We start from the raw sequence: 57,671 nt of genomic DNA, 5'->3' as shown, positions 1-57,671 counted from the left end.
TTCAGAAGATGAACAGGCCCTGTCAGAATCAGGGCATCCCTTGTCTGAAGTTCCTCAGGTTCAGGTGAAGGGCATTAAAAATGGGTTTACAGTTTGTGATGTCCGACAGGGAACTTACCGGTTTTATATAAAGAAGAGTTGAATGATTGCAAGAATTTAGCTGAATAAAAGATAGGATTATGAAAAAATATACCAGAGTTTTATTAATGTTATTGGCACTGTTCCTGACATCTGCCCGGACTTATGGAAAGATCAGTATTGTGCCGTTGCCGGAAAGTGTAATAGAGCATCCCGGTGAATTTACGCTGCACCAGGGACTGACAATAGGCTATTCTGACAGATCCCTGCGTAATGCGGCCGTATATCTGAAAGGGATCTTGTCTGTGCCGACAGGTTATCGTATACGTCTGAGTAGAGGGAATGGGGATATCAACCTTGTCCTGCGTAAACCTTCCGGGACGAATGATGAAAGTTATACTTTGTCGGTGACCCCTAAGACGATCATCGTGAAGGCAGGAAGTTACCGGGGGGTGATAGATGGTATTTCTTCTTTGCGTCAACTCCTTCCGGATGAGATTGAATCACCTGATGTTGTGCACAATGTCAAATGGATGGTACCGGATGTAGAGATCGCTGACCGTCCTGCTTATCATTGGAGAGGGTTGATGCTGGATGTGGCCCGTCATTTCTACACTAAGAAGGAAGTGGAACGATTTCTGGATATGATGGCGTTGTACAAATTGGATAAATTCCACTGGCATCTGACGGATGGCCAGGGCTGGAGAATAGAAATCAACAAATATCCCCTGCTTACTAGAAAGGGTGCATGGCGTAAACTGATGGATATTGACCAGCTCTGCATGAACAGAGAGCGTGCTGAGAAGAATCCTGATTTCATTATTCCTAGGAGTAAGTTTAAAGTCGTGAACGGTGATTCTCTTTATGGGGGATACTATACCCAGAAAGATATCAGGGAAATTGTCAGGTATGCAGCGGTACGGGGCATTGACGTGATTCCCGAGATTGATATGCCGGGGCATAGTGATGCAGCGATCGCAAGCTATCCTTATCTTTCCTGTTTCGACAATCCGTCTCCTGGGTCACCTCTCTGCCCGGGGAAAGATTCTACGCTGGAGTTTTGTAAGAATGTTTATAAGGAAATCTTCAGTTTGTTTCCTTATCATTATGCCCACATTGGGGGAGATGAGGTGGATAAAACCAATTGGAAGAAGTGCCCTTATTGTCAGGCACGAATCAAGTCGGAAGGGCTGAAGTCAGAAGAGGAGTTGCAGTCTTGGTTTATCCATCAGATGGAGCAGTTCTTCAATGCTCATGGCAGGAGACTGATCGGCTGGGATGAGATAATGGAAGGCGGACTGTCTCCGACGGCTACGGTGGACTGGTGGCGTAGTGCATTCGGAGATGTGGTGAAGAAAACGACGGATCATGGCAACGAGGTAATATTGTGTCCTACCTCTTTTTGCTATTTTGATTATCCCCAGGATAACAATACGCTGAAGATGTTGTATCTCGGGCATATTATTCCTGACGGACTTTCTGACAGTCAGAAAAAACTTATAAAAGGCATGCAGGCTAATATCTGGACTGAGCAGATACCCTCAGAAAAGCGTTTGCAGTTTATGGTGTTCCCACGTGCACTGGCTTTGGCTGAACGTGCGTGGACGCAATCGGACCTGCAGTCCTGGGACAGTTTCTCCAATCGCCTTCCGGGGCAGTTGAGAAGGCTGGAGGTGATGAAAGTAAATTATCGTCCTCTGGTTTCAGAAAAGAAATGATCCCGGTCTTCATCTGTATCTGAAGGAATTCTAGGGCGATCGGCATGAAGGATCCGCTTTAGCAAAGGATAAATAGTTGATGATATAACATATATTTTAATACCTAAAGGAATGAAAAAAATGAAAGATTATAAAAAGCTGCTTTTTCTGGTCATTTCTTTCTTGATGATCGGGATGAGTTCTTTTTGCTCTCCCGAAAGCCATTACTATAAGATCACCGGGAAGGAAATTTCCAAAGAACCAATCAGTCCGTTATTATATGGAAATTTTATAGAACTTGGTTATGGACGTCAGGTAGAAGGAATGTGGAGCGAGATGTTCTTTAATCGAAGTTTCGAAGCATTCTATCCTTATCGTTCCATTAACAAAGCATGGTATGACCTGTATTTTGATGAGAATCATCCGGAAAAGGGATATGAAACCGATTGGAGTAAATTCGACTGGTATCATAGCGGATACGAACATAATGAGTGGTACGCAGCTCCCGGAACACCGGACAAACCCTCAGTTATAACAGATACAAGTACTTTTATAAAATGTACCTCTCCTCTTAGAAAAGTTGTCTTGATTCCTAAGAAGGGGGGATGTGGACATGGCAGCCAGTATCTGGAAGTCGTTAATTCTGAAAATGAAAAGTGGGGTGCCCTCGCCCAGTCAGGAAAATTATTACGGAAAGGAGTCAACTATGCTTTTACGGGAATGATCAAATCCAATAATGGCCCCCTTACGGTTGAAATAAGAATGTATCCTCAGGGAAACTGGGAGAAGCCGATCCAGGTCATTCCGGTTAAGATTACGGGTGATCATTTTAATCCTGTATCGGCTGTCATCAAAAATCCTCATTTTGCAGGGTATGCGACCTTCAGTTTGTGGATTCCTCCTCATGCCTCAATTGATGTGGATGATTTCTCGATGAAACCCGATGATAACTATTTCGGATGGAGACGGGATGTCGTGAAAGTCCTGAAAGAGGTCAATCCGAAGATCATCAGATTTCCGGGGGGCTGTTTTGCCTCGTTTTATAATTGGAAAAATGGGATTGGACCTTATTCGGAGCGGAAACCCAAGCCTTCTTATTTCTGGGGAGGACTTAACTATAATGATGTAGGAACAGCCGAGTATGCAATGCTGTGTAATGCAGTGGGGGCTGAAAAGCAAATCGTCGTGAATGTGTATCATCCTGCAAAAAGGAAATATGATGTGGACTTCCCTAATTGGCAGGATCCGATGCCGGACGGTTATGTGTTTCCTGAATTCATGAGTTTGACGGATGGTGCTCAGTCGGCTGCAGAGTGGGTGGCTTACTGTAACTCTAAGGCAGGAGAGAACAAATGGGCTGATTTGAGAGTCAGTCATGGTTATGTCCAACCTTTCCATGTAAAATACTGGGAACTGGACAATGAGGTCCATCGCTGGTTTGAAGCCAAGGATTATGCATGGGCCGTCGTGGTCTATTCAAAGGCTATGAAGGCTGTGGATCCGAGCATAAAAATAGGAATGGCTGTCTATGGGGGCAGACCGGACAAGAAGGATTTTCATCATTCTTTAAATGATATGCTTGCCATAGCGGGTCCTTATATAGATTTTGTCGCTGACCGTGGAGACGGAGAAACTCTCTCCTTACAGATGCTGAATAAGGTAAGACACTATAATGCGTTGCATGGGACTCATATAAAATACTGTGATACGGAATGGCTGGCTTATAATACTGATGTGAAAAGAGATACGTACAACATGGCAGCAAAGGACGGAAATGCAACAAAGTCCTTTTCTTTCAGCAAATGGTATTATGCACTCAATTTGGTCAGAAACTATATGGCTTTCCAGAGATTAGGTGACGGGGTGGGATTCGTCAATTTCAATAATCTGGCGAATACTCATAGCCAGAGTGCCATGGAAACTCCTAAGGAGGGTTCCTTCCTGACGGCTTGCGGTAAGGTGCTGCAATTTATCTCGCGTTCTCCTGCCGCTTATGTGTTAAACATAGAAGATTATCAGGCCAGGGAAAACGATGACTATCAGGTACAGGCAGCATGGGATACTAATCATACACGGTTGGTGCTGTATGTCTGCAATCGCACTAAGGATAGTCAGGTTACTCATTTTGACTGGTCAGACTTACAAAGGCATTTTTCACGAGCTGTAATCTCAACCTTATATGCAAAGGGTCCTCTGTCTATGAATACGACGAAGGATCATAATGCGATAAAAAGGTCAGATCGGAATAAAGTATTGAGGGGGCAGAAGAGTGGATTCTCAATCCAAACTCCTCCATATTCATTCTGCCAGATCGTCTTGAGCAAATGATGATATTAAATATTAATTATGAAATTAAAAAAAGGATGTATTCTTTCAGCAATGGTTCTTCTGGTGACGGGCTTGTTATTAGTCGAGCCTGTCTGTGCAAAGAGTGAACCGGACGTCAGGGTTGACAAATGGATAAGATCCCATTTTGCCAATCCTGATCATCTTCCCTTTACCTTCAAATATGATGGGGTGTCATCTACCCGATTTATGGGTAAGTGGAAATGTACAGTAAAAAAGCTCCCGGCGACTGATCCGGATCAGTTGAGATACAATTATATCTATACTGATCCTGAGACCAGGATGAAGATAGAATGTAAGGTAACAGGTTATCCCTCTTTCCAGGCTGTAGAATGGGTGCTGAACTTCCTTAACGGGGCTGATAGAAATTCACCGTCTATCTCAGATGTAAGAGTGGTTGATCTGAAGTTCCTTTGTCATAAGAAGGGTGATTTTATTTTGCATCATAATAATGGGAGCATGGCCCAGAAGGCGGATTTCAATCCTATAGATGAGAAATTACAGGATGGAAAGGAAGTCTACATTGCTCCAAAGACAGGACGTTCTTCAGAGGATCATGCCTTTCCTTTCTTTAATATCGAGTTTCCGGATTCCAGGGGAGTGATCGTCTCGATAGGCTGGACTGGCAACTGGTATGCTTCAATCCTGCAACCGAGCCGGGGACAACTAAACCTTCATACGGGGATGGAAAATATGAATCTGTTTTTGTATCCTGGTGAGAAAATAAGGACTCCTCTTTGCAGTTTGATGTTCTGGGAAGGTAAGGACCGGATGACCGGCCATAATCAGTTCCGGCATTTTATCCTTGCTCATCATTCCAGAAAGATCAATGGAAAATTCGCTGAGTATCCACTTTCGGGTGGCTTTAACTGGGGAGATCCTTATCCTTGTAATGAATATGGCTGTTTGACTGAGATCTATGCTCGTGCCTTAATAGACAGGTATAAGCAGTTTGCTATTACTCCTGAGGTCTTCTGGCTGGATGCCGGCTGGTACAAGGGATGTGGAGATACCGGATGGGGAGTCAATGTAGGCAACTGGGTAGTGGATCGGACTCGTTTCCCGAGAGGCCTGAAACCTGTTTCAGACGAAGCTCATCGCGTGGGAGCAAAATTCATGGTCTGGTTTGAGCCTGAGAGAGTTTATGCCGGCACCCTGATTGATCAGGAGCATCCGGACTGGTTGTTGAAATTGTCCGGTAATGATACCAGATTATTTAATATGGGTAATCCGGTGGCTAGGCTATGGCTGACCAATATGATAGCGGGCCTCATCAGAGAGAACGGGATAGACTACTATCGTCAGGATTTTAATATACAACCTGCACCCTATTGGAAAAAATATGATCCGAAAGGGAGAACGGGGATTACCGAGATCAGGTATGTCGAAGGCCTGTATGCTTTCTGGGATAGTCTGCTGGTTCGTTTTCCCCATTTGCTTATTGATAATTGTGCCAGTGGAGGGAGGAGACTGGATTTGGAAACGGTCACGCGTAGTGCGCCTTTATGGCGGACTGATTATAGTTATGGGGAGCCGGATGGATATCAGAACCATACTTATGGGTTGAATTTTTATCTCCCTTTGAGTGGTACGGGCCTGTATGCGGCTGATCCTTATTCCTTCAGATCGAGTTTGAGTAGTGCTATGGTTGTCAATTGGAAAATAACGGATCAGAATATATCCATTCCGGAAATGCAGAGATGTGTCCAGGAATTTAAACTCTTACGTCCTTATTATTACGGCGATTACTATCCGCTGACTCCGGCAGAGAATCTTACCCAAGAAAATATATGGTTGTCCTATCAGTTGAACAGACCGGAGAGAGGGGATGGAATTATCTTGGCTTTTCGCAGGAAGGAGAATGAGACGGAATCAATCAGGGTAAAACTGAAAGGATTGGTACCAGTCAAAAACTATGAATTATATGATGATGATTCTAAACAAAAGAAGGTGTTCAGCGGAGAACAACTAATGGATGGATTTGACCTCACCATTAAAACAGCTCCTGGTTCTTTATTAATCAAGTATCATGCCATCAATTAATCTCTATATAAATAGATTTATGAAGTTATTCAAAACAGTTTGTGCCGTCTTTTTCCTTTTCTTGTCTTCACTTTGCTATGGTCAGAACCCTGAAAATTCTGACCCGGAGATAGAAAAGATTTTATCCTCTCTGACTCTTGAGGAAAAGGTTTCGCTCTGCAGTGGAAAATTATGTGGAACCAACAGCTTCCATGGAGTTCCAAGGCTTCATATTCCGGCTTTGGAATTGACAGATGGTCCTCGCGGCCCTAATGCCCAGGTAGGAACGACAGCCTTTCCTTGTGGTGTGGCATTTGGTTCAACCTGGAATCCGTCAGTTGTCCAAAGGGCCGGTCAGGTGATGGGAGAAGAAACCCGTGCATTGGGGCGCAGTATACTGTTAGGGCCAGGAATGAATATCTTGAGGGATCCCTTAGGAGGACGATTCTTCGAGTATTATACGGAAGATCCGTTCCTAAACAGTGCCATTGCCGTAGCTCAGATTAAAGGGATCCAGAGTGAGGGAGTTTCAGCCTGTGCAAAGCACTATGTATGCAATAACCGGGAAGATAACCGGAATAACTATATGTCAGTCGTGGATGACCGTTCACTGCATGAAATCTATCTGCCTGCTTTCAGGGCTGCTGTACAGCAGGCTCATGTAGGGGCTCTTATGACAGCAGCTAACGGGGTCAATTATGATTTTGTGAGTGACAGTCGCAGTTTACTTAAGGATGTCTTGAGAAACAGATGGGGATTCCGTGGCCTTGTCATGACAGACTGGCTTCAGACTCGTTCCGTTGAGAAGGCTGCTTTTGCAGGACTGGATGTGTCTATGCCTGGTGGGGATAATTGTGGCTTTGGTACACCTCTGCTGAAAGAAGTGCAAGACGGAAAGATCCCGGTCTCGGTGATCAATGATAAGGTGCGGCATATCTTATATGTGTATAAGATGGTCGGTGCCTTGGATGGCCGTGATATTCGAAAGGGCGCATCCTTGAATACCAGGGCACACCAGATGGTTGCCCGCCAGGTTGCGGAACAGGGTATTGTACTGTTGAAAAACAACAGGTACGGATTGCCCCTAAATGGAAATAAGGTAAAGAATGTATTGGTGACCGGTCCGAGTGCTGACAAACGCTTTTGCCTGTTAGGTATGGGGGGCAGCTCCTGGATAGAGTCACCTTATGAGGTGACAGCACTCAAGGGCATCAGGAATCTCCTTGGTAATAAAAAGGTGACCTATATCTCATCTGATGATCTGGGTGGCTTCAAGGTCATTCCTTCCCAGGTGCTTGGGCCTGTCAATGGACACCAGGGATTTACTGCCCGTTATTTCGTGAAAGGTAAAAGTGACCCGGTACTGCAGCGGGTAGATCCTACTGTTAATTTTATGTGGGAGATGAAATCTCCTGATCCTTCCATCAATGTGGATGATTTTAGGGAAGCCAGGTATGATGCGCAGATCATGCCTCCGGTAGACGGGAAATATACTTTCCGTTTTATTGTTGGAGGAGGGTCTGCTCTGGTATACAATAATGAATGGGGAGGTGCCCCGGTAGCTATTGTCGATCCAGGAAGAGGGAGCTCGACGGCTACCGCTACGGTGGACTTGAAGAAGGGGACTCGATACCATTTATGTGTCATCTATACCAAAGGTAAGGGTGACGCAGCTATCCGTATCGAATGGGAGACGCCCCAGTCCCAGGCAACGAAGTCACAAATGAGGAAGATCGAGAAGGCTGCCCGTAAGGCTGATGCTGTTGTATTTGTCGGAGGTGGTGATTATAGCCTGGATACAGAAGGGCGTGACCGGAGGAACATGACGTTCCCTCAGGTACAGGCTTCGTTGATTCATCAGTTGTCCAAATATAACAGGCATCTGGACGTCGTCCTGATCAATGGCTCTCCGTTTGAGATAGGTGGCTGGATCGATAAAGCTGCCAGTATCATGGAGGCATGGTATCCGGGAATGGAAGGGGGGACGGCCATTGCAGAAACCCTGTTTGGAAAGAATAACCCTTCAGGAAGACTGCCTTTTACCTGGCCGAAGAAACTGGCGGATGTGCCGGCTTTCAAATTAGGCTATCAGGATAATGATCATGTCGTTTATAGTGACAGTCTGATGGTGGGTTATCGTTATTACGACACCAAGAATGTGATTCCTCAGTTTCCTTTTGGTTATGGCCTTTCCTATTCTAAGTTCAACTATGGTCCTTTGACAGTCCACAGAAATGGTGACCAGATAACGGGCCATTTCAGATTGTCCAATGTCAGTAAGGTTGATGGTGCTGAGGTCGTGCAGGTCTATGTCCATCCGGTAAATCCGTCAGTGAGCCGTCCTGTACATGAACTGAAATATTTTAAGAAAGTGTTTGTGGGCGCAGGGAAGACAACTGATGTGGATTTCACTCTTCCTGCCAGTGCTTTTTCTTACTATGATGTGCATAAAGGCGACTGGAAAGTGGACAGGTGCAATTATGAGATTGAAGTAGGAACAAATTCCCAGAATATATTGCAACGTGCTCCGGTGTCATTTTAAGAAAGAAACCTGAATGAGATAACTTACAAGAATTACTTATGAAGAAAGTGTTATTTTTTATTACAACTGCTCTGCTTGTTTGTGGTGTTGCACATGCTCAGAAATATAATGAACTTGCCCGGACTCCGCCGATGGGCTGGAACAGTTGGAACCATTTCCATAATACCGTTAACGAACAGGATATTAAGGATATGGCTGATGCTATGGTTGCAACAGGACTTCGTGATGCTGGGTATAAATATGTGAATATTGATGACTATTGGCAGGGGGAACGCGATTCAGAAGGTTTTATGAATTGTGATCCGGAGAAGTTTCCTGATGGTATGAAGGCTCTTGCAGATTATGTTCATTCTAAAGGTTTGAAAATGGGCATTTACAGTGATGCCGGCAGTAAGACCGGTGGTGGCTCAAAGTCGGGTAGCCGGGGACATGAATATCAGGATGCTTTGCAATATGCCCGTTGGGGCATCGATTATCTGAAGTATGATTGGAATTTTGGAGGAAACAGGAATAAGGAGGAAGCTTTTTCACTGATGCGGGATGCTATACGGGCGGCTGGCCGCCCGATGGTATTCAGTGTTAGTGAATCTGGATATGGAAAGCCATGGCTCTTCTGCAGGGATATTTGCCATTTATGGCGAACCTCTCATGACATCATACCTAGTTTCAGTAAAGGAGCGGGGTGTATACTAAGCATTATTGATGCCAATGAACCATTACGTAAATATGCCGGACCCGGACACTGGAATGATCCTGATATGCTGGAGGTGGGGAATGGTATAACTGAAACACAGGGACGTTCTCACTTTACGATCTGGTGTATGATGGCTGCTCCTCTGATATTAGGCAATGATCTCCGTACGATGAGCAAAGCAACTCTGGCTATTCTGACCAACAAGGATGTCATCGCTGTAGATCAGGATACCTTAGGTGTTCAAGGATTGAGGTATCTGCAGGATAACGGCGTGGAAGTTTGGTTCAAGCCTTTGCGTGGAGGTGCATGGGCTATGTGCCTGTTTAATCGGACCCAAGGGGCCAGGAAGTATACTGTTGATTGGAAGACAATGGATTTTAAAGATGAGGTGAGTGGATTCTCTACAGGACTTGCTACCAAGGTTTACTATATTAACAATCTATGGACAGGTAAGATGGTTGGAAAGACAGGTAAAAAACGTACGGTGTATATTCCGGCTGAGGACGTAGTACTCTATAAATTAATTCCAAAGAGATAATATTCGTTGGCAGGATTAGCATCCATGGAAAGTTCATGGGAGAAGTGAAGTCCTGTACATATAGAATCAATTACGCTAACGGAGCATAAATAGAATTATCATGAAGTATATATTCTGGATCTTGATAGGTGTAATGTTTTTGTTAATGCCCGAATCAGTGAAGGCACGAACCTTTCAAGCAAACAGTGATGAGATAAATCCTTCATCTCTGAATAAAAAAAAGAGTCATCGGAAAATGTTCAAGGAAAAGTCCGACACAAGAGAGGCCATGGACCAATACATTTCGACATTAATGTCTAAGATGACAATAGATGAAAAAATCGGGCAATTGAATTTATGGGGTCTCGGTGATATCACAAAAGGTCAGATTGGGGCCATTCTCGGTCTAAGAGGTGAAAAATCGATTAAGGAAGTTCAAGAGACTGCCGTTGAAAAGAGCCGACTGGGGATCCCTTTATTATTTGCAGAGAATGTGGTTCACGGTTATCAGACTACCTTTCCTATACCATTAGGATTATCATGTAGCTGGGATATAAAGAAAATAGAAGAGTCTGCTCATATCGCAGCTATAGAGGCGAGTGCAGATGGCATCAATTGGACATTTGCTCCTATGGTCGACATCTCTCATGATGCTCGATGGGGACGTGTCGCAGAAGGTTCAGGTGAAGATCCGTATTTAGGGTCTCTTATTGCAGCCGCTATGGTTAAAGGTTTTCAGGGGACTTTGTCATCAGATAGTGACATCTTGGCCTGTGTCAAGCATTTTGCACTTTATGGAGCGGTCGAAGCCGGTCGGGATTATAATACAGTTGATATGAGCAGATATCGGATGTATAATGAATATTTTCCTCCATATAAGGCTGCTGTAGATGCTGGTGCGGGAAGTATCATGACTTCTTTCAATACGATAAACGGTGTACCCTCCACGGCAAACAAATGGTTGCTCACTGATTTGTTGAGGAATCAATGGCATTATCAGGGCTTTGTTACAACTGATTACACTGCTATATCTGAACTGCAACAGCATGGTGTGGCAGGTGACTTACAACAGGCGTCTGTTAAGGCACTGGACGCCGGTGTCGATATGGACATGGTATCTGCTGGTTTTTCAGGAACATTAAAGAAATCTTTGCAGGAGGGCAAGATCACAGAAGCACAGATAGACAATGCTTGCCGTAATGTGTTAGTGGCAAAGTATAAATTGGGATTATTCTCTGATCCTTATAAGTATTGTAATCCTGTTCGTACAAAGAAGGATATCTACACTCCGGAACATCTTGCTTTATCCAGAACATTAGCGGATGAGAGTTATGTGCTTCTTAAGAATGAAAACAAACTATTGCCGTTGCCTCGCAAGGGGACTATTGCTGTGATTGGCCCATTGGCTAATGATAAACAAATCAATGGTATGTGGAGCATCAATCCTAATTCTGAATGCTCACTTGTAGATGGATTGAAGGATGTCGCCGGCAAATCGGTCTCTGTATTGTTCGCTCAGGGAGCCAACTTGATGGATGATCGTAGTTATGTTGGACGAGTGGGAGGAATCTGGGATAATCGCAGCAGTGAAGATCTGTTGGCTGAGGCTCTGAAAGTTGCAGGTAAATCGGATGTTATTATTGCGGCATTGGGTGAATCGGCTAATATGAGCGGGGAGTGTACCAGTCGTTCACAGATAGATATCCCCCAGTCACAGGAGAAGTTGTTGAAGGCTTTGGTGAAGACCGGCAAACCGGTGGTGCTGGTACTGTTCAATGGCCGTCCGTTGATACTAAACTGGGAGAAAGCAAATGTTCCGGCTATTCTGGATGTATGGTTTGGCGGCAGTGAAGCGGCCAGGGCAATCGGAGATGTCCTGTTCGGTGACGTGAATCCGTCGGGAAAGTTGACGATGTCATTTCCTCAGAATGTAGGTCAGTTGCCTTATTCTTATATGCATGAGAACACTGGTCGTCCCTTGCCGAAAGGTCAGTGGTTCCGCAAGTTCTGCAGTGATTATCTGGATGTGAGCAATGACATGCTTTATCCATTTGGCTATGGATTGAGTTATACTACCTATACCTATGGAAAGCCGGAATTGAGTTCTATGCAGATGGATGGGAATGGCTCAATCGTTGCAAGTGTCAAGGTGACAAATACAGGAGAATATGATGGTGATGAAATTGTTCAGATGTATTTGCACCAGCAGACAGGCCGTGTAGCACGCCCGGTGAAGGAGTTGAAAGGCTTTCAACGGATCCATTTGAAATCAGGAGAGAGCAAACGCGTGTCTTTTACGATTACACCGGATATGCTAAAGTATTATGATAATCAGTTACAGTATATTGCCGAACCTGGAAAATACGATGTGATGATTGGAACAAACAGTGAAGATCTGCAATCACAGTCATTTGAATTTAAATGAAGAAAAAGATATTTATATTTCAAGTAGCTTTGTTTTTTACAATAGCTCCTATATATGCCTGGAACACAACTGTCAGTATTGTTGGTAAATTGCCTGTTCCAATTCCGTTTGGTAAGATTCATATTCAAGGGGAATTAGATACTCGCTTACAGAAAAATTATGACCGCCTTGAAGAATCCAAATATCAACCTGATCATGTCTTTCTTACGGAACAAGAATCCGGTGGCTGGCCGGGAGATACTGAAGGCCGGACTATCTTAGGATTGGTAATGGATGCTCAGGCTACGCATCGTGAACCTCGTTATCTAGATGAAATCATAAGGAGATTGCCTTCGCATCTCAATTCTCTTGGATACATGGGACCGATCTATGATGGGATGCTGAATGAACAGCAGTTGGCTGGCAATGGTTGGCTGTTGAGAGGACTGTGTGAATACTATAAATGGAAAGGGGATAACCGGGTGCTTCCGATGATTCGATCAATAGCCATAAATCTTTTTGTAAAAGGTGGAAAAGGTTATGAGGATTATCCGATTGATCCTGTTTTAAGAAATTCACAATCTGGTGGAGCTTCAGGAAACATCCAGAAAACTTATCATCAATGGATGCTGTCAACAGATATCGGCTGTGTGTTTATTGGCATGGATGGTGCTATACAGGCTTATGACTTGCTCAGAATACCTGAACTGAAAAAGGTTATAGATGAAATGGTTCATACTTTTTTATCCATGGATGTGGTTAAGATCAAGGCTCAGACACATGCCACACTGACTGCTTGCAGGGGACTTATCCGTTATGCTGATATTACAGGTAATAGAGAGTATGTCCGTAAAGTCATGGAAATATGGAAACTCTATAAGACGCATGGAATGACAGAATGTTATGGCAATTACAATTGGTTTGACCGTTATAACACCTGGACGGAGCCTTGTGCAATTGTGGATTCATATATGCTGGCAGTACAGTTGTGGCAACATACAGGTATCTCAGCATATAGGGATGATGCTGAATTGATTTATTATAATGCCATTGCTCATGCGCAGCGTAGTAATGGCGGTTTCGGTTGTGACAATTGTCCCGGTCTCTCTGCTCATTCATCAAATCTGAATGTTGTCATAGATGAGGCCTCGTGGTGTTGTACCATGCGTGGAGGTGAGGGATTAGCCAGTGCTGCCCGTTATTCTTATTTTACGTGTGGTCATACGGTTTATGTTCCTTTCTATCATGCCTCCGAATCCGTTATCAATTTACCGAGCCATCAGTTTTTGTCTGTTATCCAAACTACCACTTATCCATTTGGCAATGGGGTGACTTTTGAAATAAAAAGTGGTAATGCCAGAAATGTTGATTTAAAACTGGCTTCACCATACTGGATCAAACCGCTTCATATAAAACTGAACGGGAAGGAATGCAGATATAGAATGAGCAATGGGTTTATAGAAGTCCATGCTTCCTTTAAAAAGGGGGACAGATTACAGTTCTCTTTTAAACCGATTGTACATTATGAAAATACGATAAATCAATATAATACGTTAAGAAAACAGTTTAGAGTATTTTATGGACCATTGCTCTTGGGTGCTGGGAATAAAGAGAAAATCATGGAGTTGAAGCGTGGTGACAGATTACTGAAAAAGAGCGATTGTTCTTTTACAAAACAGGGAACGGATTTGATCTTATCTCCCATTTATCATTTGCTTGATCCGATGGTATCCTTGCAGTACAATTCCAAAAGCAAACAGGTCATTTTTGAATGAATAACAGTATTGATATAAAATACCTAACATTTTGAACAGATAGAAATGAAACGATTATATGTAATATTAGCGGTGGTGTGGCTATGTTTGCCGTGTATGATGAAAGCTGGAACTAAGGCAAGGAAAATAGCTATAACAACTCAAAGGAAAGAAGAATCGATGCAGAAGATGAATCGGTTTGTCTCACAGTTGATGTCAAAGATGACCCTTGATGAAAAAATAGGTCAGTTGAATTTGTCTGGTGCTGGCAATCTGACACCTGATCAGGTGAAGAATAGTGATGTGGCCAAGAGTGTAAGTACGGGACAAGTTGGTGCTATCCTTAGTCTGAGAGGACTGGAGGTGATCAGGGAACTGCAGAATGTGGCTGTAAAGAAAACACGTCTGGGCATTCCTTTGCTCTTTGGTCTGGATGTGATCCACGGATATGAGACCACCTTTCCTATTCCACTCGCCCTGTCGTGCAGTTGGGATATGGATGGTATAAAGAATGTCGCACGTATATCGGCAGAAGAAGCGAGTTGTGAAGGCATCTGCTGGACATTCAGTCCGATGGTAGATATCTGCCATGATGCACGCTGGGGACGTATAGCTGAAGGTGCCGGGGAAGATCCTTATCTGGGTTCTGCCATAGCTAAGGTAATGGTCCGGGGATATCAGGAAGATTTGTCGTCTAACTCAGATATAATGGCTTGCATTAAGCACTTCGCTCTATATGGGGCAGTTGAAGCAGGCCGTGATTATAATACCGTCGATATGAGCAAGTATCGGATGTATAATGAATATTTCCCTCCTTATAAGGCAGCAGTGGAAGCTGGAGCGGGAAGTGTGATGACCTCTTTCAATACGGTTAATGGGGTTCCTTCGACGGCGAACAAATGGTTACTTACTGACGTCTTACGGAACCAGTGGCATTTTAACGGTTTCGTCGTGACTGATGCTACAGCTATTGCAGAACTCAGAAACCATGGGCTGGGTGATTTGCAACAGGTTTCCGCTAAATCCTTGACTGCCGGCGTCGACATGGATATGGGTGCGGGTGGATTTGTCGGGACATTGAAGAAGTCGCTGTCTGAAGGAAAGATAACCGAAACAGATATTGACAATGCTTGCCGATATATTCTGGAGGCAAAATACAAATTAGGACTATTTACCAATCCTTATAAGTTCTGTGATGCAAAGCGTGCGAAGAAAGAAGAACGCACAACCGGCCATCTTGCTGAGGCCAGGAAAATGGCAAGTGAGAGTTTTGTACTGTTAAAGAATGAAAATCACCTGTTGCCATTGCGAAGGGGTGGTACCGTGGCCGTAGTCGGTCCCTTGGCAGAAGCCCAAAATAACATGAATGGTACATGGAGTGTAAATTCTAATTCTGAATGTTCTTTAGTGACTGGATTAAAAGATGTTGCCGGGAGCAAGGTCCGTGTCTTGTATGCCAAAGGATGTAATCTGGAATATGACCATGCCAAGCAGGATCGTGAGACAATGGGAAGCCCTCTTGTGTGGGACAACCGCAGTAATGCAGAGATGACGGATGAAGCTGTAAAGGTGGCAAACCAGTCTGATGTGGTGGTTGCGGCGTTAGGAGAGGCTGCCAGTATGAGTGGCGAGTGCGCTAGTCGTTCTCAGATAGATGTACCGGAATGTCAGGAAAACTTGTTGAAGGCTTTGGTGAAGACTGGTAAACCGGTGGTGTTGGTACTGTTCAATGGACGCCCGTTGATACTAAACTGGGAGAAAGCAAATGTCCCGGCTATCTTGGATGTCTGGTTTGGCGGCAGTGAAGCGGCCAGGGCAATCGGAGATGTCCTGTTCGGTGACGTGAATCCGTCGGGGAAGTTGACGGTATCTTTCCCTCAGAATGTAGGACAGTTGCCTTACACTTACAGTCATGAGAACACTGGTCGTCCCTTGCCGAAAGGTCAGTGGTTCCGCAAGTTCTGTAGTGATTATCTGGATGTGAGCAATGATATGCTTTATCCATTTGGCTATGGATTGAGTTATACTACCTATACTTACAGTAATTTCTCTTTGAGCGCTGATAAAATGAACCGGAACGATTCGATACAGGCAAGTGTAACGGTAACTAATACTGGTAATCGTGATGGTTATGAAATTGTCCAGATGTACCTGCATCAGGCTGTTGGCAGTGTGGCACGGCCAGTCAAGGAATTGAAAGGATTTAAACGTGTCCTTTTAAAATCAGGAGAAAGTAAGCGTCTTATATTTACGATCACTCCGGATATGTTGAGGTATTATAACAATGATCTGCAATCGGTATTAGAATCTAGGAAGTTTGATGTGATGATCGGACCGAACAGCGAAGATCTACAGTCTCGTTCTTTTATGCTGGAATAAGAGACAGATAGAATTCTTCTGCCATTTTTCAGCTTTGTATGTCCTGTCGTAAAAACAAAGAACCCCGGAAGTCAGATAAGTAACTTTCGGGGTTCTTTCACAGAAATATAGTTCTATAATAAATCAGAGATTAATATTGATTTACCATCCAGGGTTTTGTGTGAGTGTATAGCCTCGGCTTTTGTAGAGCGTGATCTGATCTTCTGGAATAGGATAGAGATAGTCTTTATCTGAAGAGATACGCATCAGATTCTGATCTGTAATTGGCTTGATGTAGCCAGCGTTTCCATCCCGGTCAAGTTTGATCTTTGACAGATTATCAATTGTAATAGTTGTTCCCGGGTGTCTTGAGTTATACCAGGCTACATATTTGTCCTTGTCCAGCCATGCTCCCATGTTTACTTTCGGATTCTTGACCATATCGGCATACTGAAGTTTACCCCATCGGCGAATATCGTAGAAACGGATGCCGGAATAGGGCAGTTCATCACGACGTTCACGGCGGATCTCCCAAAGGATGGAAGGTACATCGGAGTCCCGGTCAGGATCATTGATGTTGATACCATTTACTTGCAGGGTGTTTCCTGCAAGTGTTACATGTGGCATACTCGTACTTGGGCGGTCACGCAGAATGTTGATGGTCTTGTCAAAGTCTTGTTGGGTCAGAGTATAATCCCCTAGCGTTGATAGTTCTGCAGCGGTTTCTATATAGTTCATCAGTACTTCGTCATAGCGCATAATTGGCGCGTCGGTAATACAGGTATAGCTTTGACCTCCAGCCTTGTCTTTCAAAGATTCGTTGACAAAGAGATGACTGAAATAGCCGGATGTGGCGTATACATCGGCTATACCGTTTAATTTCAGACCTGTTGTATCCACATTGGCGTAGAGACGGGGATCACGGTCTGCCATCTCATCCGGAAACCATTTGTCTCCCCTGGACAGGGTGTTGTCACTCTGGTGGATTGGTAATCCGTTCTTTGACAGATAACTGTCAACTAATGATTTGGACGGACTATCAACTTCTATCAGGGTATTCTGGAAAGACATTAGACTGTGGGTTACAACGCCTTCGGCATAGGAACGATAAAGAATAATTTCCGGATTACCTGCAAGACTCTCAGAAGTAGTCAGATCAAGAAAGTTATTACACAGATGATACCTTCCACTGTTCATTACGGCTTCGGCAAAAACCTTGGCGGCCTCTAGGTATTTCTTGGCATATTCTGTGTTCTGCTCACGATATTTTTCCCATGTGCCTTCAAAAAGCATCAAACGTGATCCATAAGCATCAGCCACATCGCGGTTAACGGTCAGACCTGCTTCTCCATTACTGATACGGATGTTTTGCGATGCGAAATTCAGATCATCCAGTACTTTGTCCATAACGTCTGTACGTTTATCCCGGGCACGATAGAGACCTGCATAGTCTTTATTATCAAGTGCTTCCTCATAATAGGGAACATCTCCGTAGAGATTGACGAGTTGACTGTATTCCAAAGCTCGGAAGAAGCGGAGAACACCCATCCAATGATTTTTTGCTTCATCATCTAATGTTGACGATTTAACCCGGTTGAGCATAACATTGATGTGACGGACCAATGTGAAATTCCAGTTGGATCCACTTGCAGAAGCTGGAGCTACTTTTGTGAAAAAGGTTGCTGCTTCCTGTGCATTATCATCATTCCAATCGGCTATATTGGTTTCTGAAAAATAATCAGAACGGTTCCATCCTTCATTATAACCGACGAAGAAGTTAGTATAGATATCCAAAACTGCTGTGCGGATATTGTCCTCACTGTTCCAGAAATCTGGTGTGTCCGTAACAGTATCCTTTGGATTGCAGGTAAGAAAGTCGCCGCAAGATATAAAGGTGAGGATCACGGCGAGTAGAGTAATTCCTAAATTTATTTTTTTCATACGATTTGCCATTTTATGTTAGAATACAACTTGTAAACCGAAGGATAATGTCCTGGAATATGGATAACTTCTGCCAAAAGATCGTGTTCCGCTTCCAGAACCTACTTTGTAATCCGTTGACTCAGGGTCAACGGGGAGCTTCATGTTGTCAAATTCAAAGAGATTTTCTCCACTAAAATAAACTCGTACACTTTGCATGTAAATCCTTTTTGTAAGAGCAGTGGGAAGTGTATAGCCTACTGTGATATTCTTGCAGCGCAGGTAAGCCATGTGACAGAGATAACGAGTCTGGCACAGAAAATTCATTCCGTTGGTGTTCCAGGAGTTGTCGGAAGGACGGGGATAAAATGCATCGGTATTTTCTGGTGTCCAGTAGTCCATCTGGTGTTGGAAAACGGATTCTGCATAACTTGAACCTCCACCAGGAATAGCTACGCTTCCGTATGCCCAGTAGTCATGTTTACCTACTCCTTGGAAAAAGGTGCTGACATCAAATTCTTTCCAGGTTGCTCCGAGGGTAAAGCTATATTCATAGTCTGGAAGAGAATTGCCGATGACTTTAAGGTCACCGTGATCCTCTACGGTATTCTTTCCGTAAGTAATCTTTCCATCCCCATTGAGATCTTTGTATTTCACGTCACCCGGACCAAATTTGAAACTGCCAGTTTCATAAAGTGATTGAGATGGAAGACCTGTTTTCAGCGTACCGTCTGAATTGAAGTCGGAAGCTTGGAAAAGCCGGTCCGTTTCATAACCCCATATTTCTCCTAAACGTTTACCTTCATAATAACCGTAGATATTACGGTCTTCTTTATTGTATTTTGTGATTTTCTCTATGACATGAGAGATATTGGCACTTGCCTTGATGGCGAAATCTTTGGTAAATTGGTGGTGGTAGTCTATACCAGCCTCAAAACCGTTACCTGTCATCTCCCCATAGTTTTGCATGGGTACTGAAGCTCCGAAGGTGACTGGAAGTTGCTCACCCGGAGTATGCATATCAGAGGTCAGACGATGATAGTAATCGAAGGTATACATTAGATCATCATTGAAAAGACCTGCATCGATGCCAATATCAAAAGTTGTAACACGTTCCCAGGTCAAGTTAGGTGATACGACGGTAGGACCTTCCAGGGAAATTAACTCCTGTCCGTCTTCTACCCATCCGGATTTTTCTGTGGCCATTGTCGAAATAAAGGAGTTGGCTGCCACATCTTGGTTGCCAATGGTTCCCCAGGACGTACGCAGTTTCAGGTAGGAGAGGGTTGGCTTGGCCCATTCCATGAATTTTTCTTCAGAAGCTCTCCATCCTGCTGATGCTGACGGGAAAAAAGCCCATTTCTTACCATCCGGGAAACGTGAAGAACCATCATAGCGGAAGTTGAGTTCCAGGAGGTATTTCTGCATATAGTCGTAATTGATACGACCGAAAAAACCGGCAGCAGAGAAGTCATTATGGAAGCTGTAGGAGCCATTGTAAGAATATTGGTCGCCTGTGGTGAGAGCGATCTCGGGTAGATTCTCGCTGATTAGTCCTCTGCGTTCAGAATATTGGGAGAAGGCATCACGCTTTTCGGCATCCAGACCTGACATTAATTTGAAGTCGTGTCTTTTTGCCAAATTCAGATGATAGGTTGCATAGAGTTTGATGATGTTTTGAAGGGTATATCCACTGGTCTGGATGACCCCATCCGCAGAACTGCTATATAGACTGGTATAATTGCTGAAAGGTGCAGAGGAGAACATATCATATCCCATGACCTTGCCACCGTTGCGCTTCTGATAGTCGTTCGTATAACCAAAGGTATAGTCAAAATTGATGGACAGGTCCTTGACCGGGTCAATTTCAGTACCTAAATTGTCAAGTATATAAGTGGACGTAAGTTTCTCCCGGTTACCATTACCAATTTCTGTAACAGCAGAGCGGAAAGGCTTTCCTTGATAGGTCGTATAAGGATACCAGCGTGGCCAGCGAAGCAGGTAGAACCATGTGTCATACTGACCGGAGGTAAACCGATAAGGCTGGCTGTGACCGGTACGGGTGAAGAGAATGTTGGAACGGACTTTCCACCAGTCACTGATATTGGTCGTAATGTTGCTGTGTAGCGTATAACGGTCATACTGGTCAGTATTGATTTTCATGATCCCTTTCTGTGTCAGATAACTCATACTGATATTATAGGTGGTTTTCTTGCTTCCCCCGGTTATAGAAAGATTATGGTTCTGTTGAGGTGTCCATTTTCGGGTAAACTCCTTAATAGGATCAAAGGACCTGTAGAAATAGGTCTTCCCGTTCACGATCTCAAAGTCACGACCTTCCTGGAGCTCTCCTAATTGGCTTTGGGACATCTTGCCATATTTCTGATCCCATTCTTCAATCTTCTTGACGGCATATTCGTCGATAGTGTATCCTATTGGATTTGCCTGGGCAACTCCCAACCGTTGCATTACAGCCCAGATAAACTTTGCGTTGTCTACCGTAGAGGCCAGTTCTGGCATTTTTGTGGGGGTGTTCCAGGCAAAATTATCAGAATAGGAAACTCTTGTCTTTTCATTTTTGGTCCCCTGCTTTGTAGTAATCAAAATGACTCCCCATGCTGCCCTGGTACCATAAATAGAAGATGAAGCCGCATCCTTCAATACAGAGATGGTGGCAATATCATCAGGGTTGACCAGATTGAGATTGGGTACCTCCACGTTGTCTACAAGAATTAGGGGTGAGGTGCCTTCTGTTGCGCTTAGAGAACCAATGGAACCTCTCAGGCGGACAGTAGATTCAGTGCCGATACCACCGGTTAAATTTGTGATGGTCAGTCCTGGGGTGATACCTTGTAAGGCTTTTGCGACGTCAGTAATAGGGCGGCTGGCAATAGCTTCGTCTACGTTGACGTTGGCAACCGCTCCAGTCAGATTGGCTTTTTTCTGAGTACCATAACCTACAACAACGACATCAGAAAGTGTCCCGACATTTTCTTGAAGGGTTATTTTCATTCCATGTGAGGCTTTCACTTCTGTGGTCTTATACCCGATATAGGAGATGACCAGTATGCTTCCTTCTGGGGCATTTAATGTGAAATGCCCGTTAACGTCTGCTACGGATCCTACACCTTTTGCTCCTTTTACGATTATGGTAGCACCAATGACAGGTTGTCCTTGTTCATCGACTATTGTACCAGTGATGGCTTGTTGTTGTATACTTGCCGCAGACCGTAATGTACCGGTTGTACCGGTTCTTGCTGCAGCTTTTGCTGCTGATGGCATAAAGCTGATGCAAACTGCCATTAAAAAAGTTGATAAGTGAATGATTTTTTTCATATATATTTGTGATAAACAATTAGGTTTCTTTTTGTATGAATAGATAGGTATTGCAGTTTATATGGTAATTATTTTGATAGGTTATTGAAAAAGTATTTTAGAAACTTATAGGTCTTTCTTAAATTACTGGTAAAAATAACACTTTCTTAATAACTATACGTATTTTTTAAGTTAAAATTCAGGCTTATTCCTTGACATTATGAAAATTTTATCAAAATAAGAGTTTGACATTCTTTTCCAAGTTTCTTATTACATTGTCAATACCGTAATTAATGATGATTCCGTAGGTTTCTTAATTTTTATTATCCGGGAAATATCTTGCCTTTTCTTCATTTTTCCTAACTTTTTTATGATTTTTTGTCGGTTATACATTTTGTTATTATAATCTTTATGTTAGGTTTCATAATTTATATTAAATATTGCAAAGATATAGATTTTTATTTAAAAAATGAGCTTTTATGTGTCTATTTGATTATATTATGGTCTTTCTGCTTTATACTGTTATACTTATGATGATATTTGTATTAATGTATAACTGAATATGCCAAATAAAAATTAAATGATAAGTAATTAGTAAAATTAATAATTCTGTTTTAAGTTTCTCGAATCTTGTATTCCCTGTAATTTGTGTCTTCGCACCAAGATAGATCTTTTCTGCCATTTTTCAGCTTTGTATGTCCTGTCGTAAAAACAAAGAACCCCGGAAGTCAGATAAGTAACTTTCGGGGTTCTTTCATAGAAATATAGTTCTATAATAAATCAGAGAGGCCGCTTAAAATAAAGATATACCTTCTCTTTTGATATATTGAAGAAGAATCGCTTTATTTAATATAGCCGTAATATTCTTCATCACTAGAGCAAGCCCACCAGACGGGACAAGACCAAATAGCATCATTCATCGCTAATTTGTTCGATGCCTCCAGTTGAATTAAGTTATAGCTGCTCTCAATAGAACTTTGTTGAAAACGCTGGAACCAGTAGGTGAGATCAGTAGGTGACTGGCCGGTTATCTTATTGGTGGCTGTGAATTCAGCAGGTCTCTTATAATCGGGGTATACTATACCGAAACTACCGATGTTCCCGGCACTATAGTTAAAACGGCGCATATCATTCCATACCTCAAGATTAATTCCCATTGAAATCATCTTCTGGCGCATGATATCGGCCATCGTCAAAGCAGAAGCATTTTGACATACTGCCTGGCTGTTCATATAGGCAGAAATATCCTCTTCATTCATAGGCATTTCGTCAGGATTGACTGATCCTGCTGCTTTCCATGCGTTTAAACGGGTTTGCATCCGATCGAAATTTGCCTGAATACCTTCTTTATATGCAGCTAAAGCCTTAGCCTTATCACCTAAACGAAAATAAACTTCTGCTTTTATAAAACACATTTCTGAGTAAGTGAGTAAATCAGTGTCCGAATTAGGACGAGCATAAAATGTACCGGTCCCACCTACAAAATCATATTCAGATGCTGGATAATAGTACATATTGGTAGCACTCCGGCCACTAGTCGAAAGACTGTTGCTGCGCATGTTTACATAAATGGTATCTCCTGCGCGTCGGTAATCTGTAGTGTTGCAATAAGTGGCCCCCGGAGCGTATGTAACCGTTACTTTGTTTCCGGATATGGTAACTGTATGGATTTTCTGCATAGATGCCACAAAGGTGGCTAATGCAGATGCATCATCAATTTCGTAAGTGAGATTTACGGGCTCAGATGTGGCAAAAGTGGCATTGATGGGTCCTCCATTCTGGCGAATGTCTGAATTCATCATATCCACTCCTGCGTCCCGTGCCCAATCATAACTCAGAATCTTGCCAGTTGTGCTCAAATTAATGTCTTTCATCATGGCCGGAACCAGTTTGCTCATACGTGGATCGATTACTCCCGATCCTCCTGTAAACTGGTTCGTCAGTAAATTAATATACCATTTGGTTTCTCGCTGTGAAGAACCGTAAGCCGCATAGTCCCATATAGGAGAAGTTTGATACGGATCACCCACGGTAAAATTAGTTTCGTCTCCTTCTACATTGTAGTTTTCTACTGAAGTGTTGTCATCATTGGATTGGGGCCCATTGGATAAAGCATCTAAAATTTCCTGTGGATTGAAAAGATCAGATCTTTTGGATAGCCGTAGTAGATAACGTGCTTTCAGTCCGTAGCATAATTTCAACCATTTGTCTTTATCGCCTCCATTCCAAATATCTCCATCGGATAGTTTGGTGGCAGAGGTAGGCTGTTCCTTTTGGAAGGAGACAATTGCAGAGTCAAGACAATTTATACAGGCGTTGTAGATGGTCTTTCCATCATCGTATGCAGGATTCGTCTTACCGGTAAAGGCTTCAGACATTGGACACTCACCATACAGGTCAAGCATAGTCATAAAACACATGGCTTTCAAACAGTATCCGGCCCCTTCATAATAATAAGCGTTTTCCTCTTTTGCACGAGTAATTAACGGGTCTATATTCACTCCTGCACCCAGGTAAATATTCTGATAGGCTGTGGTGCTGGACACCTGGGAGGGATTCCAGGCAGCTAGTAATCCGTTACTGCTGGTCGTTGAGGTCTGGGTGAGCAGGCCTGCAATGGTACATGCTCGCATACTGGCACTGCCCCAAGCATAGGCATAATAATTTTCTATCCAGGGAAGACGCTCCTTAATAGCTGCGTTATCCGATGTCGGATTGTCCGGATCTGTGTTTACGTCCAGATATTTGCTGCAGGAAGCAGTTGACAGCAATACAATAATTCCTATTAAAATATACTTAGTTCTTTTCATGTTATTTCTTTTTAGAATGTGATATTAACACCGAATGAGACACCTGCTGTGGATGGAACACCACAATAATCTATCCCAGAGGATCCTGAACCTCCCGTTCCTGAACCTGCTGCGCTGACTTCAGGATCCAGGCCTTTGTAATTGGTAATTAAAAGCAGATTGGTGCCAGTAAGAGTTGCCACAAGGCCTTTAATGATATGCTGGTTCCTGAGAAAATCTTTGAAATCATAGGATAATGAGATTGAGCGTAATCTGATCCAGTTAGTCTTAGTAATGAAATTATAGGCATTTAAACAATAATTCTGCCAGTATTGTTGAATCATGTATTCTCCCGACTTGACGGCACCGTTGACATTATAGGATTTTCCTGCCTCGTAAGTATAGGTTATTTCATCTCCCGTAGTGCTGGAGACACCGCTTACTGTAACAGATTTGCGATTTAAAGTCTTCTTGCTTAATCCGTTGGATACAAGATAGTATTCAGTACCATTGTAGATATCTCCTCCCAGTCTTAAATCAAGCAAGAAAGAAAGATTGAAGTTCTTATATGTCAGACTGTTATTAAGGCCTCCTATCATTGTTGGTTCACGGTTGCCTACGACATTCGTGTAAACCTTACTGTCTTTATAGAGTCCTGTAGTTTCGTCTACTATGTAGTGTTCAGTCCCGTCGTTACCTTTAGCGGTGACAAACTCGTTTCCTGTCAGTCCTTGAAAATATCCATTGGGTATGGATCCTGCTTTAGCGCCTCCTACTTGTGCATCGGTTACATAAAATACCCCTACACCATCAATGAATTTCCCTAGTCGGCCACGGTTGCCTGATAAACTCAATGTCGTTTCCCACTGAAAATCACGGGTTAGTATAGGCTTCCCTGTTATAGCCAACTCCATTCCTTTGTTGGTGACAGAACCTCCGTTGAGAGTGAGGAAAATGTACCCTGTAGATTGTGTCAGACGGGGTGAACATATCTGATTCTTGGTCTTGCTGTAGTAATAGGTATAATCCAATCCTAACCGTCCATTAAGGAAATGAAGTTCTGTCCCCAGTTCGTATGCCGTCTGAATTTCCGGTTTTAGATTATAACTTCCCCCTGTCCAACTGTTCCCAAGGGCTAATTTGCCACCATTGACCGTAGCGACTGGCCACAGATAGAAACTTGTGGAGTAAGGATCTGCATCTTTTCCTACCTGGGCCCAGGATGCTCTGAGTTTGCCAAATGAGAGAATGTTATTTTTGGGAATCAGTTCAGAAAAGACAAAACTGCCCGAGACCGAAGGATAAAAATAAGACTGGTTTTTTACAGGCAGTGTAGATGACCAGTCGTTTCTCCCTGTAACGGTGAGGTATGCCAGACTTTTGTAAGAAGCCCGAAATTCACCATAAACTCCTACAAGTCGTTTCCTGATAGTCTGATCCTTGAGGAACTGGTCTGCTGTAGCCATATTACTGAAGCTCACTACACCTGGGGAAACAAAGTCATATCCCCATTCTGTGTTGTTGAGGATTTTGGTATCTTCTGCCGTCGTGCCCAATAGAAGATTGAAATCAAAGTTTCCCAATGTTTGATCCATGTTAGACATCACATTCGTTGAGATATATTGATAGTCCTCACGACTTTTGCTTAAAAAACCATTTTGATATTTCTCCAGCAAAGCACCTCCTGGGGCTTCGTAAGTATAGGAATCAGTAGTATATTTGTCAATTCCGGCTCTTGCCGTCACGTTCCACCAGGAAGTCAGTTTTAAATCTGCATACAGCGAACCAGTGAATCGGGAAGTTTCATCCTTTATCTTGTTTTTGTTTAGGATCCAGTAGGGGTTTTCTACATCATCCTGAAGGTCCTGCAATCCTTCAAACATACGGTATTTCGAACCGTCCTCATTTAAATAGTGTTTCATGTTATCACTTGGAGACCACCCATAGACAGCTTGCAACACCCCATTTCCTCCTTGTCCATAAAGTCCTCCTGAGGTAAGGGTCTTTTTCGTGTTTGCTTGGGAATAAGCTATCCCCGCTCCAACCTTGAGGAAATCTCCGTATCGCTGTTCTCCGTTGAACCGAAAGGTTGTTTTGCCAAAATTCGTCGTCGGGACAATCCCCGTCTGATTATAATTAGATCCGGAAAGATAGAACGAATTGGTCTTGCCTCCTCCAGAAACACTTACACTATTGTCAAAAATATTGCCACCTTGGAAAAAGTCACCTAAGTTATCATACGCTTTCCCGTTTATGGTCTTTCCCCAGGACTGAGTCGTATAATCACTGAATGTACCGGCTTCATTATAATAACCTCGGCCGTATACTTTCTGGATGTCCGGCAGACGGTTTGCCCATGAATAAGTATATTTACTGTCAACATTTATGCGTATGGAACCTTCTTTCCCCTTTTTTGTAGTAATGATGATCACTCCGTTTCCGGCCCTGGAACCATATAGCGCTGCTGCTGCTGCACCTTTCAGAACAGATACGTTCTCGATGTCCTCTGGATTAATATCCATGATACGGTTACTGAAGGTAGTAGAAGTCTTGCTGACACCATCCGTGTTGGAGTTTCCACTGTTTACCGTGGAGTTATCGTAAATGATCCCGTCCACGACAAAGAGTGGTTGGTTATCCCGTGTCTCGCTGGCAGAATTACCACCACGAATTACTATGTTTGCTCCGGCACCTGCAGAACCTCCTGACTGAGTAATGTTTAATCCGGGAATCTTGCCGTCAAGGGAATTGATGACATTTGTCGACTTGTTCTTTAATAATTCGGAAGAATTCAAATTTGAAACGGAGTAGCCTAATGCTTTCCGGTCTTTCTTGATTCCCATTGCAGTTACTACCACCTCATTTAATGAATGTGAATTTTCTTCGAGTACAATTTTGTAATTTTGTGCATCCGTTATTTTTATCTCTTTCTGAATATAACCTAAATAGGAAACATCCAACTTGCTTCCTGGGGGTACGTCCAGAAAAAATTGGCCGTCTACGTTGGTAACGGCACCTATATGGGTGCCTGCAACTCTGACACTGGCTCCGATCACTGGTTCCCCAGACTTGTCGACAATGGATCCTGAAATACGTTTTTCATTCCCTTTGTCTTGTTGTAAAATCTCATTGATGTTTTCTGATGGAAGATGGGTTAAAGCCTTTATTGGCAATCCAAATAAAAAACAGAATAAAAGTGGTAGAGAATAACATTTTTTCATACAAATAAATTTTAAATTCCTAATATGAAACGTATTACCATACTATTTTGAAGATGATAGATTTATTGTGCATTATATTCCTTTATGATATATATGTTTGCAAAAGTATAACTTTTTATTTAAATAATGGACATAATTATATCTTTTTGTTATTATTATTGCGCAATGGATAACAGTTTGACGGATAAAGATTGAGCGTATGTTTGAATATGTAACTAAATAGAATTAATAATAACTAAACAGTAACTGTTTGTGATTTATTTATTTTTAATTTTAAATTATTGATAGGGAAATTTTATAATTTGTATCTTTGTGCTAAAATAAAAAAGACTCAAAGTAGCAGTAGGAGGGTTTAAGTGAATCTTTTATTTCTTATTTTCTGTCTTAACACTTTGACAATGATGAAGCATATTATGATTGAGTTGTTTAATGGGATGAAAAGGGCGTTAATTAATAAATACAAAACTTAGTAAAAAAGGAAAAGTGTTGTTAGATTATAAATTTTCACTATCTTTGTACCAGATCTAAATCGAATAGAGATGAAAAATCAGTTCTTGACTTTAATTTTCTTTTTTCTTAGCGTGACTTCCTGTATGGCGCATCATACAGGAATGGATAGGGTGATTAATGGGGATGAACAGACTTCTGATTATTTTCCTATGCTCAGGGGGCGGCGGATAGCCCTTTTTTCCAATCGTACCGGCAGGGTGAAAGGCAAACATGTTCTGGACCTTCTGATGGAAAATCATTTTAAGGTAACTTGTATCCTTTCTCCAGAGCATGGGTTCCGTGGGGATGCTGATGCAGGAGAAGCGGTAAATAATAGCGTGGACAAGTTAACTGGTGTTCCTATCCGTTCTCTCTATAATAGCAGTGATAGTACCAGTATGGAGGAATATTTACGGAAACGTGCTGATATACTGGTGGTGGATATTCAGGATGTAGGTCTTCGGTTTTACACCTATTATATTAGTCTCTACAAACTGATGAATGTTTGTGCGGAGTTGAAGATGCCGCTCCTGATCCTTGATCGTGCCAATCCCAATGGCTTCTATGTTGACGGCCCGATACTCGACATGAAATATAAATCGGGTGTTGGAGTTCTCCCTATTCCTGTTGTTTATGGAATGACTTTAGGGGAATTGGCCCGGATGATGAATGGGGAGGGATGGCTGAAAGACAAACGCATCTGTCCTTTACGGGTGATCCCGTGCAGGAATTATACTCATCGGACGAAATACCGTCTCACCGTCTCACCGTCACCTAATCTTCCAAACATGAAATCGGTGTATCTTTATCCTTCCATGTGTTATTTTGAAGGAACAGTTGTCAGCTTAGGACGGGGCACAGATTTGCCTTTTCAGGTTTATGGACATCCGGATATGAAAGGGTGTACTTTTACTTTTACGCCCCGCAGCAGGCCCGGGGCCAAGCATCCGCCTTTACTTAACCAGAAGTGTTACGGTGTGGATTTGAGTCATAGCACTGATTCTGAGATTTGGAAGAGCGGACTAGACTTGAGCTATGTCATTGATGCTTATCATCGGATGGGAATAGGAGATCGTTTCTTTACTCCCTTTTTCGAGAATCTTATCGGTGTGGGATATGTCCGCAAGATGATTGAGGATGGAAAAACGGCAAAAGAGATCAAGGCATGCTGGAAAGGTGACGTGGAAAAGTTCAAGAAACAAAGAGCAAAGTATTTATTATATGATGATAAATAATGTATAAACAATTATCCGGCCTTTAATATTAAAAGATATGTCTCCTACAATTATTCTTATTACTGTTATTGCCTATTTTGTCGTACTTTTCACGATTTCCTATTTTGCGGGGCATAAAGCCGACAATGCAGGTTTCTTTACCGGCAACCGCCAGTCGAAATGGTATATGGTAGCCTTCGCCATGATCGGGGCCAGTATTTCCGGTGTCACATTCGTGTCTGTACCGGGAATGGTAGATGTCAGCGGTTTTGGCTATTTGCAGCTTGTCATGGGCTTTATCGTTGGACAGTTGATAATTGCCTTCGTGCTGACGCCACTGTTTTATCGGATGCATCTCACGTCCATCTATCAATACCTGAGTGATCGTTTCGGAATGGCTTCTTATCATACGGGAGCATGGTTCTTCTTTATTTCCAAGATGTTAGGAGCTGCCGTCCGCTTGTTCCTGGTATGTATAACCTTGCAACTGCTTGCCTTTGGTCCGTTGGGTATCCCTTTTTGGGTGAACGTGGTGTTGTCAGTAGGTCTGGTATGGCTCTATACGTTCCGAGGAGGGGTGAAGTCTATCATCTGGACAGATTCGTTGAAGACACTGTGTCTGATTGTTTCCGTAGGACTTTGTATCTACTTCATTGCTCATGATATGGATTTTTCTTTTGGCGGGATGGTCAGGGCCATTGATCACAGTTCTTATAGCAAGGTGTTCTTTTTTAATGATGTCAATGATAAGGAATACTTCTTTAAACAGTTTTTTGCCGGTATCTTTACAATGGTGGCAATGAACGGCCTTGATCAGGATATGATGCAGCGCAACTTGAGTTGTCGCAATTATCATGAATCTCAGAAGAATATGATCATCAGTATTCTGTTACAGTTTGTCGTCGTGGCAACATTCTTGGTACTTGGCGTGTTGCTTTATATTTTTGCTGCTGCTCATGGTATTACGGCTACCGGTGACAAGATCTTTCCTGTCATCGCTACAGGAGGGTATCTTCCGGTTATCGTTGGTGTTCTCTTTATTATCGGTTTTGTGGCTTCAGCCTATAATGCTGCGGGATCGGCCTTGACGGCATTGACAACTTCTTTTACTGTCGATATTCTCGGGATCAAAGACAGGAGTGAAAAGCAGGTTTCTCATATCCGGGGCAGGGTGCATATCGGAATGGCTTTGCTGATGGTGCTGACGATCCTCATCTTTAATATTCTGAATAATACGAGTGTCATTGATGCGGTCTATATCCTGGCAAGTTATACCTACGGGCCGATTCTTGGCATGTTTGCCTTTGGTATTCTTGTCAAGAAGCCTGTTCGTGATAAATGGGTTCCATTGGCTGCTTTAATAGCCCCTTTCCTCTGCCTTATTCTGGATATGAACTCCGAAAGGTGGTTCAATGGTTACCATTTCAGTTATGAGATTCTGATTTTTAATGCCTTGTTTACATTTATCGGCATGTGTTTTCTGATAAAAGGTAAAGGGGAAAAGAATGAAAAAGCAATTTAAAATAGGAAATAATTATGGTACACACACGTTTCTTTCTGCTATCACTTTTTGCCGTTGCTGTTCTGGGTGTTTCGGCACAACCGTTGCAAAGAGTAGCACCCGGAGAGGTCGGGCTGGATGGCAGTCAATTATCGTACGTTGATCCTCTTATAGAGGGAGCGATCAAAGAAGGGCGTATTCCCGGTGCTGTCCTGGCTGTTGTCCGCCATGGTAAGATGGCTTACCTGAAGGCTTATGGTAACCGGCAGGTTTATCCTTTCCAGCGTCCTATGACCACAAATACGGTGTTTGACATGGCTTCGTGTAGTAAGTGTATGTCTACTGCCGTCTGTGTAATGGCTCTCATAGAGAGAGGGAAGTTACGCCCGTCTGATCCTGTGGACCGATATATCCCTGGTTTTCAGAGTTGGAGGGATGGCAAGGATAGCGTCACCATTCGGATAGTTGACCTCCTGACTCATACCTCTGGCCTGCCGCCCTATGCTCCTGTCCAGGAGTTGAAGGAAAAGTATGGATCACCTAATCCTGAAAAATTGATGGAATATATTTCTACCTGTAAGCGGGATTTCCGTCCTGAGACCGGTTTTCAGTACAGTTGTCTGAACTACATTACTTTGCAGCATGTCATAGAGAATATCTCCCACCAGAGTCTGCGCAACTTTGCCGCACAGAACATTTTTATCCCTCTGCGGATGGACCATACCGACTATCTGCCCTGTAAACAAGATCATAAAGGAAAATGGGTGCATACCGATTTGCCCCGATGGATCAAGAATGGAGAGGCAGAGGGGATTACCCCTATAGCACCCACGGAAAAGCAACCCGACGGGAGCGTCCTTTTAGGACAGGTGCACGATCCGCTGGCACGGGTGATGAACGGTGGCATCTCAGGTAATGCCGGGGTGTTTACCTCAGCTGATGATGTGGCAGTGCTCTGTGCGGCCCTTATGAATGGGGGAAGTTGGAACGGACACCGGATCCTGCACCCCCTTACCGTGAAAATGATGACTACCGTTCCTAAAGGATTTGAAGCTTTCGGCAGGACAATGGGTTGGGATAATTCTTCTCCTTACTCCTCTCCTGAAGGGGACTTGCTTAGTAAAGATACTTATTGCCATTCGGGTTATACAGGAACTGCTATCGTGATTGATCCTGATAATGACCTGGCTATCATCCTGTTGACTAATGCCGTACATCCGGTGGATAAAACGAATGTCATCCGTTTACGTACTATGGTGGCCAATGTCGTGGCCGGAAGTATCATTGGAAAATGAGAGACGATCCTGCTGCTGAGGAGCAGGATCGATAAATCTTCGGGTAAGATCCCCATACTGGTCAGTCCGGCGGTCTCTGAGAAAAGGCCACCAGCGGCGGACTTGTTCGCTGTGGGCAAGATCTATGTCCAGGACAAGGCTATCTTCCTCTGTGTCACTGGCCTGATAGAACAGTTCTCCTTGAGGACCGGCTACAAAACTTGATCCCCAGAATTGGATACCGTTGGTCTGCCCGCTGGGATCAGGCTCAAATCCCACTCGGTTGACAGCCACTACGGGTATCCCGTTGGCTATGGCATGGCTGCGCTGTATGGTTGTCCAGGCTTCACGCTGTCGCTGCTGCTCCTCTTTCGGATCGGTCAACTCGTAACCGATTGCTGTCGGATAAATGAGAATATCGGCTCCTTGAAGGGCCATGAGTCGGGCAGCTTCAGGATACCATTGATCCCAGCAGACCATTACCCCCAGTCTGCCTAAGGAGGTGTCAATGGGGTGAAATCCCAGGTCCCCAGGGGTAAAATAGAATTTTTCATAGTAGGCTGGATCATCGGGGATATGCATTTTGCGGTATCTTCCGGCGATCGTCCCATCTCTTTCAATGACGACGGCTGTGTTGTGATAGATCCCAGCTGTCCGCCGTTCGAAAAGGGAAGTGACGAGGACTACCCCAAACTGTCTGGCAAGTTGTCCGAATAGATTCGTCGATGGGCCAGGGATCGGTTCAGCAAGGTCAAAATTCTTTACGTCTTCCGTCTGGCAGAAATAAAGGCTGTTCTGTAGTTCTTGGAAGATGATGAGTTGTGCACCGCGGCGGGAAAGGTCTTCAATGCCTTTTGCCAGTCGCTTGATATTATTGCTGCGGTCGGAAATGTTATGTTGCTGGAGAATTCCGATCCTGATTTCTTTTTTCTTCATCGTTTTTGCTTTTTATTCTTGTTTTTGGACCTTACTCCTGATGATCCCCTCGGGATATTGCATGGTCAGACAGTGTAAAGATCCATGCTGACGGATAGCCGTTTGTGCATCTATGCCTGTAATCTTCCGGCCAGGGAATGCGCCGGACAGTATTTCTCCTGCCAGGGAATCCTTTTCTGGTTGGTTGTAGGTGGGGTAGAGAATGGAGCTGTTGGTGATCACAAAATTAGCATACGTGGCCGGCAGGCGTTCTCCTTTGTCATAGAGGGCATCCGGCATGGGCAGTTCCCTTAATCGGTAAGGCCGTCCATCCAGGGTTTCCAGAGTCTGGAGCTGTCGTTCCAGGGCTTTGAAGTCTTCATATTGTGGATCTTGTTTATCCTGGCATCCCATATATAATAAGGTGTCGTTTGGGGCAGTTCTCACGATCGTGTCAATATGACCATCGGTATCATCACCTTCTAAAAGACCATGGTCGAGCCAGATGATGCGGCGGGCGTGAAGATAGGACCGGAGCTTTGTAGTAATCTCTTCTTGGGTAAGGGGTTGATTTCTGTGGGGAGCCATCAGACAGTGGCTCGTCGTGAAAATCGTGCCTCTCCCGTCGCTTTCAATGCTTCCGCCTTCCAGTACAAAGTTTTCATGATCTTCCTTGATTCCATTCAGCGCTCCCTGTTCATAGAGCTCACGATTGATCCTGTTATCTAGGTCGGAAGGATATTTCTCTCCCCATCCGTTAAAATGGAAATCAAGGAGGATCCCCGGTTTATCTTCTTTTTGTGAATGGTCTCTATCCTGAATGGGACTGTCTTTTATGGCTGTTGGGTCATTTCTTCCTTGCGGCACTTCGTCTCTGGCAATCAAGGTGAGGAATGCATGGTCGCGGGCCCAGGTATCATTGGTATCACAGGAATAAAAAAGGAGATTGCCGGATAATTCAGGTCTGAGTTTTCCGGTCAGCAGTTGTCTGACTGCTTTTTTATGAGGGGTGACAATCAGTACTTTTTCTTCTTCTGCAATAAGACGGGCCAGTTGGATAAATGTCTCTGTTATTTCGGTGAGATAGGGGCTCCAGTCTGTCCGTTCATGTGGCCAGGTCAACTGGATACCGCTTTGCGAAGCCCATTCAGCCGGAAGATAATAATGTTTGTTCTGGTGGATAATCTTGTTCATGCTTTCATTTCGAATAGGAAATTTTACAAAGGTAATCAAAAGTTTTGTGTTCCCTCTCTTTCCTGTAGAAAAAGAATGATGCGGGAGGAAAAAGTTTTATAATAGGTAGAGGTGAGATAGCTCCTCGTTTGCGGTAAGTTTTGATTTAAGTCAAATAAAACTCTGTTTTTTCCCTTTCATGGAGATAACTGGTGGATTCTGGCCTGGGAACAGTTATCTTTGCATTAGTTTTCAACTCGTGACGGGTTGAGAAGTAGAAGTAAAAAGATTAGGGATAATCGGATGTGATGTTGCATCTGACATTGTTTAATGAAAAGAGAAAGGAATTGAAAATGAAAAAGTTAATGAAAAATTTAAAGGATTTCTTGTATCATGTCTGTGTGGAATTAATGGAGAAATACAATTTCGGCCGTGCTTCGATGCCGGTTTGATCAGAAAATTTGCAATACGGATCCGGGCAGGAGTAAAGAGTCTCCTGCCCGGATTTTTAAAGTCCTTTGACGCCTGCTTCCGGGCGGTATAGTTATGGAGGAGCAATATGCACCATATCGGACATAATTGACTATGGTCGTGAGAATCAGGGACTATGATTCTTATCGTTAAAAAAATAATAGTATTATTTGAACCGATTTTGAGTTTGTTTGGCCACGAAAATGATGAAAGGAGAAAAGGATAGATAAAAATCGTTAAACACACTCCTGGTCCTGTTTGTTTTCAAAGAAAATCAGTACCTTTGTAAGCTAAAATTAAGAAAGCGGTATAGCGTGAAAATACAGGAGGTGATTGATGCCCTTGAACAATTTGCGCCTCTGCCTATGCAGGAAGACTATGACAATGCCGGCTTGCAGGTAGGATTAACAGAGGTGGAAGTCTCAGGGGCTTTATTGTGTCTGGACGTTACAGAGGAGATTATTGACGAGGCGATGAAAAAGAATTGTAATCTGATCGTGAGCCATCATCCTCTGATCTTTCATAAGTTGCGCAGGGTAACCTGTGAAGATGCTGTTCAGCGGACGGTATGGAAGGCCCTCGAACATCATGTTACAGTGGTATCCATGCATACTAATATGGATGCGGTAGAGGGTGGAGTCAACTATAAAATCGCAGAAAAACTCGGCCTTCAGAAGGTTCGGTTGATAGGGAAAAAGCAGGTGGTCGAGGTTCATTGCAGCTCTCAGAGTGGACAGCAGGTCTCCGGGAAACGGTATGGTGGTGAAGGAATTATCGGTGAATTCCCTGAACCTCTGGCAGCCGATGATTTGATACAGATGCTCCATCAGCGCTTCGCGGTGGAATGTGTCCAAAGCAACCAACTCTTGAGAAGGGAAATCCGAAAAGTTGCCCTTTGTGGCGGTGCCGGGAGTTTCCTGCTTGATCATGCCATCGTGGCTGGTGCGGATGCTTTTATTACCGGTGAGATGCATTATCATGAGTTCTTCGGGCATGATCAGCAGATACAGATCTGTGTGATCGGACACTACCAGAGTGAACAGTATACGAAAGAAATCTTCCGGAAAATCATCGAGGACAACTGCCCGGGCGTACGGTGCTGCCTGTCTGAAATCAATACGAATCCCATATTATATTTTTCTTAATAAGTAAATTGTAAATCATTAAATCATAAGATTATGGCAAAGAAAGATCCTACGGATTTGACAGTTGAAGAGAAACTGAAAACTTTATATCAGTTGCAGACAACCTTGTCAGCCGTTGACGAGAAGCGAGAATTAAGAGGTGAACTTCCTTTGGAAGTGAAGGACTTGGAAGATGAAATCGTCGGCTTGAATACACGCCTGGAAAATATACAGAAGAGCATCGATGAGTTTCAAAGTGCAGTCACGAAGAAAAAGGGTGAAATCACAGATGCCCAATCTAGTGTTGAGCGTTATAAAAAGCAACTCGATGATGTTTCCAATAACCGTGAGTATGATACTTTAAGCAAGGAGATCGAATTCCAGACGCTTGAGATCCAACTCTGTGATAAGAAAATCAAGGAAGCTCAGGTGACTATTGAGGAAAAGAGCAACGACCTGGCAAAGACGCAACAGATGCTGGAGGATAAGAAAAAAGACCTTGACGATAAAAAGAACGAACTCGATGAGATCATGGAAGAGACGCGTGTTGAGGAGGAGAAACTGAAAGAGAAGGCGTCTGAATTGGAGAAGAAGATAGAGCCTCGCCTGCTTACCAGTTTCCTTCGTATCCGTAAGGGTGCCCGCAATGGACTGGGCATCGTGACGGTGCAGCGTGATGCCTGTGGTGGTTGCTTTAATAAAATACCTCCACAGCATCAACTGGATATTAAGATGCACAAGAAAATTATCGTTTGTGAATACTGTGGCCGTATCCTGATCGATCCGGAACTTGCCGGAATTAAATCTGAAACTCCTTCTAAAGAGGAGAAACCGAAGCGCAAACGTACTCTTCACAAATCTACCCGTAAGTCGGCTGATACGGACGCTGACAAATAAAAATAGTATAGACGAATACCTGAAATAAGGGATCTTGCCATATCTGTAAGGCAGGATCCCTTATTTTCTTTTTATGAATCGGACAAATTGTACCTTGAATAATCATTTTTCAGATCGATAGTGCCATAAAGTCACACGCTGCTGACAAATTGACTTGTTCCTTCCGCGGGCATGGATATTGCAAATAGCCTATTGGAGTTTGGAGGCTCGAAAGACCTGAAGAGCTCCGGAGAGTTTTTAAATCCTGCAGGACAAGAGAATTCTGAAAATAGTTAGACAATAATTAAAAAATAATCGGAGGTATTCATTATGTTACTTGCTCGTAGAAATAAATCAGATTTAATGTCCAATTTCTTTGATAACTTTTTTGACACAGACTTGGTTCCAATGTTAAATACCACAGCTCCTGCCGTCAACATTAAGGAAAATGAAAAAGCTTATATCATGGATATAGCTGTTCCAGGATTGAAGAAAGAGGAGTGTATGATCAACGTCGATAAAGAGGGCAATCTGGATATTAAGATTGAATCAAAGAAAGAAAATAAAGACGAAAACAAGAAAGAGCACTATCTGCGTCGTGAGTTCTCTTATGGAGACTATGAACAGAGTTATTCTCTGCCGGAAAATGTGGATAAGGAACATATCTCTGCTAAGGTGAATGAGGGTGTACTTGAGATAGAGTTACCGAAACTGGCCAAGACAGAAGAGAAGAAAAATGTTCGTAAAATCGAAGTTGCTTAACTCGTTTCCGTAAAAACTGCGGATTCCGCTGACAAATATAAACTATACCTCTTTTCTGACGGTCCGTCATTAAAACGTTTCTTGAAGAGCATTTTCTGAGGGGAGCCAATGAGGGATCACGGAAGAAAAGATTTAAAAAGAAAGGATATTCATTATGTTACTTGCACGTAAAGATCATTCAGATTTGATGCCAGACTTTTTTGATCGCTTTTTCGATCCGGATTGGGTTCCGATGGTAAACACTACAGCTCCAGCTGTGAATGTCAAGGAATCTGAAAAGGCTTATACCATGGACATCGCTGTTCCTGGTCTGAAAAAAGATCATTGTTCGGTCAATGTAGATGAAGAAGGTAATCTGGCTATCAGAATTGAAGCCAAAAATGAAAGTAAGGATGAGGACAAGAAAGAGCACTATCTGCGCCGTGAATTCTCATACGGTGACTATGAACAGAGTTATGTGTTGCCGGATGACGTCAACAAAGAGCAGATTTCCGCTAAGGTAGACGACGGGGTACTGGAGATAGAAATGCCTAAGTTCTTAAAAGCTGAAGAGAAGAAGAATTGCCGGAAGATCGAAATTGCTTAAAATGGTTTTGTTTCTTCAGATCTCTGGGGTAATGGAAATAATTTGTTGATTCATGACAATAGTGAGTGGGGTGTCACTTTCGGGTGATGCCCTTTTTTTGTTTATGCTTAGATTCATTAAAATTGATAATTATAGTTTTTTTTCCTGTCTATTTTACCTTTAAACCTTAAAATTTTTAATTTTTTTAGCTTTTTGTTTGGCGATAATAATATTTTTTAGTACTTTTGTCTTGATAATTAAGGATCTGAGATTTAGTGAAGAAGATTGGTTTCTATATATTATTGGTCGTACTCCTCTGTTCGTCTTGCCAGTTAAAATGGAAGCCGTTCAATGATGACTTGTCTGAACCCAAATTGGAGATTCAGCGCTATGACCGCCTTGAGAGCCGGTATTTTACTACGGGGGATTATTCTGCTCTCCAGCAGATGAATACCGATTACCCTATTGAAACGAGGACTCTCATTGAGAAAATGTTGCAGTTGGGAGAGATCTATGATCCTAATATGCGTCAGAAGTTCTTGATCTATTTTCAGGATTCTACCCTCCAGTCTATGATTGCTGATGTAGAGACTGAATATGCAAATATGGACGACCTCAATGAGGAGTTGAAAAATGCATTTGATAATCTGGAGGACTGGATCCCGGATATTCCCAAGCCGATTTTCTATTCTCAGATAGGGGCCTTGACTCAAAGTGTGGTGGTCGGGGACAAGTCGGTCGGAGTATCCCTGGATAAATATCTCGGAATCAATTATCCTTTGTACAAGAAAAATTATCCTTTCAGCCAGCGTAAAACGATGACACGTGCATACGTGGTACCTGATTGTATCAGTTTCTATCTTCTCAGTTTGTATCCGCTGAAAAATGCTGACCGTCGTTCCCGGTGGGATAGTGATATTCACATGGGCAAACTGATGTGGATTACCAACAAAGCGGTAGAAAAAAGTATTTATGACACCCCTTATGTCCGAATCGTCAACCATTATATGAAAAAACATCGCAAATTGACGATTCTCGATTTATTGAAGATGAATGATTATTCCAAGATGAGGTAAGTGATTTTCTTGGTAAGGCGATGAGGTCATTCTATAATTGATAGGTTCTCATGAGGAAATTGTTGACTTTTTTAGTGGTTGTTCTTATGGCATCCAGTATGAATGCTGCAAATCAGTTGGATCTGAAATTGATAACCTCTGATGCTTTCGCAGCTCAAAAAATTAATGGGATCAATCCCATCCCCGGCACGGATCAGTATGCCAGCATCAGTCAGGATGGCAAACGGATCATCAAGTATGCCTTTAGAACGGGTAAGAAAACGGCAGTCCTATTTGATGTCTCCAGGACAAAGGGGGACACAATTGACCATTTTGATAGTTATATATTGAGTCCAAATGCTAAGAAATTACTGATCTGTACGAAGACAAAGCGTGTTTACCGGCGTTCTTACAAGGCTGAATTCTTTATCTATGACATTAAAAGCGGGGTGCTGAAAAAACTCTCTGAAGGGAATTCTCAACAGGTCCCGATCTGGTCTCCTGACAATAAGCATATTGCTTTTGTACGGGATAATAATATTTTTATTACGGATGGTGATCATGAAGTGCAGGTTACGGTTGATGGAAAATTCAACCATATCATCAATGGTATACCGGACTGGGTCAATGAGGAAGAGTTCAGTTTCAATACGGCGATGACCTGGAATGCTGATGGTTCTTCCCTGGTGTGGATCAAGTATGATGAAAGCCGGGTAAAGACCTATACGTTACAACTGTTTAAAGGTATGGACCCGGAGAAAAAGGAATATGCTGATTATCCTGGGACTTATACTTACAAATATCCTAAGGCTGGACAGGAGAATGCCGTTGTTTCTCTGTGGAGTTATTGCCTGGCAGCAAAAACGATGAAGAAATTATCTCTTCCCCTGGCCCCTGACGGCTATATTCCCCGGGTCAAATGTTCTGCTGATAAGGATGTCGTGATCGCTTATACCATGAATCGTCATCAGGATACCCTTCAACTGTATCGGGTCAATCCTTTTTCTGGAGTATGCCGCCACCTTCTCACGGAGAGTGTTCCTAAGTATGTTAAGGAAGAGGCTATGGGAGCTATACTTATCGGCAAGCAGACCATCGTGGTGCCCAGTGACCGTGATGGTTTCATGCACCTCTACCTCTATGATATGAATGGAAAATTAATCCGTCAGGTTGAAAAGGGGAAATATGAGGTGACGGCTCTTTACGGTTATGATGAGTCGACGGGGGGTGTTTACTATCAGGCGGATGTCTTGAATCCTCATGACCGCCAGATCTATGTCGCTCTTCCTGATGGAGACGTTCATCGTCTGACAGATCAGGATGGAGTCAATTCTGCCAGTTTCTCAGGTGATTTCCATTATTTTATAAATGTCTGGAGTGATTATAACCATCCATACGTTTATACTGTCCGAAACTCCAAAGGCAAAGTCCTTCGTGTCCTGGAAGATAATAAGGCCCTTCTGGCAAAAGTCAAGGAGTATGGTTGGGTGAAAAAAGATACGTTTTCTTTTACGACTTCTGAAGGAGTCGGGCTGGACGGCTGGATGGTCAGACCGGCAGGTTTTGATCCTGCAAAGAAATATCCGGTCGTCATGTTTCAGTATTCCGGTCCTGGTGCTCAGGAGGTTATGGATTCCTGGTCTTCCGGGAGCATGGGCCAAGGGGGCGCTTTCGATATGTACCTTGCTCAACAGGGATTCATCGTGGTGTGTGTAGATGGGAGAGGAACCGGAGGACGAGGTGCTGACTTTGAGAAGTGTACTTATCTGAAATTGGGAGATCTGGAATCCAAGGATCAGGTAGAAACGGCACTTTATCTGGGGAGCCTGCCTTATGTAGATAAAAGCCGGATAGGAATATGGGGCTGGAGTTTCGGAGGATTCAATACCTTGATGAGCATGAGTGAGGGACGCCCCGTGTTTAAGGCTGGTGTCGCAGTTGCTCCGCCTACCAATTGGAAATATTATGATACGATTTATACGGAACGTTATATGAGAACTCCTGAGGAGAACCCGGAAGGATATGCGGTCAATCCCATTGAGAGAGTTGGTAAGTTGCATGGCGCTCTCCTGATTTGTCATGGCACTGCTGACGATAATGTGCATCCTCAAAACACTTTTGAATATGCTGAGGCACTGGTTCAGGCGGATAAGGATTTTAAGGAGAACTACTACACGAATCGCAACCATAGTATCTATGGTGGTAATACGCGCAATCATCTCTTAAGGCAAATAGCCGAGTGGTTCATCGAACATCTCAAATAAAAACTTTGAGTTCTCTGTATTCGTAAAAACAGATAGAGCATGAAAAAACCGGTCATGGAAAGATTGATTGCCATGACCGGTTCTGTTTTGATAGGCATTCTAATGCCTTACGGTTATTCTTCTGTAATGCCTGCTTTCAGCCATTTTCGTGCCACTTCACTGGCATCACGTGAAGCGGTTTCAAGATCTACTTCATAGTGGTCAGTGAGAAGCCGGGCCAGGTCATCGGAAGAGAATTCCTTCCCTTCAACAGCTTTCCAGAGATAAGCTGAGGTCTCGTTCATGCTGATGATATTATTGAAGTCTATATTCTCTTTTCCTTCAGCGATAATGATAGATTCTCCGCAGACATCACGGAGTTTAAATCCTTTTTTTGTATGCATAATCTGCTTCTTATTAATTTTAGGAGTATTTATAAGGGACCGAACAGGGGAATCCATAGTCTGCGATAGACGGCAAGAACGTATCTCCGGACAGGAAACAGGGTACACCATATATTGGAATACAACTTCCATTTCAGTCCATTTGTCCTGTCCGGCCTGTTCCTTCCCTTGCGGTAGAACCCTTGCGCAAATCCTTTGATATCATGCAGGGTGCAGCGTTCTGTACCTATGTTACCGTCTCCCCGGAGGACTACCTCCTGTCTTTTGATCCTGATGATACGATGGAGGACATATTGTCCGGGGGTGATCTCTGCCAGGACGGTGTCTCCTTTACGGACGTGGTCCGGGCGGGTGAGGAGGACTGTATCACGCCCGTCTTCAAGGAAAGGGCGCATGCTGAAACCTTTCAAGCCTAATGTTACCGTGTGGCCTTCTTCCAGCATCTTGGCAATTTCCGGAATCAGCAGGGCATTGGGGACTTCTTTTCTCATATCCTTCTCAAAGTGTGATAAGCCATACGGGCTGCCTCCTCGTCCGGCAGGCATCGTAATTGATAAATACCGGTGGTCTGGAGTATGCTGGTTATGGTATCACAGATAGAATCATAAATATCCTTATCCCATTTCATGGTAGAGCAGGATGGAAGGACGGCCGTAAAGGCTTTTACAGGAGCCAACTTCCGGATTTCGTCCGTCTTAGCCCTTTCGATATGGGTAATGGCTCCAAGTCTTGCCTTTACATTCCGGTAGCAAGGGGTCTTTCCGCTCCATGGACTTCCGAAAATGTAAGGCTGTCCTTCGATGATTCTGACCACCGGATTATCATCGTTCATCAGGTCACAGCCTTTGATATGCTTTAACCATAAGGCCGTATGCGTGCTTTTTCCTGTTCCACTCTTGGCTATGAAAGCATAACCGTATCCCTCGTTGCGCACTACTGACGCATGAATAAGAAGGGTTTTCTTCTTGCTTCCTGCGAAGGCAAAACAAAGCATCAGGGCATCATTGAGACCAAATGCCCGACCTTTTATCCCTCCATATAAAGCACATTTATTGTTGGTGAAGTCTTTATTTGTCAGCAGTAGACAACAGGGATGGCCTTCAAGGTCTTTGATGAGATACTGGTAGCCTCCGTTGTGAAGACGGTCTACGATTACGTACCCGTTTCCGGAATCAAAGGCACGGATGTGCTCACAGCAGGCAGAAGGGATGGGTTGCAGGTCATCGTCTATGGTTAACAGAAACAGCGGTTCTTTTTCAGATGGTTCTGTCTGGAAAGGCAGGAAAGAAGGGAGAAGTTTAAGAATGTCCCCATTCTGCCTTTCTGATATGGTCTTGAACGTCCATCCGGCAATGCTGAAAGTATGTATGATGTCCATGATTTATCCCTCTTCTGACAAACCTTCCGCCGAATGGATCACTGGTCTCCGCCTCCAGGAGTTTGTTGCATCCCTCCCATTGGGGGCTGTTGGCCACCGGATGAGAAGGGACCACCTTCACCTCTTTGATTTGGACGGGAATGCCCTTCTGGCCGGTTCTCCCGGTTTTTCCGCTTGGGCTTTTCGGCCGGTTCTTCCTCTAATTCATTTGCCGTGGGTTGCATAGCCTTAAACTCGAAGTCTGAAGCTGAAAGATGCTTGATGGCAAATCTTGGAAGTTGCCCCTTTTTCTTGTCGGGGATGTATCTTTTCATCAGTTTCTGATATTTCTTGTCAATATCTTTCTTCGTTTTTGCGAATTCTACCAGACAGGTGCGATTGTTCATACCGATGGAGGATAGATAATTTTTCAACTGATAAGAATAGTTGTCCCTGCCGAAAAGAAAAGTAGTCTTTGTGCCGATCCAGGCAGAATCTATGCGTTGGATGTTCGTAAAGTAGACGATTGAATCGTTAAAGGAAGCAGAGAAACCAAAGATATAGGTTGGGTGCATAACGTTCTTTCCGAATGCATTTGAGGTGAAAGCGATGAGGGCAATCAAACCTAATAACAATGTCTTTGTTTTTTTCATTTTGAAATATAAGCCTGTATAAAAGATAAAACTAATGGTCTGTTCTTTGTTAAGTTGCAATAGAAGGGTAAATCATCATATCCCGTGAAAGGACTCAAAGCAGATGACTTGAGACTGAAAAAGATTTTCCGGCTCTGCAGGATAGTGCCTGCATGAAACTGATGCAAAAATACGGAAATTCTTCTGTATAGGCAAAAAAAATAGTAGGTATTTTGCGTGAATACCTACTATCATCTGGTTTTAACATCAATCAGTCTTCTGCTTTGGAAATACAGGAGGCGATCGGTTTCAATTACCGTTTATTCTTTTTCCAGAGGAATTGCAAAATAAGCTTTCTTGCCGGTAGGCCAGATTCCTTGCACATAGAGTACTGGTGCAGAACTTGTGGAAGCACTCTTTACGGCCTTTTGCAGATCTTCGATGGTCTTCATCTCTTCATCATTTACCTTCTGGATGATGAAACCACGTGAAATACCGACTTTTTGTAAGGCACCTCTTTCCGTCTTGGTCACTTCAATGCCATAGCTGATATTCAGTTGTTTCTTTTGAGACGGTGTTATCGGACGGAATTCTCCTCCTAAAACATCCAGGTCTTCTGCTTTGATCACTGATGTAGTCCCCTGGGCATTTTTCAGGGTTACCGTCTTACTGACCGTACGTTTATGATGCAGGAAAGTGATCCTGATCTTGTCCCCTGGTTTCTTTGCGTTAATGGCTTGTTGAAGTTCAGAGATCTTTGTAATATCCTGCCCGTCAATGCCAGTTATTACGTCTCCCTTCTGCAGGCCTGCAGCCTCTCCGGCACCACCGTCTTCTACTTCATCCACATACACTCCTTGGTTTGTGCCGAGATCTACATCCTTACCCTGGTCTTTCTGTGCATTGATATAATTGATTACATCACCGCCCTTGATACCGAGCCAGGCTCTCTGGACACTTCCATATTTCTTCAGATCGTCTACCACTTTGGTCATGATATTGGTAGGTATGGCAAACCCGTAACCACTGAAAGATCCGGTCTGAGAGTACAGCATGGCGTTGATGCCTACCAGTTCTCCCTTGGTATTGACCAGAGCTCCTCCAGAATTACCTGGGTTGATGGCTGCATCAGTCTGGATAAAACTTGAAATCTGCGGGCCGTCGCCATCTCCACCTAGTGACCGTGCCTTGGCACTGACAATTCCTGCAGTAACCGTAGAACTCAGGTTATATGGATTGCCTACTGCAAGTACCCACTCGCCAACCTTGAGTTTGTTGCTGTCTCCTATCGGAAGGGTAGGAAGATTCTTGGCATTAATCTTGATCAATGCCAGATCTGTTGTAGGATCAGTACCGATGATCCGCGCGGAAAATTCCCGGTTATCATTTAGGGTAACGGTCAACTCATCGGCTCCGCTCACTACATGGTTGTTGGTCACAATATATCCATCTGGTGAGATGATAACGCCAGAACCGCTTGCTTCCTGCTTGGGAGTTCGCACATGTTCCTTATGCTTCTCACCATTATTGTTATCGCCGTCATTCGGATTTCCGAAGAATCCAAACGGGTCATCAAAAAAACTGAAAGGACTGCCTTGTACGTCAACGGTTTCTATTTTGGAATTCTTGACATACGTAATATGGACTACTGCTGGTACAGCCTTTGCAGCAGCATAGGTCAAATCTACCGGTTGTTCAGAAGTAACTGCTAATGTGGCAGCATTTGCCTGGATAAAAGCTCCACTGCCAAAGGTAATGGCTGCCAGGCAAAGCCCTGCGATGACATTTTTACTTAAATTTTTCATGTTAATTACTTATTTAAATTTTAATGATTTCCATTATATTCATGGACAAGTCAATATTGACTTCTGTCTTATTTTGATTGCAAATATAAGCGCAAAATAGCTTTATGTGTCAAAATGTCGGTTTTCTTTATCCCACTTTAACACTTAAATTTAACACATTAACGGCTCTTAAATGTGTACCGGTATAGATTTACATTTCTTAAAACGCAGGATATTCTTCCTGTTGCTGTTTGGGGCCTTTTTGTAATTTTGGAGACGGAGAACAGCGGTTTCCTGTTCCTCATAAAAAAAATGATCGTAAAAGTTGTCTCCTCACAACTTTTATTATATCTTTGCAAAATGGAAAGCAGTGTTCCGGTTCTGCCGCTGGCACTTCAGGGTGCGAGAGGAAAGTCCGGGCAGTGCAGGGCGCCCCGCTTCCGAAAACAGAAGCTATTGGTGACAGTAGGTGTTGACAGAAGAAAATAACCGCCTGAAATGTGTCCGATCCGTTGGATCTTTTCAGGTAAGGGTGAGAAGGTGGTATAAGAGACCACCAGCTGGCGGGTGATCGTCAGGCTGTGTCTTCCGGGGACTGCAAATTCATGTATACCGTAGGTTGAGGGCTGCCCGCCCGATGATCTCCGGATCCCTACGGAGGGTAGAATGCTTGAGGCTTCGGGTGACCGGAGTCCTAGATAAATGGCAGATGGCATCGTAAGGTGCAACGGAACCCGGCTTACAGGGACACTGCTTCCTTTTTTTATTCTTAAAGCAGATTGTATATGCTGTTGAAAACGCTTGACAAGCAGGATTTGGATGATTTTGAACACAGGGTGACCAAGCGGATCAAAGATTTTAGTGCTGACGACCGGTTTCCTCAAATGGAAAACTATAAGGTCACCAGAAGGATGCTGGATGATTATCTCTTTGACAAACAGGCTGTCCTGGACAGTAAGGGCAGCGAGCGTACCCAGCTTACCGTGGCCGGTACTTTGATCGTCCTTCCGATTATCGTCCTTTCTGCTATTCCTGAACAGAGCTACCCGTTTGGGCACTGGACTTTCTTAGTCTTTCTTGCCATAGGGGTCTTGCTGGCTTTGACCGTCAGAGCAGTGATCCGTCTCTTGATCCGGATACGGCTCCGTCGTTTGTCTAACCCGGTGATCGATCGATTTATTAATGATGTATTAAATTATGAACCATGAACATGCCACAGTTACCTGACTTTATGAAGTATAAGGATGCCTTCACAAAGCATGGATTTGTTGAAAAGATTTCCCGTATTGCAAAACGCTCGGGCGCAAAGTTGGTATATGCTGCCTTGATCTTGTTCTATACGTTGGAAAGTAAAAAAGTACCGGTGAAAGATAAAGCAATGATTATCGGTGCACTGGGCTATCTGATCAGTCCGCTGGATGTAGTGCCGGATGCTATTCCGATTGCAGGGTTGAGCGATGATCTCGCCGTGCTCCTCTATGTCCTTCACAAGGTGTGGGGGGATGTGCCGGAGGAGGTTAAGAAAAAAGCTCATGACAAACTCTCTACGTGGTTTGATAACGATGAGGAAAAGGCTGCTGATGATCTTTTCGCAAATGATCGTAATGAAGACCCGGTGTGAAGGATGCTCATGTCTGAGAATGACCCTATCGTAACATATCGATAAAGGGAAACTGGATGTGAAGGGAAAAATGGTTAATATTTATTAACTCCTTGAGCTTTTCTCCTTCTTCGGAAATTTTAATCAAGTTTTATTTGTACATTTGCAATCGCTATTACGAGTTAATGGCAAGATTCAAACCTAATTAAAATTTTAAAGTAAAAATGGCAACAAGAATCAGATTACAGCGTGGCGGTCATAAGGCTTATGCCGTTTACAGCATTGTCATCGCTGATGCAAGAGCACCGAGAAATGGTAAGTTTACGGAAAAGATCGGGGTGTTTAATCCCAACACAGATCCTTCCACCGTAACTTTGGATTTTGATCGTGCACTCTACTGGGTAGAGGTTGGAGCACAGCCTACGGATACCGTCCGTAATATCCTTAAGGGAGAAGGCGTTTATTTGATGAAGCATCTGCGCGGTGGCGTGAAAAAAGGTGCTTTTGACGAAGCAGAGGCTCAAAAACGTTTTGAGGCTTGGAAAACCGATAAGGAACAGAAGAAGGAAGCTGTTTATGATAGTGGCATGAAGGCTAAGGATGATGCCAAGTCTAAAGCTCTGGAAGCTGAGAAAAAGGTGAATGAAACCATCGCAAAGAAGGTAGCAGATAAAAAGGCTGCCGTCGTTAAGGAAAAGGCTGATGCTGAGGCCAAAAAAGCTGCAGATGAGGCTGCTAAGGCTTCTCAAAAAGAGGCTGAGACTGCAAAGCCTGCTGAGGGTGAGGCTGCTCCTGCCAAGGAGACCGCGGAACCAGAAGCAAAGGCTTGATTTCCTTATATTATTTGTGGAAAAAATAGAGTTGGGACGTCTGTCTCAACTCTTTTTGTTGAAAAAATGCACGAAGATCGTGTCTTATCTTTCTTGTTTTCTTTCTAGGCTGTTTTTTTGTATAAAGTAAGGGAGACTGTGCCTTTTACAACGGACGGTTTTCTTAAGTGGTCTTCTCAAACGCCTTAAAAGTTTCTTAAAATATAGGTTTTAAGAAGTATTTTTAATATATTTTACATACAAGTTTTCGCTCCTCTCTATGAATTTCAGTATTTTTGCGGTGTATTTTTGGAATTAACATAAAAAACTGATCATTATGGCTGAATCGATAGATATCCGTGAACTGAATGAGCGGATAGAACAGCAGAGCCGGTTCGTCACGGACTTGACGATGGGCATGAATAAAGTGATTGTTGGGCAGAAACATCTGATAAATTCTTTGCTCATCGGATTACTGAGTGATGGACATATTCTCCTTGAAGGTGTCCCGGGACTGGCTAAGACATTGGCTATCAAGACACTGGCACAGTTGATTGATGCTCACTACAGCAGAATTCAGTTTACTCCTGATCTGTTGCCTGCTGACGTCATTGGTACTCTGATTTATTCCCAGAAAGATGAAAGCTTTAAGGTGAAAAAGGGTCCTGTGTTTGCTAACTTTGTCTTGGCTGATGAGATTAACCGTGCTCCGGCGAAAGTACAGAGTGCTTTGCTTGAAGCCATGCAGGAACATCAGGTGACCATAGGGGAGCAGACGTTTAAGTTGCCGGATCCTTTCATGGTCATGGCCACACAGAATCCGATAGAGCAGGAAGGAACCTATCAGTTGCCAGAAGCACAGGTAGACCGTTTCATGCTTAAGGTGGTCATCGATTATCCTTCTCTGGATGAAGAGAAGCAGATTATCCGGGAAAATCTGTCCGAAAGTATGCCGGTGGTCTCTCCTGTGGTGAATGCTGACGAGATCCTCAAGGCCCGTGCGGTCGTAAATGAGGTCTATATCGATGAAAAAATCGAACAGTATATTGCTGAAATCGTGTTCGCCAGCCGTTATCCGGAACGTTATGGGATGTCGGAACTCAAGGATATGATCAACTTCGGGGGGAGCCCCCGTGCCAGTATTGCCCTGGCCAAAGCTGGACGGGCATACGCCTTTATACATCATCGGGGGTATGTGATTCCTGAAGATATACGTGCGGTCGTTCATGATGTGATGCGTCATCGTATCGGCTTGAGCTATGAGGCTGAGGCGGCTAATGTTACTTCTGAAGAGATCGTCAGTAAAATTATCAATAAGGTCGAAGTACCTTGATCAATAAAGGCAGGGAAGGGGAAACTCCGTTGCTGATAGATTTGTTTGGTTAATCAGATATGGATACGCAAGAGATCTTAAAGAAAGTAAGGAAGATAGAAATAAAGACCCGCGGACTGAGTCAGAATATCTTTGCAGGGCAATATCATTCAGCCTTTAAGGGGAGGGGAATGTCCTTCTCAGAGGTAAGGGAATATCAGTTCGGGGATGATGTCCGTGATATCGACTGGAACGTGACGGCTCGTTTCCATCGGCCTTACATTAAAGTTTTCGAAGAGGAGCGGGAACTGACCGTTATGCTGCTCGTCGATGTCAGCGGTTCTCTTGACTTCGGAACAGTCCGGCAGACCAAGCGTGATATGGAGACGGAGATCGCAGCCACACTCGCTTTCAGCGCCATTCAGAACAATGACAAGATAGGGGTGATCTTCTTCAGTGACCGCATTGAAAAGTATATTCCGCCTAAAAAGGGAAGGAAGCATATCCTTCTGATTATCCGGGAATTGCTGGATTTCCATCCCCAGAGTGAAAAAACGGATGTGGCCCAGGCCGTGGAATACCTTACCCGTGTCCAGCGAAGAAGGTGTACGGCTTTCCTGATCAGTGATTTTTATGACCGTGACCGTACCGTCCGGGTAGAAGGACAGGAAGAGAGTGCCTTGGGACATGCTCTGAAAATCGCCAACCATAAGCATGATGTCGTGGCTATACAGGTGTATGACCCGCGTGCCAAACGTCTGCCGGATGTGGGGATGATGAAAGTGAAGGATGCAGAGACGGGGCATGAGATGTATATTGACACCGGCTCCGCAAAACTCCGCCGGGCTCATACCCGCTATTGGCTGGAACGCGAAGATTGGCTGAAAGGGATCTTTGCAAAGAGTCGTGTTGACTGGACGAGTATTGCTACAGATGAGGATTTTTCCAAGTCGTTGCTTCTCCTTTTCAAACAACGTTCATGACGGATGATTTAACAAGTAGATGTTGTAGAATGAATCAGTTCATCAGAAAAATAGTTATAGGAATCGTCACGGTTCTGTGTGCATCGCCCGTCTGGTCACAGGTTCAGGTGGAGCAGAAAATAGACTCCATGCAGATCTTGATCGGCCAACAGGCGAATTTACATCTGACGGTGGCTTTGAGAAAGGGGCAGAAAGCTTATATGCCGGCATTCAAAAGATCTCAAATGATCACTCCGGGGGTGGAAGTCCTTTCGTGGAATGACGGTGATACGACGTCCCTAGATAATGGGAGGGTACAAATAGAACGTACTTATACGCTGACATCCTTTCACCAGAAACTTTATCCTATTCCTGCCTTGAACGTGAAAGTGGATGGAAAAAATTACCATGGTAACCAACTGGCGCTGAAGGTACTGACAGTTCCTGTGGATACTTTGCACCCTGATAAGTTCTATCCTCCTAAAGACGTCCAGAGCAATATCTTTGAATGGAGGGACTGGAGTCCTGTGTTCTGGGGCAGTATGCTGATGCTTCTGCTTTGTGCCTTCTTCTTCTATTGCTATGTGCGGTTAAAGGAGAACAAACCGATTATGGTCCACTTCAGGATAATCAAACGGGTTCCGGCACACGAGAAGGCTCTGAGTAAAATACAGAAGATCAAGCATGAGCATGTGGAGAATATGGAGGGTGAGAAAGCTTATTATACACAGCTTACGGATGCATTGAGGGAATATATTCAGAACCGGTTCGGCTTTCGTGCGAAAGAGATGACCAGTTCGGACATCATAGAACGTTTGCGTCAGGCCGGAGATCAGGAGATGATCAGTGAACTGACGGAGCTCTTTCAGACAGCGGACCTGGTGAAATTTGCGAAATATGAAACTTTTATTAATGAAAATGATAGGAATCTGGTCAACGCTATCAAGTTTATAGATGAGACGAAGACGAATGAAGTGCCGGCAGAGGAGAAGGTGGCCCCGACATTAAGTGCTTCTGATCAGAAAACTCGTGATACCCGTCGTAATATAAAGATTGCGCTCACCGTGACGGGACTGGTCACTATAATTCTTCTCGTTTATGTGATCGTACAGGTGGTGAAGCTAATTTAGTAGATATGGAATTTGCAAACAAAGGATATTTTCTGCTGCTCCTGTTACTGATACCTTATATACTATGGTATTTTCTGTACAGGAAAAAGAGTGAACCTACGATGAAAATGAGCGATACCCGTGCTTACGAGTATGCTCCTAAAAGTTTGCGCATGAGGCTGATGCACTTGCCTATGCTGCTCCGGTGCATTACTTTTGCGTTGATAGTGATCATCCTGGCTCGCCCTCAGACACATAATGCCTGGAATCATAAGACCGTAGAAGGGATAGACATCATGATGTGTATGGACGTTTCTACAAGTATGTTGGCAGAGGACCTGAAGCCGAATCGTATTGAGGCTGCCAAGGAGGTAGCTGAAGAATTCATAGCCAGTCGTCCAAATGATAATATAGGGTTGACGATCTTTGCCGGTGAGGCTTTCACACAGTGCCCGATGACTACTGATCATGCCAGCCTGCTGGCCCTTCTCCATAATGTACGTACGGATATTGCTGCCAGAGGGCTGATCGACGATGGTACGGCCCTGGGAATGGGACTGGCAAGTGCTATCTCTCGTCTTCAGAACTCAAAAGCAAAAAGTAAAGTGGTGATTCTGCTGACGGATGGTTCTAATAATATGGGGGACATCTCTCCCATGACAGCCGCCCAGATCGCGAAGAGACTGGGTATCCGGGTGTATACCATCGGTGTAGGTACGAACACGGTGGCTCCTTACCCGGTGCAGATTGCGGGAACGACACAGTATGTAAACCTTCCGGCTGAAGTGGATGTGCAGACTCTCCGCTCGATTGCAAGTGCGACAGGCGGTAATTTCTATCGTGCCACGAATACGTCTCAATTGAGGAAAATTTATCATGATATAGACCAACTTGAAAAATCGAAGATGAATGTGCAGCATTTCGCAAAACGTTATGATGCTTACCAGCCCTTTGCTCTTGCTGCGCTCTGCTTCTTGCTCCTGGAAATTCTCCTCAGGATTACGTGGTTCCGCCGCATACCCTGATCAGATGGTTAGAAATGTTAGAAATATTCAGAAATGTTTAGATTTGAGGATCCTATATATCTGTGGGCTTTAATTGCTGTCCCGGTTCTGATTGTTATCCGTCTGGTCGGGTGGCATCAGCGTCGCAGTAAATTACGGAAGTTCGGTGACAAAGACCTTCTGAAAGGTTTGATGCCGGATGTATCCAAGTATCGCCCTGGCGTGAAGTTCTGGCTCTTGATAGCTGCCTTGGCTTTGGTAGTGGTCATGCTTGCCCGTCCTCAGATGGGCACTAAGGTGTCCAACGAAAAACGTAAAGGGATACAGGCAATTATCTGTCTGGATATATCCAATTCCATGCTGGCACAGGATGTGGAACCGTCCCGTCTGGAGCGGAGCAAGATGCTGGTCGAAAACTTGGTGGATAAGTTTAATAATGATAAGATCGGACTGATCGTTTTTGCCGGTGAAGCATACGTCCAGTTACCGATTACCTCTGATTATGTTTCGGCTAAGATGTTTCTCAATGATATTGAACCTGGATTGATCCAGACTCAGGGAACTGATATTGCACAGGCTATCAATCTGGCCATGCATAGTTTTTCGCAGGAGGATGACCAGTCGGGTAAGGCTATTATCGTGATCACGGATGCTGAGGATCATGAAGGTGGAGCCGAGGCTGCAGCCAAGGCTGCTCATAAGGCAGGGATTAATGTGTTTGTGCTCGGCGTAGGAACTGGCAAGGGGGCTCCCATACCTATGGGGAATGGTTCTTACTTGAAGGATCGGAGTGGAAATACGGTGATGACTGCCTTCAATGAGCAGACCGCTCAGCAGATAGCCCAGGCTGGTGATGGTACCTATATCCATGTGGATAATACAACCAATGTCGAGGATCAGCTCAATGCGGCCCTCTCGAAGTTGCAGCATGGGGATTCGGAATCTGTCATATACAGTGCTTATAATGAGCAATTCCAGGTCGTGGGATGGATCGTCCTTATCCTTCTCATCCTTGAGGTGTGTATCTCGGAAGCTAAAAATCCGTTGTTCAAAAAGGTAAAAATCTTTAGGAAGAAATGATGAGACCGTATGCTAAATATATCATTCTGGGTGCAGTCCTGCTGCTGGCAGGCTTCTGTCTGGTGATGGCTGTTCCTGATATGAAACCTCAGGCGGACAGAACTTTTATCCGTGAGGGTAACAAACTTTATCATGCTCGTAAATGGACGGCTGCGGAAACGCTGTACAGGAAAGCAATAGCAGCCAATGCAGATAATTCTCAGGCTGCCTATAATCTGGGGTGTGCCTTGATGATGCAGCATAAGGACTCTCTCGCTGTGCAACAGTTTATGAAGTCTGGACAGATGGAAAAGGGAAAGATCCGGAAATCATGGAGCTATCATAATTCGGGGGTGATCTTCGAAAGCCACCGGCAGTATGGACAGGCGATACCGTTCTACGAAGAGGCTCTGAGAAATAATCCGTCTGATGATCAGACTCGTTATAATCTTGCGCTCTGCCAGAAATTATTGAAGAATCAGCCAAAGAATAAGAATCAAAACAAAAACAAGAATAAGAACAAGAACAAGAATAAAAACAATAAGAATAAGCAAAATCAGAAGAATCAGAACAAACAGAATCAGAACAAAAATCAAAACAAGAATCAACAGAATCCCAATCAGCCTCAGATGAGCAAACAGAATGCCGAGCAACTTCTGAATGCGGCTGTCCAGCAGGAGCAGGCTACGAAGGCTAAGCTCCAGAAAGACATGGTACAGCCTCGGAGAAAGCAATTGGATAAGGACTGGTAAATAACAGGTCGTCCGGAAGACGGAAGGGAACCTCTTCTTCTGTCTCAACGGATGAAATTCAAGGATAATTATTATATGAAACGTTTCTATACATATCTGTTTCTAAGCCTGTTCCTCGTTGTGGGTTATATGCCGCTATGGGCACAGAGAATGTCTGTCTCTGCTCCTTCACATGTAGCTGTGGGGGAAAACTTCCGTATAGCTTATACGGTGAATACTCAGGATGTGTCAGAGTTCCGTGGTGGTAATGTTCCTGAAGGACTCGAAGTAGTTGCTGGACCGTATTCTTCTTCTCAGTCCAGTTTTACGATGGTGAACGGCCATACAAGCAGCTCGTCATCCATCACTTATACTTATACCCTTTACGCTGAACGGGGAGGACATTATACTATTCCAGGAGCCCATGCTGTGGTAGATGGAAGGCGCATCGCTTCCGGGGCTGCCCATATCCATGTATCCGGGCATGCCCAGGCTAATGGCGGGGCTCCGAATATGCAGGGCAGTCCGGCGAGTGCGCCTCGTATGCGTGCTGCAGGTTCTCGTATAACGGGTAATGAACTCTTTATCAGGGTGACGGCAAGTAAGCGAAGGGTACATGAACAGGAACCGGTTCTCCTTACTTATAAGGTCTATACGACGGTGAACTTGACCCAACTGGAAGGGAAAATGCCGGATCTGAATGGATTTCATACTCAGGAGGTACAACTCCCGCAACAGAAAACTTTCCATATAGAGAAGATCAATGGCAGACCTTATCGCTGTGTCACGTGGAGTGAATATGTCATGTATCCTCAGATGACGGGTAATCTGAAAATACCCAGTATCATGTTCAAAGGGATAGTAGAAGAGGAAAATAGAAATGTTGATCCTTTTGAAGCATTCTTTAATGGGGGATCCGATTATGTGGATGTGAAGAAGAGCATCATTGCCCCGGGGATGACTATTCATGTGGATCCACTGCCACCTAGTCCTTCCGGCTTTTCCGGAGGGGTGGGCAAGTTTAATATTACCGCCCAACTCAACAAGAAGGAAGTTAAGGCGGGGGAGCCGATCACCCTGCGTGTCGTCATCGGTGGAGTGGGCAACTTGAAACTGCTGAAGCAGCCGGTCGTCAATTTCCCCAAAGGTTTTGACACCTACGATGCCAAGGTGACGGATAAAACCAAACTGACGGCTAATGGGGTGGAAGGAAATATGGTGTATGACTTTCTAGCCGTTCCCCGTAACCAGGGCAGATATACTATTCCGTCAGTCAAGATGACCTATTATGACGTGACTGCCAATGCTTATAAAACGATTCATACCCAGCCGTTTGTGCTGAATGTAGGAAAAGGTGACGGGAATGAGTCTGGGGTTACTGATTTCTCGGATATGAAAGACCAGGATATTCATCCGATCAAATTGGGCCGTTGCAGCTTCCATCAGGTTAATCATTTCTTCTTTGGAAGCACAGGGTATATGATGATCCTGTTCTTGCTTATAGCTGCTTTTGCGGCATTGTTGATCATCTTCAGAAAGCGCGCGGCTGAGATGGCTGACAGGGTGAAGATGAGGGGTAAAAAAGCTAATAAGGTCGCAAAGAGAAGACTGAGACGAGCCAGCCTGCTGATGATCAAAGGCCGGCAGGCTGAGTTTTATGATGAAGTGCTCAGGGCTTTATGGGGATATATCAGTGACAAACTGAATATGCCTGTGGAGCAGCTCACCCGTGAGAATATCCAGGATAATCTGGCCGCTTGTCAGGTGGATGAGGAAACCATCAGAAAATTCGTCGGAGCCTTGGATGAATGTGAATTTGAACGTTATGCACCGGGAGATCCGCAGGGGAATATGGAGCGGACGTTCGATAGTGCAATGACCGCGATCATGAATATAGAGGATGTGATGAAAAAAGGTAATAGAAATTCCGTAAACAGATAAATTATGAAGAAATTACGATTCCTTTTCCTCTGTTTGCTTTTGCTGGCCTTTGGCCAGAATGTCTTGGCACTTACAAAAGCTGATGCGGATGCTGAATATACGAAAGGTAATTACCAGCAGGCAATCAAGGACTATCAGCAACTCCTGAAAAAGGGGGTCAGCGCGGCTTTGTATTATAATCTGGGGAATGCTTATTATCGCAGTGATAATATTCCCCAGGCTGTTCTGGCTTATGAAAGGGCCCATCTGATTCAACCGGGAGACAAGGATATTCGGTTTAATCTCGATTTTGCACGGAGTAAGACTATTGATAAGATTATTCCTCAGAACGAGGTGTTCTTCGTCTCCTGGTATAAGGACCTGGTGAGTTTTACCAGTGTGGACCGCTGGGCACATATCGCTATAGGCACACTGCTGTTGGCTTTAATCCTTATCCTGGCCTATCTTTTCGGAAAAAGTCTGGCACTGCGGAAAGTGGGATTCTATGGCGCGTGTGTGTCTGTAGTCGTTTTCCTGCTATGTAACCTCTTTGCCTTTCAACAGAAATCGGATCTTCTGCACCGTACGGGAGCGATCGTTACCTCTCCTTCTATTTCCGTGAAGAAAACTCCGGCGAAGAATAGTGGGGAGGCTTTTGTCATCCATGAGGGGACCCGGGTGGACATTACGGATTCGACCATGGAGCGATGGAGAGGCATTAAACTTGCCGATGGTCGTGAGGGATGGTTGCGGACCAACCAGATAGAAGGGATTTAGTTCACTGTCGGCTGACAGCAGATAATGGGAGTAGAAGATAATCACTGATCGGAAATCTTGAAGATCATAATAGAAAAATAAATTGGAATTCTTAGAATTAGACAGAATTATATTCAATTTTTTCAATGGGAGTCAATCGCAATTCGCGGATGGTTTAGTCTTGGCTCTCACATCAGGGCTCACATGGATTCCTTTGTATATCGTGCTTTTCTATCTTGTGTTGAAAAACAATGAGACAATGGCACAGATCATGCTGGTGGTAGGATGTGTGGCTTTATGTGTGTTGCTGACCGATGGTATAGACAATGGCATCATCAAGCCTCTCGTGGCGCGATGCCGTCCGTCTGATGATCCGCTATGGAAATATTCTGTCGATGTAGTACATGGCTATAGGGGCGAGGGGTTCAGTTTCTTCTCTGCTCATGCCGCCAATACGATGGGTCTGGCGGTGTTCTTCTGCCTCCTGGTCCGTAGCCGCCTGCTGAGTTTTACATTGGTCTTCTGGTCTTTGCTCAATGGATGGACAAGAATCTACCTGGGTGTGCATTATCCCAGTGATGTGCTCGCCGGTTGGGCTTTCGGTGCATTGACAGGATTCCTGGTCTATTTGTTTTATCATAAAATGTACTACAAGATTTCTCCAAAACTGAATTATATTTCATCCCAATACACGAAAACTGGTTACGACTACAGTGATGTAGACGTGGTGATGACCGTACTGGCTTTCACATTGGTATATGCTCTCTTCAGAGGGATTATACCCAATTATTAAAAGATAAATTTATGGATACTAAACACATTAGAATTGCTGATTTCAATTATGACTTACCTGATGACAAAATAGCTGAACATCCTAATCCCCAGCGGGATCATGCCAAACTCCTCCTTTACC

General features: G+C 43.9%; 38 protein-coding genes, 1 other RNA gene and 3 pseudogenes (2 of these 42 cut by a window edge). 31 read left to right on the top strand and 11 right to left on the bottom strand.

Translation table 11 applies throughout. From position 1 onward, the window contains the following. The 9 genes from ACYRYG_RS04780 to bglX (ACYRYG_RS04740) all read left to right on the top strand — a co-directional run. Positions 1-142 carry the 3' portion of an alpha-L-rhamnosidase-related protein gene (locus tag ACYRYG_RS04780; RefSeq protein ID WP_460197781.1) on the top strand. It extends 2,600 nt beyond the left edge of the window, so 142 of the gene's 2,742 nt are visible here — the last part of the coding sequence; its start codon lies off the left edge, out of view; it ends in the stop codon at positions 140-142. Positions 143-179: 37 nt separating this feature from the next. Then, positions 180-1,796: a beta-N-acetylhexosaminidase gene (locus ACYRYG_RS04775; protein WP_460197780.1), complete on the top strand. Its 1,617-nt coding sequence runs from the start codon at positions 180-182 to the stop codon at positions 1,794-1,796. Positions 1,797-1,907: 111 nt separating this feature from the next. Then, positions 1,908-4,103 carry a hypothetical protein gene (locus tag ACYRYG_RS04770; protein ID WP_460197779.1) on the top strand — a complete coding sequence of 732 codons (2,196 nt, stop codon included), beginning with the start codon at positions 1,908-1,910 and terminating at the stop codon, positions 4,101-4,103. A gap of 18 nt (positions 4,104-4,121) precedes the next feature. Continuing rightward, positions 4,122-6,164 (top strand): alpha-galactosidase, encoded by a 2,043-nt coding sequence (locus ACYRYG_RS04765; protein ID WP_293443990.1) that lies wholly within the window; start codon positions 4,122-4,124, stop codon positions 6,162-6,164. 19 nt (positions 6,165-6,183) lie between these two features. Then, complete coding sequence (locus tag ACYRYG_RS04760; RefSeq protein WP_460197778.1) at positions 6,184-8,685, top strand: beta-glucosidase; 2,502 nt, start codon at positions 6,184-6,186, stop codon at positions 8,683-8,685. A 38-nt stretch (positions 8,686-8,723) separates the two neighbouring features. Next, complete coding sequence (locus tag ACYRYG_RS04755) at positions 8,724-9,917, top strand: glycoside hydrolase family 27 protein (protein ID WP_293428357.1); 1,194 nt, start codon at positions 8,724-8,726, stop codon at positions 9,915-9,917. Positions 9,918-10,152: 235 nt separating this feature from the next. After that, positions 10,153-12,321, top strand: a complete 2,169-nt coding sequence (bglX, locus tag ACYRYG_RS04750) for a beta-glucosidase BglX (protein WP_460197777.1) — start codon at positions 10,153-10,155, stop codon at positions 12,319-12,321. Further along, positions 12,318-14,075 (top strand): beta-L-arabinofuranosidase domain-containing protein, encoded by a 1,758-nt coding sequence (locus tag ACYRYG_RS04745; RefSeq protein WP_460197776.1) that lies wholly within the window; start codon positions 12,318-12,320, stop codon positions 14,073-14,075. The genes bglX (ACYRYG_RS04750) and ACYRYG_RS04745 overlap by 4 nt, the downstream gene beginning before the upstream one ends. A gap of 45 nt (positions 14,076-14,120) precedes the next feature. Beyond that, positions 14,121-16,433 carry a beta-glucosidase BglX gene (gene bglX / locus ACYRYG_RS04740; protein WP_460197775.1) on the top strand — a complete coding sequence of 771 codons (2,313 nt, stop codon included), beginning with the start codon at positions 14,121-14,123 and terminating at the stop codon, positions 16,431-16,433. A 141-nt stretch (positions 16,434-16,574) separates the two neighbouring features. On the opposite strand, the gene ACYRYG_RS04735 is transcribed toward bglX (ACYRYG_RS04740), so the two are convergent. From ACYRYG_RS04735 to ACYRYG_RS04720, 4 genes are all read right to left on the bottom strand, one after another. Then, a complete protein-coding gene (locus ACYRYG_RS04735; RefSeq protein ID WP_293423401.1) occupies positions 16,575-18,353 on the bottom strand; it encodes a RagB/SusD family nutrient uptake outer membrane protein in 1,779 nt (592 codons plus the stop codon). A gap of 18 nt (positions 18,354-18,371) precedes the next feature. Then, positions 18,372-21,635, bottom strand: a complete 3,264-nt coding sequence (locus ACYRYG_RS04730; protein WP_460197774.1) for a SusC/RagA family TonB-linked outer membrane protein — start codon at positions 21,633-21,635, stop codon at positions 18,372-18,374. An 854-nt stretch (positions 21,636-22,489) separates the two neighbouring features. Continuing rightward, positions 22,490-24,457: a SusD/RagB family nutrient-binding outer membrane lipoprotein gene (locus ACYRYG_RS04725; protein ID WP_293419618.1), complete on the bottom strand. Its 1,968-nt coding sequence runs from the start codon at positions 24,455-24,457 to the stop codon at positions 22,490-22,492. An 11-nt stretch (positions 24,458-24,468) separates the two neighbouring features. Beyond that, a complete protein-coding gene (locus ACYRYG_RS04720) occupies positions 24,469-27,657 on the bottom strand; it encodes a SusC/RagA family TonB-linked outer membrane protein (protein WP_293428351.1) in 3,189 nt (1,062 codons plus the stop codon). Between the two features lie 593 nt (positions 27,658-28,250). On the opposite strand from ACYRYG_RS04720, the gene ACYRYG_RS04715 reads away from it, so the two are divergent. From ACYRYG_RS04715 to ACYRYG_RS04705, 3 genes and pseudogenes are all read left to right on the top strand, one after another. Next, the gene (locus ACYRYG_RS04715; protein WP_293423395.1) at positions 28,251-29,381 is read left to right on the top strand and encodes a DUF1343 domain-containing protein; all 1,131 of its coding nucleotides are present in this window, start codon (positions 28,251-28,253) and stop codon (positions 29,379-29,381) included. Positions 29,382-29,418: 37 nt separating this feature from the next. Next, the gene (locus ACYRYG_RS04710) at positions 29,419-30,882 is read left to right on the top strand and encodes a sodium:solute symporter (protein ID WP_293423394.1); all 1,464 of its coding nucleotides are present in this window, start codon (positions 29,419-29,421) and stop codon (positions 30,880-30,882) included. Positions 30,883-30,896: 14 nt separating this feature from the next. After that, a pseudogene (locus tag ACYRYG_RS04705) lies at positions 30,897-32,144 on the top strand (serine hydrolase domain-containing protein); the annotation flags it as partial. Positions 32,145-32,183: 39 nt separating this feature from the next. Here the strand turns inward: ACYRYG_RS04705 and ACYRYG_RS04700 are convergent. Both ACYRYG_RS04700 and ACYRYG_RS04695 read right to left on the bottom strand, forming a co-directional pair. Next, positions 32,184-33,071: pseudogene (locus ACYRYG_RS04700) on the bottom strand (carbon-nitrogen hydrolase); the annotation flags it as partial. 12 nt (positions 33,072-33,083) lie between these two features. Beyond that, positions 33,084-34,244 carry an agmatine deiminase family protein gene (locus ACYRYG_RS04695; protein WP_293423392.1) on the bottom strand — a complete coding sequence of 387 codons (1,161 nt, stop codon included), beginning with the start codon at positions 34,242-34,244 and terminating at the stop codon, positions 33,084-33,086. Positions 34,245-35,008: 764 nt separating this feature from the next. Between ACYRYG_RS04695 and ACYRYG_RS04690 the strand changes: the two genes are divergently transcribed. From ACYRYG_RS04690 to ACYRYG_RS04665, 6 genes are all read left to right on the top strand, one after another. Beyond that, the gene (locus ACYRYG_RS04690) at positions 35,009-35,839 is read left to right on the top strand and encodes a Nif3-like dinuclear metal center hexameric protein (protein ID WP_293415879.1); all 831 of its coding nucleotides are present in this window, start codon (positions 35,009-35,011) and stop codon (positions 35,837-35,839) included. 33 nt (positions 35,840-35,872) lie between these two features. Continuing rightward, positions 35,873-36,715 (top strand): zinc ribbon domain-containing protein, encoded by an 843-nt coding sequence (locus ACYRYG_RS04685; RefSeq protein ID WP_293415881.1) that lies wholly within the window; start codon positions 35,873-35,875, stop codon positions 36,713-36,715. A 342-nt stretch (positions 36,716-37,057) separates the two neighbouring features. Beyond that, positions 37,058-37,456: an Hsp20/alpha crystallin family protein gene (locus ACYRYG_RS04680; protein ID WP_460197773.1), complete on the top strand. Its 399-nt coding sequence runs from the start codon at positions 37,058-37,060 to the stop codon at positions 37,454-37,456. A gap of 154 nt (positions 37,457-37,610) precedes the next feature. After that, entirely contained in the window at positions 37,611-38,042 is a 432-nt protein-coding gene (locus tag ACYRYG_RS04675) for an Hsp20/alpha crystallin family protein (protein ID WP_293423389.1), read from the top strand. 254 nt (positions 38,043-38,296) lie between these two features. After that, on the top strand, positions 38,297-39,097 hold the full coding sequence (locus ACYRYG_RS04670; RefSeq protein WP_293415887.1) for a gliding motility protein GldB-related protein: 801 nt from the start codon (positions 38,297-38,299) through the stop codon (positions 39,095-39,097). Between the two features lie 50 nt (positions 39,098-39,147). Then, positions 39,148-41,340: a S9 family peptidase gene (locus tag ACYRYG_RS04665; RefSeq protein ID WP_460197772.1), complete on the top strand. Its 2,193-nt coding sequence runs from the start codon at positions 39,148-39,150 to the stop codon at positions 41,338-41,340. A gap of 113 nt (positions 41,341-41,453) precedes the next feature. Here the strand turns inward: ACYRYG_RS04665 and ACYRYG_RS04660 are convergent, their stop codons facing one another. From ACYRYG_RS04660 to ACYRYG_RS04640, 5 genes are all read right to left on the bottom strand, one after another. Beyond that, a complete protein-coding gene (locus ACYRYG_RS04660; protein ID WP_293415891.1) occupies positions 41,454-41,723 on the bottom strand; it encodes a PqqD family protein in 270 nt (89 codons plus the stop codon). A 29-nt stretch (positions 41,724-41,752) separates the two neighbouring features. Next, entirely contained in the window at positions 41,753-42,214 is a 462-nt protein-coding gene (locus ACYRYG_RS04655) for a S24/S26 family peptidase (protein WP_460197771.1), read from the bottom strand. Continuing rightward, positions 42,211-43,101 carry a hypothetical protein gene (locus ACYRYG_RS04650; protein WP_460197770.1) on the bottom strand — a complete coding sequence of 297 codons (891 nt, stop codon included), beginning with the start codon at positions 43,099-43,101 and terminating at the stop codon, positions 42,211-42,213. The genes ACYRYG_RS04655 and ACYRYG_RS04650 overlap by 4 nt, the downstream gene beginning before the upstream one ends. 38 nt (positions 43,102-43,139) lie before the next feature. After that, positions 43,140-43,733 carry a J domain-containing protein gene (locus ACYRYG_RS04645; protein ID WP_293415897.1) on the bottom strand — a complete coding sequence of 198 codons (594 nt, stop codon included), beginning with the start codon at positions 43,731-43,733 and terminating at the stop codon, positions 43,140-43,142. Positions 43,734-44,032: 299 nt separating this feature from the next. Continuing rightward, positions 44,033-45,517 (bottom strand): S1C family serine protease, encoded by a 1,485-nt coding sequence (locus ACYRYG_RS04640; protein ID WP_293415899.1) that lies wholly within the window; start codon positions 45,515-45,517, stop codon positions 44,033-44,035. A gap of 346 nt (positions 45,518-45,863) precedes the next feature. Between ACYRYG_RS04640 and rnpB the strand changes: the two genes are divergently transcribed. The 13 genes and pseudogenes from rnpB to ACYRYG_RS04575 all read left to right on the top strand — a co-directional run. Continuing rightward, positions 45,864-46,254: RNase P RNA component class A (gene rnpB, locus ACYRYG_RS04635), an RNA gene on the top strand. 27 nt (positions 46,255-46,281) lie between these two features. Next, positions 46,282-46,704, top strand: coding sequence for a hypothetical protein (locus tag ACYRYG_RS04630; protein ID WP_293415901.1), 423 nt, complete (start codon positions 46,282-46,284; stop codon positions 46,702-46,704). Then, a complete protein-coding gene (locus ACYRYG_RS04625) occupies positions 46,701-47,117 on the top strand; it encodes a YkvA family protein (RefSeq protein ID WP_293415903.1) in 417 nt (138 codons plus the stop codon). Before ACYRYG_RS04630 ends, ACYRYG_RS04625 begins: the two co-directional genes overlap by 4 nt. A gap of 203 nt (positions 47,118-47,320) precedes the next feature. Beyond that, positions 47,321-47,926, top strand: a complete 606-nt coding sequence (locus tag ACYRYG_RS04620) for a 30S ribosomal protein S16 (RefSeq protein ID WP_293423378.1) — start codon at positions 47,321-47,323, stop codon at positions 47,924-47,926. 316 nt (positions 47,927-48,242) lie between these two features. Continuing rightward, entirely contained in the window at positions 48,243-49,238 is a 996-nt protein-coding gene (locus ACYRYG_RS04615) for an AAA family ATPase (protein WP_293415907.1), read from the top strand. Positions 49,239-49,297: 59 nt separating this feature from the next. Next, entirely contained in the window at positions 49,298-50,200 is a 903-nt protein-coding gene (locus ACYRYG_RS04610) for a DUF58 domain-containing protein (protein ID WP_293415909.1), read from the top strand. A 29-nt stretch (positions 50,201-50,229) separates the two neighbouring features. Continuing rightward, entirely contained in the window at positions 50,230-51,309 is a 1,080-nt protein-coding gene (locus ACYRYG_RS04605; RefSeq protein WP_293415911.1) for a BatD family protein, read from the top strand. Positions 51,310-51,314: 5 nt separating this feature from the next. Further along, positions 51,315-52,313 carry a vWA domain-containing protein gene (locus tag ACYRYG_RS04600; protein WP_293415913.1) on the top strand — a complete coding sequence of 333 codons (999 nt, stop codon included), beginning with the start codon at positions 51,315-51,317 and terminating at the stop codon, positions 52,311-52,313. A gap of 33 nt (positions 52,314-52,346) precedes the next feature. Further along, on the top strand, positions 52,347-53,372 hold the full coding sequence (locus tag ACYRYG_RS04595) for a vWA domain-containing protein (RefSeq protein WP_293415915.1): 1,026 nt from the start codon (positions 52,347-52,349) through the stop codon (positions 53,370-53,372). Then, the gene (locus tag ACYRYG_RS04590) at positions 53,369-54,103 is read left to right on the top strand and encodes a tetratricopeptide repeat protein (RefSeq protein WP_460197769.1); all 735 of its coding nucleotides are present in this window, start codon (positions 53,369-53,371) and stop codon (positions 54,101-54,103) included. The genes ACYRYG_RS04595 and ACYRYG_RS04590 overlap by 4 nt, the downstream gene beginning before the upstream one ends. Before the next feature lie 75 nt (positions 54,104-54,178). Continuing rightward, positions 54,179-56,779: pseudogene (locus ACYRYG_RS04585) on the top strand (BatD family protein). 238 nt (positions 56,780-57,017) lie between these two features. Further along, entirely contained in the window at positions 57,018-57,551 is a 534-nt protein-coding gene (locus ACYRYG_RS04580) for a phosphatase PAP2 family protein (RefSeq protein WP_460197768.1), read from the top strand. A gap of 11 nt (positions 57,552-57,562) precedes the next feature. Beyond that, a protein-coding gene (locus ACYRYG_RS04575; protein ID WP_293415919.1) for an S-adenosylmethionine:tRNA ribosyltransferase-isomerase crosses the window boundary here: on the top strand, positions 57,563-57,671 show its beginning. 1,166 nt of this gene lie beyond the right edge of the window; the window shows 109 of its 1,275 coding nt (coding positions 1-109); its start codon is at positions 57,563-57,565; its stop codon lies beyond the right edge, outside the window.

Source organism: Segatella asaccharophila (genome assembly GCF_054687055.1).
The sequence above is the reverse complement of the archived record's forward strand: the minus strand, read 5'-3'. Positions and strand labels throughout refer to the sequence as shown.

Bases quoted from the DNA above. Each gene is read 5' to 3' on its own strand.
- ACYRYG_RS04710 (WP_293423394.1), top strand. From the start codon at position 29,419: ATGTCTCCTACAATTATTCTTATTACTGTTATTGCCTATTTTGTCGTA.
- bglX (WP_460197777.1), top strand. From the start codon at position 10,153: ATGTTCAAGGAAAAGTCCGACACAAGAGAGGCCATGGACCAATACATT.
- ACYRYG_RS04655 (WP_460197771.1), bottom strand. From the start codon at position 42,214: ATGAGAAAAGAAGTCCCCAATGCCCTGCTGATTCCGGAAATTGCCAAG.
- ACYRYG_RS04650 (WP_460197770.1), bottom strand. From the start codon at position 43,101: ATGGACATCATACATACTTTCAGCATTGCCGGATGGACGTTCAAGACC.
- ACYRYG_RS04695 (WP_293423392.1), bottom strand. From the start codon at position 34,244: ATGAACAAGATTATCCACCAGAACAAACATTATTATCTTCCGGCTGAA.
- ACYRYG_RS04755 (WP_293428357.1), top strand. From the start codon at position 8,724: ATGAAGAAAGTGTTATTTTTTATTACAACTGCTCTGCTTGTTTGTGGT.
- ACYRYG_RS04590 (WP_460197769.1), top strand. From the start codon at position 53,369: ATGATGAGACCGTATGCTAAATATATCATTCTGGGTGCAGTCCTGCTG.
- ACYRYG_RS04610 (WP_293415909.1), top strand. From the start codon at position 49,298: ATGGATACGCAAGAGATCTTAAAGAAAGTAAGGAAGATAGAAATAAAG.
- ACYRYG_RS04595 (WP_293415915.1), top strand. From the start codon at position 52,347: ATGTTTAGATTTGAGGATCCTATATATCTGTGGGCTTTAATTGCTGTC.
- ACYRYG_RS04760 (WP_460197778.1), top strand. From the start codon at position 6,184: ATGAAGTTATTCAAAACAGTTTGTGCCGTCTTTTTCCTTTTCTTGTCT.
- ACYRYG_RS04680 (WP_460197773.1), top strand. From the start codon at position 37,058: ATGTCCAATTTCTTTGATAACTTTTTTGACACAGACTTGGTTCCAATG.
- ACYRYG_RS04685 (WP_293415881.1), top strand. From the start codon at position 35,873: ATGGCAAAGAAAGATCCTACGGATTTGACAGTTGAAGAGAAACTGAAA.
- ACYRYG_RS04715 (WP_293423395.1), top strand. From the start codon at position 28,251: ATGGCGCATCATACAGGAATGGATAGGGTGATTAATGGGGATGAACAG.
- ACYRYG_RS04640 (WP_293415899.1), bottom strand. From the start codon at position 45,517: ATGAAAAATTTAAGTAAAAATGTCATCGCAGGGCTTTGCCTGGCAGCC.
- ACYRYG_RS04645 (WP_293415897.1), bottom strand. From the start codon at position 43,733: ATGAAAAAAACAAAGACATTGTTATTAGGTTTGATTGCCCTCATCGCT.
- ACYRYG_RS04580 (WP_460197768.1), top strand. From the start codon at position 57,018: ATGGCACAGATCATGCTGGTGGTAGGATGTGTGGCTTTATGTGTGTTG.
- ACYRYG_RS04765 (WP_293443990.1), top strand. From the start codon at position 4,122: ATGAAATTAAAAAAAGGATGTATTCTTTCAGCAATGGTTCTTCTGGTG.
- ACYRYG_RS04730 (WP_460197774.1), bottom strand. From the start codon at position 21,635: ATGGCAGTTTGCATCAGCTTTATGCCATCAGCAGCAAAAGCTGCAGCA.
- bglX (WP_460197775.1), top strand. From the start codon at position 14,121: ATGAAACGATTATATGTAATATTAGCGGTGGTGTGGCTATGTTTGCCG.
- ACYRYG_RS04770 (WP_460197779.1), top strand. From the start codon at position 1,908: ATGAAAAAAATGAAAGATTATAAAAAGCTGCTTTTTCTGGTCATTTCT.
- ACYRYG_RS04620 (WP_293423378.1), top strand. From the start codon at position 47,321: ATGGCAACAAGAATCAGATTACAGCGTGGCGGTCATAAGGCTTATGCC.
- ACYRYG_RS04745 (WP_460197776.1), top strand. From the start codon at position 12,318: ATGAAGAAAAAGATATTTATATTTCAAGTAGCTTTGTTTTTTACAATA.
- ACYRYG_RS04605 (WP_293415911.1), top strand. From the start codon at position 50,230: ATGAATCAGTTCATCAGAAAAATAGTTATAGGAATCGTCACGGTTCTG.
- ACYRYG_RS04775 (WP_460197780.1), top strand. From the start codon at position 180: ATGAAAAAATATACCAGAGTTTTATTAATGTTATTGGCACTGTTCCTG.
- ACYRYG_RS04630 (WP_293415901.1), top strand. From the start codon at position 46,282: ATGCTGTTGAAAACGCTTGACAAGCAGGATTTGGATGATTTTGAACAC.
- ACYRYG_RS04625 (WP_293415903.1), top strand. From the start codon at position 46,701: ATGAACATGCCACAGTTACCTGACTTTATGAAGTATAAGGATGCCTTC.
- ACYRYG_RS04720 (WP_293428351.1), bottom strand. From the start codon at position 27,657: ATGAAAAAATGTTATTCTCTACCACTTTTATTCTGTTTTTTATTTGGA.
- ACYRYG_RS04600 (WP_293415913.1), top strand. From the start codon at position 51,315: ATGGAATTTGCAAACAAAGGATATTTTCTGCTGCTCCTGTTACTGATA.
- ACYRYG_RS04675 (WP_293423389.1), top strand. From the start codon at position 37,611: ATGTTACTTGCACGTAAAGATCATTCAGATTTGATGCCAGACTTTTTT.
- ACYRYG_RS04735 (WP_293423401.1), bottom strand. From the start codon at position 18,353: ATGAAAAAAATAAATTTAGGAATTACTCTACTCGCCGTGATCCTCACC.
- ACYRYG_RS04665 (WP_460197772.1), top strand. From the start codon at position 39,148: ATGAGGAAATTGTTGACTTTTTTAGTGGTTGTTCTTATGGCATCCAGT.
- ACYRYG_RS04725 (WP_293419618.1), bottom strand. From the start codon at position 24,457: ATGAAAAGAACTAAGTATATTTTAATAGGAATTATTGTATTGCTGTCA.
- ACYRYG_RS04660 (WP_293415891.1), bottom strand. From the start codon at position 41,723: ATGCATACAAAAAAAGGATTTAAACTCCGTGATGTCTGCGGAGAATCT.
- ACYRYG_RS04615 (WP_293415907.1), top strand. From the start codon at position 48,243: ATGGCTGAATCGATAGATATCCGTGAACTGAATGAGCGGATAGAACAG.